The 57,671-nt window shown below is 42.2% G+C and carries 50 protein-coding genes and 1 pseudogene (1 of these 51 running past the window's edge); 26 read left to right on the plus strand and 25 right to left on the minus strand.

The window, feature by feature from the left end; genetic code table 11:
* Positions 1 to 458 precede the first annotated feature (458 nt).
* From ACM0OP_RS07045 to ACM0OP_RS07055, 3 genes are all read left to right on the plus strand, one after another.
* Complete coding sequence (locus ACM0OP_RS07045) at positions 459 to 3,317, plus strand: cation-translocating P-type ATPase (RefSeq protein WP_414527687.1); 2,859 nt, start codon at positions 459 to 461, stop codon at positions 3,315 to 3,317.
* A 130-nt stretch (positions 3,318 to 3,447) separates the two neighbouring features.
* Complete coding sequence (recF, locus tag ACM0OP_RS07050; protein WP_414527688.1) at positions 3,448 to 4,593, plus strand: DNA replication/repair protein RecF; 1,146 nt, start codon at positions 3,448 to 3,450, stop codon at positions 4,591 to 4,593.
* A 703-nt stretch (positions 4,594 to 5,296) separates the two neighbouring features.
* The gene (locus tag ACM0OP_RS07055) at positions 5,297 to 7,666 is read left to right on the plus strand and encodes a putative PEP-binding protein (protein ID WP_414527689.1); all 2,370 of its coding nucleotides are present in this window, start codon (positions 5,297 to 5,299) and stop codon (positions 7,664 to 7,666) included.
* On the opposite strand, the gene ACM0OP_RS07060 is transcribed toward ACM0OP_RS07055, so the two are convergent.
* From ACM0OP_RS07060 to ACM0OP_RS07080, 5 genes are all read right to left on the minus strand, one after another.
* The gene (locus tag ACM0OP_RS07060) at positions 7,660 to 8,805 is read right to left on the minus strand and encodes a baeRF3 domain-containing protein (protein ID WP_414527690.1); all 1,146 of its coding nucleotides are present in this window, start codon (positions 8,803 to 8,805) and stop codon (positions 7,660 to 7,662) included. The genes ACM0OP_RS07055 and ACM0OP_RS07060 overlap by 7 nt on opposite strands.
* A gap of 223 nt (positions 8,806 to 9,028) precedes the next feature.
* Positions 9,029 to 10,819, minus strand: a complete 1,791-nt coding sequence (locus ACM0OP_RS07065; protein WP_414527691.1) for an ABC transporter ATP-binding protein — start codon at positions 10,817 to 10,819, stop codon at positions 9,029 to 9,031.
* Positions 10,820 to 10,854: 35 nt separating this feature from the next.
* Positions 10,855 to 11,931, minus strand: a complete 1,077-nt coding sequence (locus ACM0OP_RS07070) for an iron-siderophore ABC transporter substrate-binding protein (RefSeq protein ID WP_414527692.1) — start codon at positions 11,929 to 11,931, stop codon at positions 10,855 to 10,857.
* Positions 11,852 to 14,413: a TonB-dependent siderophore receptor gene (locus ACM0OP_RS07075; protein ID WP_414527693.1), complete on the minus strand. Its 2,562-nt coding sequence runs from the start codon at positions 14,411 to 14,413 to the stop codon at positions 11,852 to 11,854. The genes ACM0OP_RS07070 and ACM0OP_RS07075 overlap by 80 nt, the downstream gene beginning before the upstream one ends.
* A gap of 131 nt (positions 14,414 to 14,544) precedes the next feature.
* A complete protein-coding gene (locus ACM0OP_RS07080) occupies positions 14,545 to 15,540 on the minus strand; it encodes a helix-turn-helix domain-containing protein (protein ID WP_414527694.1) in 996 nt (331 codons plus the stop codon).
* Between the two features lie 229 nt (positions 15,541 to 15,769).
* Between ACM0OP_RS07080 and ACM0OP_RS07085 the strand changes: the two genes are divergently transcribed.
* Positions 15,770 to 16,567 carry a Uma2 family endonuclease gene (locus ACM0OP_RS07085; RefSeq protein ID WP_414527695.1) on the plus strand — a complete coding sequence of 266 codons (798 nt, stop codon included), beginning with the start codon at positions 15,770 to 15,772 and terminating at the stop codon, positions 16,565 to 16,567.
* Between the two features lie 6 nt (positions 16,568 to 16,573).
* On the opposite strand, the gene ACM0OP_RS07090 is transcribed toward ACM0OP_RS07085, so the two are convergent.
* The 8 genes from ACM0OP_RS07090 to ACM0OP_RS07125 all read right to left on the minus strand — a co-directional run bounded on the left by ACM0OP_RS07090 (position 16,574) and on the right by ACM0OP_RS07125 (position 22,710).
* Positions 16,574 to 17,041 (minus strand): hypothetical protein, encoded by a 468-nt coding sequence (locus tag ACM0OP_RS07090; RefSeq protein ID WP_414527696.1) that lies wholly within the window; start codon positions 17,039 to 17,041, stop codon positions 16,574 to 16,576.
* A 193-nt stretch (positions 17,042 to 17,234) separates the two neighbouring features.
* Positions 17,235 to 17,999: an energy-coupling factor ABC transporter ATP-binding protein gene (locus ACM0OP_RS07095; protein WP_414527697.1), complete on the minus strand. Its 765-nt coding sequence runs from the start codon at positions 17,997 to 17,999 to the stop codon at positions 17,235 to 17,237.
* Between the two features lie 136 nt (positions 18,000 to 18,135).
* Entirely contained in the window at positions 18,136 to 18,789 is a 654-nt protein-coding gene (locus tag ACM0OP_RS07100) for an energy-coupling factor transporter transmembrane component T family protein (protein ID WP_414527698.1), read from the minus strand.
* Positions 18,782 to 19,705 carry an energy-coupling factor ABC transporter permease gene (locus ACM0OP_RS07105; RefSeq protein WP_414527699.1) on the minus strand — a complete coding sequence of 308 codons (924 nt, stop codon included), beginning with the start codon at positions 19,703 to 19,705 and terminating at the stop codon, positions 18,782 to 18,784. Before ACM0OP_RS07105 ends, ACM0OP_RS07100 begins: the two co-directional genes overlap by 8 nt.
* A 202-nt stretch (positions 19,706 to 19,907) precedes the next feature.
* On the minus strand, positions 19,908 to 20,747 hold the full coding sequence (locus tag ACM0OP_RS07110; RefSeq protein ID WP_414527700.1) for an energy-coupling factor ABC transporter ATP-binding protein: 840 nt from the start codon (positions 20,745 to 20,747) through the stop codon (positions 19,908 to 19,910).
* A 172-nt stretch (positions 20,748 to 20,919) separates the two neighbouring features.
* Positions 20,920 to 21,705: a cobalt ECF transporter T component CbiQ gene (gene cbiQ, locus ACM0OP_RS07115; protein ID WP_414527701.1), complete on the minus strand. Its 786-nt coding sequence runs from the start codon at positions 21,703 to 21,705 to the stop codon at positions 20,920 to 20,922.
* Entirely contained in the window at positions 21,702 to 22,004 is a 303-nt protein-coding gene (locus ACM0OP_RS07120; protein ID WP_414527702.1) for an energy-coupling factor ABC transporter substrate-binding protein, read from the minus strand. Before ACM0OP_RS07120 ends, cbiQ begins: the two co-directional genes overlap by 4 nt.
* Complete coding sequence (locus ACM0OP_RS07125; RefSeq protein ID WP_414527703.1) at positions 21,991 to 22,710, minus strand: energy-coupling factor ABC transporter permease; 720 nt, start codon at positions 22,708 to 22,710, stop codon at positions 21,991 to 21,993. The genes ACM0OP_RS07120 and ACM0OP_RS07125 overlap by 14 nt, the downstream gene beginning before the upstream one ends.
* A 589-nt stretch (positions 22,711 to 23,299) precedes the next feature.
* Here ACM0OP_RS07125 and ACM0OP_RS07130 point away from each other — a divergent pair.
* Together ACM0OP_RS07130 and ACM0OP_RS07135 are read left to right on the plus strand one after the other, a co-directional pair.
* On the plus strand, positions 23,300 to 23,734 hold the full coding sequence (locus tag ACM0OP_RS07130; protein WP_414527704.1) for a ferritin-like domain-containing protein: 435 nt from the start codon (positions 23,300 to 23,302) through the stop codon (positions 23,732 to 23,734).
* A gap of 106 nt (positions 23,735 to 23,840) precedes the next feature.
* Positions 23,841 to 24,809 (plus strand): FTR1 family iron permease, encoded by a 969-nt coding sequence (locus tag ACM0OP_RS07135; RefSeq protein WP_414527705.1) that lies wholly within the window; start codon positions 23,841 to 23,843, stop codon positions 24,807 to 24,809.
* A 168-nt stretch (positions 24,810 to 24,977) separates the two neighbouring features.
* Here the strand turns inward: ACM0OP_RS07135 and ACM0OP_RS07140 are convergent, their stop codons facing one another.
* Complete coding sequence (locus ACM0OP_RS07140) at positions 24,978 to 27,032, minus strand: thioredoxin domain-containing protein (RefSeq protein WP_414527706.1); 2,055 nt, start codon at positions 27,030 to 27,032, stop codon at positions 24,978 to 24,980.
* Between the two features lie 233 nt (positions 27,033 to 27,265).
* On the opposite strand from ACM0OP_RS07140, the gene clpP reads away from it, so the two are divergent.
* Positions 27,266 to 27,877, plus strand: coding sequence for an ATP-dependent Clp endopeptidase proteolytic subunit ClpP (gene clpP, locus ACM0OP_RS07145; protein WP_414527741.1), 612 nt, complete (start codon positions 27,266 to 27,268; stop codon positions 27,875 to 27,877).
* Positions 27,878 to 27,983: 106 nt separating this feature from the next.
* On the opposite strand, the gene ACM0OP_RS07150 is transcribed toward clpP, so the two are convergent.
* Complete coding sequence (locus tag ACM0OP_RS07150; protein WP_414527707.1) at positions 27,984 to 28,841, minus strand: hypothetical protein; 858 nt, start codon at positions 28,839 to 28,841, stop codon at positions 27,984 to 27,986.
* Positions 28,842 to 30,043: 1,202 nt separating this feature from the next.
* On the opposite strand from ACM0OP_RS07150, the gene ACM0OP_RS07155 reads away from it, so the two are divergent.
* From ACM0OP_RS07155 to ACM0OP_RS07170, 4 genes are all read left to right on the plus strand, one after another.
* Positions 30,044 to 32,383 (plus strand): ribonuclease R family protein, encoded by a 2,340-nt coding sequence (locus ACM0OP_RS07155; protein ID WP_414527708.1) that lies wholly within the window; start codon positions 30,044 to 30,046, stop codon positions 32,381 to 32,383.
* A 17-nt stretch (positions 32,384 to 32,400) separates the two neighbouring features.
* Complete coding sequence (locus tag ACM0OP_RS07160) at positions 32,401 to 33,021, plus strand: flavin prenyltransferase UbiX (protein WP_414527709.1); 621 nt, start codon at positions 32,401 to 32,403, stop codon at positions 33,019 to 33,021.
* A 165-nt stretch (positions 33,022 to 33,186) separates the two neighbouring features.
* Entirely contained in the window at positions 33,187 to 33,891 is a 705-nt protein-coding gene (locus ACM0OP_RS07165; protein WP_414527710.1) for a LapA family protein, read from the plus strand.
* 144 nt (positions 33,892 to 34,035) lie between these two features.
* Complete coding sequence (locus ACM0OP_RS07170; RefSeq protein WP_414527711.1) at positions 34,036 to 34,578, plus strand: shikimate kinase; 543 nt, start codon at positions 34,036 to 34,038, stop codon at positions 34,576 to 34,578.
* A gap of 315 nt (positions 34,579 to 34,893) precedes the next feature.
* On the opposite strand, the gene psbC is transcribed toward ACM0OP_RS07170, so the two are convergent.
* Both psbC and psbD read right to left on the minus strand, forming a co-directional pair.
* Positions 34,894 to 36,282, minus strand: a complete 1,389-nt coding sequence (gene psbC / locus ACM0OP_RS07175; protein WP_414527712.1) for a photosystem II reaction center protein CP43 — start codon at positions 36,280 to 36,282, stop codon at positions 34,894 to 34,896.
* Entirely contained in the window at positions 36,266 to 37,321 is a 1,056-nt protein-coding gene (psbD, locus tag ACM0OP_RS07180) for a photosystem II D2 protein (photosystem q(a) protein) (RefSeq protein WP_414527585.1), read from the minus strand. Before psbD ends, psbC begins: the two co-directional genes overlap by 17 nt.
* Before the next feature lie 445 nt (positions 37,322 to 37,766).
* Between psbD and ACM0OP_RS07185 the strand changes: the two genes are divergently transcribed.
* From ACM0OP_RS07185 to ACM0OP_RS07195, 3 genes are all read left to right on the plus strand, one after another.
* Positions 37,767 to 38,363 (plus strand): photosystem I assembly protein Ycf4, encoded by a 597-nt coding sequence (locus ACM0OP_RS07185; RefSeq protein WP_414527742.1) that lies wholly within the window; start codon positions 37,767 to 37,769, stop codon positions 38,361 to 38,363.
* A gap of 242 nt (positions 38,364 to 38,605) precedes the next feature.
* Entirely contained in the window at positions 38,606 to 39,370 is a 765-nt protein-coding gene (locus ACM0OP_RS07190; RefSeq protein WP_414527713.1) for a peptidylprolyl isomerase, read from the plus strand.
* A gap of 169 nt (positions 39,371 to 39,539) precedes the next feature.
* Entirely contained in the window at positions 39,540 to 40,697 is a 1,158-nt protein-coding gene (locus ACM0OP_RS07195) for a beta-ketoacyl-ACP synthase (protein ID WP_414527714.1), read from the plus strand.
* Here ACM0OP_RS07195 and ACM0OP_RS07200 read toward each other — a convergent pair whose 3' ends face one another.
* A complete protein-coding gene (locus ACM0OP_RS07200; protein WP_414527743.1) occupies positions 40,698 to 40,850 on the minus strand; it encodes a DUF86 domain-containing protein in 153 nt (50 codons plus the stop codon).
* Between the two features lie 149 nt (positions 40,851 to 40,999).
* Positions 41,000 to 41,311 carry a nucleotidyltransferase family protein gene (locus tag ACM0OP_RS07205; RefSeq protein ID WP_414527715.1) on the minus strand — a complete coding sequence of 104 codons (312 nt, stop codon included), beginning with the start codon at positions 41,309 to 41,311 and terminating at the stop codon, positions 41,000 to 41,002.
* Between the two features lie 338 nt (positions 41,312 to 41,649).
* On the opposite strand from ACM0OP_RS07205, the gene ACM0OP_RS07210 reads away from it, so the two are divergent.
* The 3 genes from ACM0OP_RS07210 to ACM0OP_RS07220 all read left to right on the plus strand — a co-directional run bounded on the left by ACM0OP_RS07210 (position 41,650) and on the right by ACM0OP_RS07220 (position 46,110).
* Positions 41,650 to 43,047 (plus strand): folate/biopterin family MFS transporter, encoded by a 1,398-nt coding sequence (locus ACM0OP_RS07210; RefSeq protein WP_414527716.1) that lies wholly within the window; start codon positions 41,650 to 41,652, stop codon positions 43,045 to 43,047.
* Between the two features lie 138 nt (positions 43,048 to 43,185).
* Entirely contained in the window at positions 43,186 to 44,664 is a 1,479-nt protein-coding gene (locus ACM0OP_RS07215) for a carotenoid oxygenase family protein (protein ID WP_414527717.1), read from the plus strand.
* Between the two features lie 156 nt (positions 44,665 to 44,820).
* Entirely contained in the window at positions 44,821 to 46,110 is a 1,290-nt protein-coding gene (locus ACM0OP_RS07220; RefSeq protein WP_414527718.1) for a Glu/Leu/Phe/Val family dehydrogenase, read from the plus strand.
* 203 nt (positions 46,111 to 46,313) lie between these two features.
* On the opposite strand, the gene ACM0OP_RS07225 is transcribed toward ACM0OP_RS07220, so the two are convergent.
* Both ACM0OP_RS07225 and ACM0OP_RS07230 read right to left on the minus strand, forming a co-directional pair.
* On the minus strand, positions 46,314 to 46,655 hold the full coding sequence (locus tag ACM0OP_RS07225) for a hypothetical protein (RefSeq protein ID WP_414527719.1): 342 nt from the start codon (positions 46,653 to 46,655) through the stop codon (positions 46,314 to 46,316).
* A gap of 255 nt (positions 46,656 to 46,910) precedes the next feature.
* Positions 46,911 to 47,122 (minus strand): annotated as a pseudogene (locus tag ACM0OP_RS07230) (nucleoside hydrolase); the annotation flags it as partial.
* 16 nt (positions 47,123 to 47,138) lie between these two features.
* On the opposite strand from ACM0OP_RS07230, the gene ACM0OP_RS07235 reads away from it, so the two are divergent.
* A complete protein-coding gene (locus tag ACM0OP_RS07235; RefSeq protein ID WP_239729859.1) occupies positions 47,139 to 47,570 on the plus strand; it encodes a nucleoside deaminase in 432 nt (143 codons plus the stop codon).
* A gap of 140 nt (positions 47,571 to 47,710) precedes the next feature.
* On the opposite strand, the gene rbsK is transcribed toward ACM0OP_RS07235, so the two are convergent.
* Together rbsK and ACM0OP_RS07245 are read right to left on the minus strand one after the other, a co-directional pair.
* On the minus strand, positions 47,711 to 48,646 hold the full coding sequence (rbsK, locus tag ACM0OP_RS07240; protein WP_414527720.1) for a ribokinase: 936 nt from the start codon (positions 48,644 to 48,646) through the stop codon (positions 47,711 to 47,713).
* Positions 48,647 to 48,782: 136 nt separating this feature from the next.
* Positions 48,783 to 49,514: a hypothetical protein gene (locus tag ACM0OP_RS07245; protein ID WP_414527721.1), complete on the minus strand. Its 732-nt coding sequence runs from the start codon at positions 49,512 to 49,514 to the stop codon at positions 48,783 to 48,785.
* A gap of 205 nt (positions 49,515 to 49,719) precedes the next feature.
* Between ACM0OP_RS07245 and ACM0OP_RS07250 the strand changes: the two genes are divergently transcribed.
* From ACM0OP_RS07250 to ACM0OP_RS07275, 6 genes are all read left to right on the plus strand, one after another.
* On the plus strand, positions 49,720 to 50,019 hold the full coding sequence (locus tag ACM0OP_RS07250) for a hypothetical protein (protein ID WP_414527722.1): 300 nt from the start codon (positions 49,720 to 49,722) through the stop codon (positions 50,017 to 50,019).
* Between the two features lie 111 nt (positions 50,020 to 50,130).
* Positions 50,131 to 51,345, plus strand: coding sequence for an RNA-guided endonuclease InsQ/TnpB family protein (locus ACM0OP_RS07255; RefSeq protein WP_414527723.1), 1,215 nt, complete (start codon positions 50,131 to 50,133; stop codon positions 51,343 to 51,345).
* 33 nt (positions 51,346 to 51,378) lie between these two features.
* Positions 51,379 to 51,702, plus strand: coding sequence for a Uma2 family endonuclease (locus tag ACM0OP_RS07260; protein ID WP_414527724.1), 324 nt, complete (start codon positions 51,379 to 51,381; stop codon positions 51,700 to 51,702).
* A gap of 59 nt (positions 51,703 to 51,761) precedes the next feature.
* Positions 51,762 to 52,142, plus strand: a complete 381-nt coding sequence (locus ACM0OP_RS07265) for a calcium-binding protein (protein WP_414527725.1) — start codon at positions 51,762 to 51,764, stop codon at positions 52,140 to 52,142.
* A 447-nt stretch (positions 52,143 to 52,589) separates the two neighbouring features.
* A complete protein-coding gene (locus ACM0OP_RS07270) occupies positions 52,590 to 52,856 on the plus strand; it encodes a hypothetical protein (RefSeq protein ID WP_414527726.1) in 267 nt (88 codons plus the stop codon).
* 62 nt (positions 52,857 to 52,918) lie between these two features.
* Positions 52,919 to 54,106 (plus strand): patatin-like phospholipase family protein, encoded by a 1,188-nt coding sequence (locus ACM0OP_RS07275; protein ID WP_414527727.1) that lies wholly within the window; start codon positions 52,919 to 52,921, stop codon positions 54,104 to 54,106.
* Positions 54,107 to 54,178: 72 nt separating this feature from the next.
* Here ACM0OP_RS07275 and folB read toward each other — a convergent pair whose 3' ends face one another.
* The gene (gene folB / locus ACM0OP_RS07280) at positions 54,179 to 54,544 is read right to left on the minus strand and encodes a dihydroneopterin aldolase (protein WP_414527728.1); all 366 of its coding nucleotides are present in this window, start codon (positions 54,542 to 54,544) and stop codon (positions 54,179 to 54,181) included.
* A gap of 85 nt (positions 54,545 to 54,629) precedes the next feature.
* Here folB and menD point away from each other — a divergent pair, with 85 nt between their 5' ends.
* Together menD and menB are read left to right on the plus strand one after the other, a co-directional pair.
* Positions 54,630 to 56,396, plus strand: coding sequence for a 2-succinyl-5-enolpyruvyl-6-hydroxy-3-cyclohexene-1-carboxylic-acid synthase (gene menD / locus ACM0OP_RS07285; RefSeq protein ID WP_414527729.1), 1,767 nt, complete (start codon positions 54,630 to 54,632; stop codon positions 56,394 to 56,396).
* Between the two features lie 69 nt (positions 56,397 to 56,465).
* Positions 56,466 to 57,302 carry a 1,4-dihydroxy-2-naphthoyl-CoA synthase gene (gene menB / locus ACM0OP_RS07290; protein ID WP_414527730.1) on the plus strand — a complete coding sequence of 279 codons (837 nt, stop codon included), beginning with the start codon at positions 56,466 to 56,468 and terminating at the stop codon, positions 57,300 to 57,302.
* Between the two features lie 142 nt (positions 57,303 to 57,444).
* On the opposite strand, the gene ACM0OP_RS07295 is transcribed toward menB, so the two are convergent.
* Positions 57,445 to 57,671, minus strand: the 3' portion of a protein-coding gene (locus ACM0OP_RS07295; RefSeq protein ID WP_414527731.1) for a hypothetical protein. It continues 46 nt past the right edge of the window; the window shows 227 of its 273 coding nt (coding positions 47-273); the start codon falls outside the window, past its right edge — the gene reads right to left on this strand; the stop codon is at positions 57,445 to 57,447.

The raw sequence follows: 57,671 nt of genomic DNA on the forward strand, positions 1-57,671 counted from the left end.
TGGGGACTGGGGACTGGGGACTGGGGACTGGGGACTGGGGACTGGGGACTGGGTACTGGGTAAAATATATAGGACTTACGCAAAAACTCTCTGAAACCTCTTGACTTCGTGTACTTTGTGTCCTAGCGCCCTGGGGGCATACGCTGCGCGGTAAGCGAAGCTATGCCGAAGGCTTTATGTGGTTTGTTTTTTCATTATTTTGTGTAAGCACTAATGAACAGTTCCTAATATTACTTTTATTTATGTAAATATACATAAGCAATTAGTCATAAGGATTACTACATTGAATGAAAGACAGGCTGTGAATGGGTTTTAGAATTGTCCCATGTCCTAACACCTGGACGATAGTAACAAATCTTAGGGTTGGGGAAAAATTCTAAATTTAACTTTAGTGGATGCTATGACAGTCATCCCTAAATTATGATCAGATTTTGTAACCATTTCCTGTGACATATACAATGTCTGCTAATTCTGGTCCTCAAGATACTGTCCTCTGGCATAATTTAGAAGTTAATCAAGCACTAGACCTGCTTAATAGTAACGCAGACAGTGGCTTAACACCCGCAGACGTAAGAGAACGTTGGCAAAAATACGGTGATAACGAACTCACAGAAAACCCTGGTCGCAGTTCTTGGGAAATTTTGCTAGATCAGTTCAAAAACATTATGTTATTGATGCTGATTGCTGTGGCGTTCATTTCTGGTTTTTTAGACTTTCTGGCTTGGCAAGCTGGAGAATTTGCGCCTGGGGAAGTACCATTCAAAGATACGATCGCAATTATGGCAATTGTGATTCTCAATGGCATCCTTGGCTATGTCCAAGAAGTTCGTGCCGAAAAAGCTTTAGCAGCATTAAAAAAGCTTACCTCTCCTTTAGTGCGAGTGGTGCGTAGCGGGAAATTAATGGAGATAGCCGCCAAGGAACTTGTACCTGGGGATGTGATGCTGCTGGAAGCGGGGATGCAAATAGCGGCTGATGGTAGGTTAATTGAACAATCTAATTTACAAGTGCGGGAATCGGCACTTACAGGTGAAGCTGAGGCTGTTAGTAAGCAGGCTAATTTAATCTTACCCACAGAAACATCATTGGGCGATCGCCTCAATTCAGTCTTTCAAGGAACAGAAGTCGTGCAAGGACGCGCCAAGGTTCTAGTTACTAACACGGCGATGACAACAGAACTTGGTAAAATTGCCACCCTGTTGCAATCCGTGGATAATGAGCCGACACCTTTGCAGCAACGCATGACTCAGCTAGGTAATGTCCTAGTTACAAGTTCTTTAGTTCTTGTGGCCATAGTTGTGGTGGGCGGTATCATTCAAGCCAGAGGCTTCGATAATTTGCGAGAACTTTTAGAAGTTTCCTTGAGTATGGCGGTAGCAGTAGTTCCAGAAGGTCTACCAGCTGTAATCACCGTTACCTTGGCATTGGGAACTCAGCGCATGGTACGCCACAATGCTTTGATTCGCAAGCTCCCAGCAGTAGAAACATTAGGTTCTGTAACTACGATATGTTCTGATAAAACTGGCACATTGACCCAAAATAAAATGGTGGTGCAGTTAGTTTATACCAATAACCATGTTTTTCGCGTTACCGGACAAGGTTACACACCTACAGGTGATTTTCAATTAGATAGTCAAACCATTCTTGTAGAAGATTATCCCGAAATTTCGGCTTTGCTGCTTGCTAGTGCTGTGTGTAATGATTCGGTACTGCAAAAAGAACAAGGAGAATGGGCAATTTTAGGAGACCCCACAGAAGGCGCTTTGGTAACTGTGGCGGGAAAAGCCGGAATTGAAAAAGACCAATGGAGTAGTAAATTACCCCGCGTCAGCGAATTTCCCTTTGACTCAGAACGCAAGCGGATGAGTGTTATTTGTCAGGTAGAGGAAGTCGCCACAGGTGAAGCATCTTTAAGGGCTGTTGACCCACTAATTGCGGGGTTTATTGAGTCCCAACCTTATTTAATGTTTACCAAAGGTTCGCCAGAGTTAACTTTGGCACGTTGTACTCAAATTCATTTAGGTAATGATTCTGCTTCATTGACCGACGAACAACGCCAGAAAATTTTGGCGGAAAATGACCGCATGGCAAGTCTTGGGTTGCGGGTGCTAGGTTTGGCTTACAGACCCCTGCTAGAAATTCCCGAAGCCGGGGCAGATGATGAATATGAGGTAAATTTGGTTTGGTTGGGCTTGGTGGGAATGTTAGATGCCCCACGTCCAGAGGTTAGGGCAGCAGTGCAGGAGTCTCGGAATGCGGGAATCCGCCCAATTATGATTACAGGAGATCATCAGCTGACTGCACAGGCGATCGCCATTGATTTGGGAATAGCTCAAGCAGGTGATAGAGTTCTTACAGGTCAAGAATTGCAGAAGATGACTGACCAGGAGTTAGAGCAACAAGTTGACCTCGTAAGCATTTACGCCAGAGTCGCCCCAGAACACAAACTGCGGATTGTGCAAGCTTTACAACGTCGGGGAAGATTTGTAGCCATGACCGGCGATGGTGTTAATGATGCCCCAGCCCTGAAACAAGCTGATATCGGGATTGCTATGGGGATTACTGGTACGGATGTGAGTAAAGAAGCCAGTGATATGGTGCTACTGGATGACAACTTTACTACCATTGTGGCGGCGACGAAAGAAGGTAGAGTCGTTTATACTAATATTCGCCGTTTCATTAAGTATATTCTCGGTAGTAATGTAGGCGAAGTTCTCACCATTGCCTCAGCACCGCTTTTAGGACTGGGAGGGGTTCCCCTGACACCATTACAAATTCTCTGGATGAACTTGGTAACAGACGGTTTACCAGCTTTGGCCTTAGCTGTGGAACCACCGGAACCAGATGTGATGAAGCGTCCGCCTTTTAGTCCCCGTGAAAGTATTTTTGCTAGGGGGTTAGGTTCCTACATTATTCGCATAGGTATAGTTTTCGCCGTAATTAGCATTATTTTGATGGTATGGGCATACAATCATTGCCAGATATTGGTGGAAGGACTTGACCCGGAAAGGTGGAAGACGATGGTATTCACTTCTTTGTGTCTAGCACAGATGGGTCATGCGATCGCCATTCGTTCCAATAACAAATTAACTATAGAGATGAATCCCTTCTCTAATATGTTTGTCTTGGGGGCTGTAGTTGTCACCACAATTTTGCAACTCATGCTAATTTACGTCCCATCCCTCCGGGCTTTCTTTGGTACTCATTTTCTACCTCCCACAGAATTGGCTATTTGTTGTGGTTTCAGTGCTTTAATGTTTGTCTGGATTGAATTAGAAAAACTTTTCTTCCGCCTGACAGGTAGAACTACTGTCTAAAAGACGCAGGGGAGAAGAGGCGGGGGTGCAGGGTGCAGAGGGAAAGATTTTTAGTTTCTAATACCCACACTCCCCACACTCCCCACACTTCCCACACTCCCCACTCCCCACTCCCCACTCCCCATTCCCCATGTACTTAAAAAACCTCCACCTGAGACAATTTCGGAATTACCAAAACCAGAAGGTTGATTTTACTGCTGCTAAAACAATTCTGGTGGGTAATAATGCTCAGGGAAAATCTAATTTGTTGGAGGGGGTGGAATTGCTGGCGACATTGCGATCGCATCGCATGGGGCGCGATCGTGATTTTATTCAAGAAGGACAAGATATAGCTCAAATTAATGCCACCCTGGAACGAGAAAATGGAGTTAATGATCTGGCTTTAACTCTCCGCCGGAATGGTCGCCGCAGTGTGGCGATTAATGGCGAATCTGTGCGCCGACAAATGGATTTTTTGGGTGTACTCAATGCTGTGCAGTTTTCTAGCTTGGATTTAGACTTGGTACGCGGTGGCCCTGATGTCCGTCGGAATTGGCTAGATACACTGTTAATTCAACTCGAACCAGTTTATGCTCACATTTTGCAGCAATACAACCAAGTTTTACGCCAACGCAACGCTGTTTTAAAGAAGGCTCAGGCTGCTGCTTCCACCAGCACAGAAGGGGTTAATCCTCTCTCAACATTGGCTCTCTGGGATGCTCAATTAGTTACCACTGGTACAAAGGTAATTAGAAGACGAGATCGCGCCATTCAAAGACTCGCTCCCATTGCTGCTGCTTGGCACGCTAGTATTAGCGGTAGTACAGAAGTTCTGAAAATTAATTATCTGCCTAGTGTAGCTTTGGTAGACACCCATTCTGAAGATATCCAGCAAGCCTTTTTAGAGAAAATTCAACAACGGTCTGCTGCCGAACTCTACCGAGGTACTACCCTCGTGGGACCCCACCGCGACGAAGTAGAATTAATCATTAATCAAACCCCGGCTCGTCAATATGGTTCCCAAGGGCAACAACGGACTTTAGTATTAGCCCTAAAATTAGCCGAATTACAACTAATTGAACAAGTCGTCCAAGAGCCACCCCTGCTATTACTAGATGATGTTCTCGCTGAATTAGACCCATTTCGTCAAAATCAATTACTCGATGCCATTCAAGACCGTTTTCAAACCCTAATTACAACCACTCACCTCAGTTCTTTTGATGCCCAGTGGTTAAATTCTTCGCAAATTCTTTATGTCAAGTCAGGGGAAATATCGGGAGTGGGGAGTAGGGAGTAGGGAGTGGGGAGTGTGGGGAGTGTGGGGAGTGTGGGAGGTGTGGGAGGTGTGGGGAGTGGGAAAACGATTTTTATAATTGTTCAAAATTCAAATAGAACTCTTATAGCAATCGCCAAGGTAATTAGGACGTTCCCTGTTCCCTGTTCCCTGTTCCCTTAAAACTATAGAGATAACCTAAATATGAGATTCAGCGAATCATCCGGTGTAAGGTAGTAGGTGTTTAACAATTATGAGTTAGAGAAAAATGCTATTACCTATCATTACACTAAAGTGAGTGAGATGCCGTTGGATCTCCGTAAATGGACTTGTCCCCATTGTGGTACTGACCATGACTGAGATAGAAATGCAGCGATAATTATTAGCGCGGAAGGTGTACATACAATCAGACCCCACCCCTAGCCCCTCCCCGCAAGCGAGGAGGGGAACTGGATTTACTGGATAATTAAAAGAACCCTAGCTTCTCAGAAATTACTGTTATTTCCGTAATTTCATGTATAGCAACCGCCAACAAGTTTAGGACAAACCAAGAGGTAGGGGGAGGGGGGGAAATTTCCTAGTACCCAGTCCCCAGTCCCCATTCCCCAGTCCCCAGCTATAAATTGCCAAAAATCTTCATGGCAGGTTTTCAGTAAACAATTTCTGAAAATATACCAAGAGGAGAAAATTATAGTGACAAATAGACAACAGATAACTAAGAAATTGAGTGGATAAACTCTATTGGCTTGACCAAATTAAACTGCAAGACCACTCTCAGGTAGGTGATAAGGCATTCTACTTGAGTAAAATCATGCAGCGTGGGTATCCGGTAGTACCGGGTTTTGTCCTTTCGGCCGCAGTCTTGCGGAAATTTCTTACCAGTCTCAATAGTAACTCGGCTTTAGTGGCGGATTTACCTTATTCTTCTCTGCACTTAGATGTCTCTAATTGGCGACAACTTCAGCAGGTAGCGGGTCGCTTGCGTCAGGAAATTATCACTGGGACAGTATCGCCTCAATGGGTGAATCAGATTTTTACCGCAGCGAGAGAATGGCAAAGTAGTTATCTGATTTTGCGCCCTAGTTTGGTGTTATCGGCTATTTCCCCCAGTGTGGGAAATACTTCTGGGTTGTTGGATGCGGTTTTTTGTCGTTGTGATGAGGAAGCGATCGCCTTAGCATTGAAACGCACCTGGAGTCAGTTATTTAGAGCCAAAAGTTTACTCTATTGGCGACGAGCGGGACTTAGCCTTCAACAAATTAATTTAGCGGTTTTAGTACAACCTGCTGAGAATGCGATCGCAAGCGGTGTTCTTCATGTTAATTCTACTGGGTGGACGATACAGGCGACTAAGGGATTAGGAATCGCACTTTCTCAAGGTGATGTCTTACCAGATGTCTATTACATTCAACCGGAAACCGGGGTAGTATTAGACCGTCATTTAGGAAATAAAATGTTGGCTTATGGCTTTGATGATGGCGCAACTGTAAACTCATCCCGGTTATCCTTAACAGCAGATCATCGTGATATTGTGACCTATGTACTTGCAGAAGCCCAACAAAAGGAATACTCTTTACCAGAAGAATATCTGCAACAAATTATCACTCTGGGAAAACAACTTGTGAGTGAAATAGGTGATAAATTTACCATTAAATGGACTGTCTCTGAAAAAAACCCTGACTCTCATCTTTACCTCACTCAAGTCAGTTCTCCACAATCTGCAATTCCCCATTTAAACTTTCTCCGAGGTCTAGGAGCATCAGGGGGACGTGTGACAGCAAAAGCCCATGTCATTACCAATGCGGAACATAAACCCGCACAAATACATAAAAATATAATTTTAGTAGTACCAAATATTACGCCGGATTGGTTGCCTTTATTACAAGAAGTTGCTGGTATTATTACGGAGCAGGGAGGATTGACTAGTCATGGGGCAATTTTGGCGAGAGAATTAGGTATCCCAGCAGTAGTTAATGCAGCAGATGCGACATTGTTGATTCAAGATGGCGATCGCCTACTGATAGATGGCCAGAGAGGAGAAGTTTATCGCATCAGAGCCGAAAAAACAGCAGCAGAAGACAGTTTAGGACTCAGTTCCCCCGAACCAAGAATCCCCCCATCGCCTCAGACCATCATCAATTCTGGCTTACCTATGATTGCGACTGAATTGTTAGTTAATCTCAGTCAGCCGAGATTAATAGAGCAGGTGCAAAGTTTACCTGTGGATGGAGTGGGATTGTTGCGTTCGGAATTAATGTTACTCGGTATCCTGGAAGGACAACATCCTCATAGTTGGGTGGTTAGTGGTCGTCAAGCAGAGTTGTTAGAAAAATGGTCTGAGCAGATTCTCTTATTTGCTCGTGCTTTTGCACCTCGACCAGTATTTTATCGTTCTTTAGATTGGCGATCGCCTACCAGCAGCCTTTCCCTATCCTATGAGTTACCATCATCTCATGCCTCTTCTGTGCCTAATTCACCTTTAGGCGATCGCGGGACATTTAGTTATGTATGCAATCCCGCAGTGTTTGAGTTGGAACTCCAGGCTTTAGCTAATGTGCAGCAAGCAGGGTACAGTAATGTTAATTTATTGTTGCCTTTTGTTCGCAGTGTCCCTGAGTTTGCTTTTTGTCGGGACAAGGTGGAGCAAGCCGGTTTAACTCAAGTACCGCAGTTTCAATTGTGGATGATGGCGGAAGTTCCCAGTGTACTATTTTTGCTACCAGAATATGTCAAAGCAGGTGTAGCCGGGATTTCCATTGGCACAAATGACCTCACCCAATTACTACTAGGTGTAGATCGAGAACAAGGACAGATTACCACAGTATTAAACGAACGTCATCCGGCGGTAATGGGTGCGATCGCCCAACTAATCCAAATGGCGAAAACTGCGGGGATACCTTGTTCAATCTGCGGTCAAGCACCAGCAATTTATCCAGAAATCATCGATCAATTAGTGCAATGGGGTATTACCTCTATTTCCGTGGAACCCGAAGCAGTGGAAAGGACTTATCAGGCGATCGCCCGTGCTGAAAAACGCCTCATTTTAGCAGCAGCCAGAAAGCAAATAGGCGTAGCCCCTCCCAGAGATGATCAATAACGGAAAATAGCCGCTACTGGTGTACTATCAGGCATTTTTTCTGACTCAACCGTGTAGACTTTGCCACCATTAATCAAAGTTTGCATAGCTGCCAAATCTAACATATCTTCATCATCTGGCTCTGGTTCTGAATGTAAATCTACATTCATCGTATCTGGATCAAATTTTCCCCAAATTTGCATATTTACAGGCACAAACATAGAATCAACCCTTTGACAATAAGTCGCTGAGACAATTTCTTTAATATCACTAGAAGTTGTCCCAGTACCAGCCAGTTGCTGATAAAGCGCCATTGCTGACTGCTGATTTTGCTCAAACAAAGGTGCGACAATTGGCCAAGCCAGTTTATGTAACTCCTCTGGCTTCATAACTTCTGGATTACCACTAATACCTGGTTCAATTAAATAAGCATAGGTATTTGCCCCTTGATAAATCGGGAATAGATAATCAACTCCAGTCAATATTAAAGGCGCATTATCCCCCCGGATTTTCTCATGTACTGCCCGATCAACAATGTGAAAAAACTGTAAAATCTTGACTTGATGTTGATCTTGGTCGGGACTTCCTTGACCATGAACATCCCCCGGTTGTTGCGACGCATTACCACCAACACGATGTTGCACCCCCTTTTGAATATTCTCTTCTACGAGAGCTTCATCCATATTCCGAGGCATATTTTCTACTTCCATCTCACTCAGGCTGTAGGCTGTTCCCTCAAAAAATCTGATATCCTTTTGACTCAGAGCTAAAAGATAAAACTTGCCATCATTGTTAATTAAATGCAGCAATGGCTTCAGATGAAAACGATTGCTCACAACTACCAATTCTGGAACCTCCATTGGTACGCGGTAATAGCGAAACATCTGGGGAGAAATAAAAATTGCTAATCCCTCCCCTTGGTTTTGCCAAAAATCTGTTTTATCAAGTTCGTGAGCAGGTTGCAGAAAATCAATCACCTCAGTGTGGCGCATCCCCATTGCATCCAAACGTTCCTCAGCTTCACGAATTAAGTTTTTCAACCGAATTGGGTTTTGTCGAGTTTCTGTACCTGCTTTTTGTGTAGGCATATACAAAGAAACACAAGGAGTTTGGGAATTATTAACTAAAATTTTCAGTTCATCATGGGATAATATTGTCATATCATTGAACTCCTATAAATAAAAACTAAACTATGTAGTTTCATTTCACAGGAAGTTTGAGGCAATTTCATCTTGCTTTTGACTAAAAATTACTTGCTATAGACACCATTCTTTAGATAGATAGATAAATAGATGGTTCTATATCTGAATAGCTTATCGTTTTTCGGCTATAGTAAGCAGCCCCCTGTCCTTGATAAAGGACTGAGAACTGATGCTAGAAATTCTAATTTCCAGATTGTACACGCCATAAACTTGCATACATCCCATCAAGCTCTAGTAAGTCCTCATGCCGACCCTGTTCTAGAATTTGACCATGATCCATCACGTAAATACAATGACTATGGCGAATTGTGGAAAGACGATGTGCAATCGCAATGGTAGTCCGATTTACAGTAATCTTATCTAAAGAGCGTTGAATTGCCGCTTCCGTCTCATTATCTACCGCAGATGTCGCCTCATCCAAAATCAAAATCGGCGGATTTTTTACCACTGCTCTAGCTATAGCTATCCGTTGGCGTTGTCCCCCAGATAACTTTTGTCCTCTTTCCCCAACTATGGTTTCATAACCTTGGGATAACTGCATAATAAAATCATGTGCCTCAGCAATTTTCGCTGCATGAATAATTGCTGCATTAGTAGCGTCAAAAGTACCGTAGGCGATATTTTCTGCCACTGTACCATGAAATAAAAATACATCTTGACTCACTAAACCAATGCTGCGACGTAAATCAGATAAATTCAACTTGTGAATATCAATGCCATCAATGGTAATTTTTCCCGCCGAAACATCATAAAAACGCAACAATAGTTTGACTAAAGTGCTTTTACCGGAACCAGTAGAACCAACAACTGCAATAGTTTTTCCCGCAGGAATATGTAAAGATAAATCCTTAATTATGGTTCCACTATTTCCATAAGCAAAAGTAATATTTTTAAACTCAACTTCTCCCTGTACTTCCTCAACAACTAAAGGCATATCTCCCGTAATAATTTGGATGGGAGTATCTAACAAATCCATCACTCGTTTTGTGGAAGCCATCGCCCGTTGATAGCGGTCAAAAGTTTCTCCTAAAAATACCAATGGCCACAATAATCTTTGAACTAAAACTAATAAAACACTATAATTACCGATAGATATCCTACCAGAATACGCTGCCATACCTCCCAGAAATAATAAAGCCGTAAACCCAACTAAAACCAACATTCTAATTACAGGCACAAAAGCCACAGAAAGTTTAATTGCTTTGGCATTACTTTTTTTATAAGCTTCGCTTTCTGTTGCTAATCTGGCACTTTCATATTTTTCGGCTGTGAAACTTTTAATTGTGGTAATACCGCTAATATTATTAGCTAACCGAGAATTTAGAAAACTTACCTTTTCCCTAACATCAGCATAACGAGGTTCAAGTCGCTTTTGATATATTAATGAACCCCAGAGAATAAATGGCATTGGTAGCATTGCTGCTAAGGTGATATTGAGAGGTAAAATGAAGAATGCACCACCGATTAAAATTATAAATGAAGTTGTGACTTGGATAATTTCATTAGCTCCCCCATTTAAAAAGCTTTCAAGCTGGTTGATATCATCACCGAGAATAGACATCAAACCGCCTGTACTACTATCTTCAAAATAAGCTGATTCTAATTCTTGTAAATGATTGTAGGCATCTAAGCGTAAATTATGTTGAATATTTTGGGCTAGGTTTCGCCAAAGTCTATTATAGGCATACTCAGAAAGTGATTCAAATATCCAAACAATAGCGGTAATTAATGAAAGTAGAGCAAATTGCCATAAGACTTCTGTAATTCCCAATTTGGCAATAAAAGAATCTTGCTGTTGGACTAATATATCTACAGCGACACCGATTAACCAAGGTGGTGCTAAATCTAAAATTGTATTGATAATAGAATAGGTTGTAGCTTGATAAATTTGTGGGCGATATTTTTCTCCATAATTAAGTAAGCGTTGGAGGGGAGGAAGTTTATTTACTACTAGGCCAACTTTTGATGTCATTGTAATAGTTGAAAATGGAAATTTTATGTTTTTACTTAAGGTGTGTTGACGAGGTATTTGTAGAGATCATCAAGGACAGCATTTGCCGCAGTTAAACTTGAACCAGTCCAGGTGTTGGGATCAACTAAATAAACATGATTTTTCTGAACTGCATTAAGGCGTTTCCAAAGGGGTCTTTTCTGAATTCTTGCAAAAGCTTCTTTGGCATTATTTCCAAATATAGAAACAAATAGCACGTCTCCATCAGCCTTCTCTAATTCCTCGTCAGAAATACTCAGCTGTCCATAGGGAGCATTAATATTCTGTGCTGTTGGACGCTGTAAGCCAACAGCATCTAGAATAGAACCAGCAAACGAGTTTTTTACATCACTCCCAACACCACGATTACCAGAATGTATGTGGATAAATGAAATTTTTTGTCCCTGGTAGCCATTCTCCTTTAGAGAAGCCGCGTCAATGCCCAAAGCTATTTTCAAGGTTTCAATTTTTTTGTAGTAATTCTGCCACGCTTCTTTAGCTTCTTTTTCCTTGCCTAAAACCTGAGCGACAAAATCAAAGTGCTTTGACCAATCGAGAGGTTCTTTAAACTTTCCCAACACGGTAGGAGCAATTTTTGAAAGTAAGGGGTAAACACTCTTGTCAAGGCGTTCCCAGCCTAAAATCAAATCTGGCTTAAGCAAGGATATCTTCTCTAGATTAGGTTGAGAAGGCCCCAAATATTCTATGCCATTGCTGATAAGTAACTTATGATCGTCTAGAAAATGAGTGCTGCCAAGGGGCTTTACTCCTAGAAGAAGGGCATTATTGAGAGTTAAGGCAGATAATGTAATGATACGTTTTGGGGCAGTAGGAATACAAGTTTCACCCATAACGTGCTGAAAGGAATGGCACTCTGCAATACCCGATTCAATAGGTATTTGAATGTTGTGGCTATCTTTAGGAGTACAGGCTGTGACAAGCAAAAGTCCCATCACGCCCAAAGATAGCCAAGTGACGAAGCGGCTTATGTATCTTCGTCTCTTTCCTTGACTGTTAGAATTGCCAAGAAATCGTACCTTGAATTGTAAGGTCTTCTCCAGCAAAAAGCCGATTTCGATTGAAAGAACTTTCAAAGTAGTCTACCCCGAATAGATTCCTGACATTGAGCGCTGCTCTCCAATTATCTTGTTTGTAAAATATGGCGGCATCTGTCCGTAAATAGCTAGGTATCTCAAAGGAATTTCCCAAATCACCTTGACGTTCACCAACATAAAAAAGCCCTAACCCAAAACCCAGTCCCTTTAAATTACCCGCTTGAATTTCATAGGTTGTCCACAAGTTGAAAGAATGTTTTGGTACATTAGAAAGTCGATTTCCTACAGGCAGAGCATTATCTTCTTCAATGCGAGCATCAGTGTAAGCATAGCCAGTAATGATATTCCATCCTGGTAAGATTGCACCTGACAGATTCATCTCTATACCTCTGCTACGTTGTTTGCCTGTTTGAATAGAAAAGTCAGGATTGACTGGATCGTCAGTTAAAACATTGGAGAGGAGTAGATCGTAAAATGCAAGTGTTGCAGATAATCTGTCAGTTAAATCTGCTTTTACCCCAACTTCATATTGTGTACCTCTTTCTGGTTGAAATTGTGCGTTTTCAAAACTGCGCCCATCAACAGGAGAAAAAGATTGGCTGTAGCTGGCATAAAGGGAAATCGGTGGAATGGGTTGATAAACTATACCAACACGAGGACTAAAGGCATTTTCCGATTGATTTTGTTCCGTACCACCTACTCGATTCTCTACTGTCTGATTGAACGTATCAAAACGTATACCTAGTAATAGCTTCAAATTTTCTGCTACTGTAATCTGATCTTGAGCATAAATTCCTAGTGCTATTCTGTTAGTACCACCATCAAACTCCAAGGCAGGATTAGAATCAATTGGCCGTCCAAAAACAGGGTTGAATATATCAATCGGTGAGCTAGCTATTGCAGTGACGGTATCTCTATTGGAAAAATCGTTAAAATCAAATCCAATTGTTAACTGGTGTTCAATTGATCCAGTTGAAAATTTCCCAGTTACATCCGATGCAAGTACGTAAGAAGTATTATCGCGTGTTGTGTTCAGTAATCGACGATTTAAGGTTCGATTGTCAGGCTGTAGACCAGTTGGCACAGCAAGGTTGGATACATCTAAGTCAAAAAATGATGCAAAAAACGCATTACGTAGTGACCATGTATCACTGAACTGATGCTCTAATTTATATCCAATTCGACCAAGATTCACTTGTTGAATGGCGTTAGACTCGTTATAGTTGCGGTTAGGTGATATTTTCCCATTAGGATTAAAAAGTACAGATCCAAGAGCTGGCACACCCGTTGGGGGAACAACACTATCGTTGACATAATCGCCTTCGAGGGTCAACTTTGTTCTATCACTAATCGCCCAACTCAAGACAGGAGCTATCTGAAAATTTCTATCTTTTATGAGATCAATAGAACTACCAGCATTTCTATAGGATGTATTTAATCGGTATAGAACATTGCCACGATTGTCTAGTAGACCAGACAAATCAATTCCACCTTGGTAGAAATCATAGTTGCCAATTGTTGCATTGATCTCATAGAACGGTTCACGTAAGGGCTGTTTTGTGACGAAATTGATGGTTCCACCGGGACTGCCCTGCCCAAATAAAACGGAGGCCGGACCTTTAAGGACTTCTACTCTTTCAACATTGGAAAACCCAGATGAATCACCACCCACGAAGTCAGGTATGCCATTTATCAGATTATTACCTGCAGAATTTGGGAGAAAAAAACCGCGAATTCGGTAGAAACTCCGTTCAAGGTAGGGAGGACTTCCCGTAACCACACCACTAACATTTCTCAGAGCTTCTTCTTGACGGGTCACATTTTGATCGCGCAGCACCTCTTGCGGTATAACTTGAATCGATTGGGGAATATCCCGCAGTGGTGTATCGGTTCTGGTTCCCACTGAGGTATCTGGTACGCGATAACTATCCCGTTCCCCCGTCACCACCAACTCGATTGGCTCATCCTGCTGCTCTGATGCTTCTTCTGGTGGTGTTTCTGGTGGCTGCATAGCCGTTATCTCAGGTGTCACTCCAAAAATTAAACCCTCGTCGCTATCAAATAATTCAACCTTGGGCAAACTCGTCTCACCTGTGACTATCACCCGGATAGTATTGGCATCGATATTAGTTACAGTCACAGCAGTGATTCCATCAGCAGGATTTTCTTGACGAAACTCACTACCAGAGGGCAAATTTAACTGACTATTAGGAATATCTACAATAAAATTATTACCTTCACTCTTACTTACAGGCTGCAACTGATCTGAACCTGTAGTCTCTAAAATTACTTCTAGTTCCTTGTCTGTTTGCCCTAGTTTTACACCCGTTACCTGAATTATTCCTTGGGCAAGCCACTGTTTAACTGTAGTCGCTGGGCGCTTAACTTCGTTTAAATGAGGGATTTTTTGACTACTTTTAGCCGCAGTTGCCACAGACCTATTGAGATCAGGATTAATACGGTCTAAACTTGTTTCCGCCCCAGCTGGCAAAGCAACTAATCCCCAGACAGAACCAAGCATCAAGACTTTCAACCAGCAATAATTTGACACCACTGCTCACACTATTAATAACAATGACTTTCAATAAAAATACCGTGAAAGTCAGTGTTAACCAAGACTAATCCGATAGGTAGACGGAATATTTTCGATAGCTAAACGGAATTTTTTCCCAGTTTTTGGTATTCCTTGGGGTTCATGCCAAACTGTTTGCGGAATGCAGCAGCAAAAGGACTGCGACTGTTGTAACCCATTGCATGAGCAATTTCGGTAATTTTCATCTCTCCTATTTCCAGCAGTTGTCGCGCTTGTTCAAGTTTGTAATTACGCAAATAGCCAAACACTGTTGTGCCAAAACAACAACGAAAGCCCGGTTTTAAGGTGCATTCATTTAAACCAACTTGTCGCGCTAATTCGTGTAAGGAGGGCGGATTTTCCAAGCGTTGCAGGATGATTTCCCTGGCGTGGTGGATTCTATCGACTACATCTGGTTGTAAAGGCTGAATATTGGTTTTACCATCACGCATCTCTACTTCTTGTGCTAGTAGCATTCCCATCAATTCCAGCACCTTACTTTCTAGATACATCCGTTTGGCAATACTCCGATAGGGACAGTGTAAAATTTGCTGCGCCACTCTCTGCATCGGTAAAGTGGCAGTGCCACAGCGATGGTAATACTGATCACAGGGTCGAATTAAGTGCTGCAACTGTTTTGGTAATTCTCCCTCACTATTTCCCGCAAAGGAACGCAGTATATCAGGCTGCATTGTAAATTCAACCTCAAGAAATGGCTGTTCGGGATCACACTGAGTTTTTCTTTGAGGAACCAAACCACTGCCTTGGAAAATATACTTTCCCCTACCTATTGATGTATATTTATCTTCATGTTCCCCTGAAAAATGAAAATGGTAATTTAGCCAGCATTCTGTTTCTGAGTGTTCAGTAATCATGCGATCGCACAACCGCAAATCACCAATAGCTAAGTTCAAACCCTGACGCAGCTTTATTTCTCGCCAATAGCCTTGTCCCAGTACCTTTGGGTAATCATACATCACATCTAACTGATCATCGGGGTCTGGATATTGGCAACTGTTTTCTGTGTCTTGATACAACAGCTCGTCGAAGGTTTGCTCGGAGATAGTGATAGTCATAGTTGATATTACAGAGTAAAAAGTAAAATTTAAATGAAAAAATACGTAATAAGTTGAGCAAAAATTGAGTTTTAGTTTTAATTAAATGAGAATTATTTTTAAGATTGTTGCATATTAACAGTGTAGTGGGCAATTATTCATTCCCGGAAATAACTGATGATTTCCTGACATAGATTTTTGCTCCACTGGCAGCGATACAATAAACACAAATCCATAAAAGGCGGTCTTTATGGCGACACAACTCGATAAAACCAAAGAGCTACACAATCTGGTAATCTCTTGGGAAGCGTTGCCGGATGATTTTCAACTTGAGGATGAACCAGTGGAAAATACAGGTCAGCCAATCTTGGCTGGTGCTTTGCGTGAAAGTTTAGAAATTAGCGGTTTCATCCAACCGCAGATGTTGATTGCTTCCAACTTTGGTCTTTGTGCAACTGTTAACGGACAATTGATTCTCAAAGCCCCAGATTGGCTTTATATTTCTAGCGTTAATGAAGTTGTGGGCGAACTGCCTGCAGCAGCGCTTCGCGATCGCAAAAGTTACACACCGAATTTACAAGGTGATGTTCCCGCCGTGGTGATGGAATTTCTATCTGATACCGACGGGGAAGAATATTCTGTCAAGCGCACCTATCCCCCTGGAAAATGGTTTTTTTACGAACAAATTTTGCAAGTTCCTGTTTATGTAATTTTCGATCCCAATGGCGGTTTATTGGAATTTTACCAACTGGAAAATGGCCGCTATGAATTAAAGCAACCGGATGAAAATGGTCGTCATTGGATTGCGGCGATGAACTTATTTTTGGGTACTTGGCAGGGTATCAAAGAAGCCAGAACTGGTTATTGGTTACGCTGGTGGGATGAGGAGGGTAACTTGTTACCTTGGGCTGTGGAACGAGTGGAAAAAGAACGCCAACGTGCCGAAAAAGAACGCCAACGTGCTGAACAAGAACGCCAGGAAAAAGAACGGCTGATGGCTTATTTGCGATCGCAGGGTATTGATCCCGATAATTTACCTATAAAATAAGCATATTTATTGAGACTGACCGCAATATTGATTTAGTTCGGTCGCTAAAGTATCGAATTTTTTGCCAGCATTTTCAGCCGATGTCAAAGATGTATCAATTTGCATTCTCGCTTCTTGGAGTTTTTCCCTACCTTCTGTTGATGGTTGTGTATTTTTAGCTGCACCAAGTCCCTGAGATGCTTTGGCGATCGCCTGACTGAGATCATCGAATATAATAGCAAAACCCCTCTTAAACTCTTTGAGTTTGGGGTCTGACAAATTCAGTTCCTTTAAAGATGTAGTCATCACTTGCAAATCCTGGGAAAGTTGCCAACTAGTGATCACCTGTTCACCTTTATTTTGATCAATCAACGAGTTACCAGCATTCACCACCTGAATTAATTGCTGACATTGGGTAACTTTATCCTCACAACTACTCAGCAATAGAACTGTACTGAGACTAGCAGAAGCAATTACAATCAACTTACGCCACACAGATAATACCCTTGCCTTCCTGAGAAAATCCCGATCATATTACTAATCCAGCACTTACGCAAAATCATGAAAAAACAAACCACAAAGGACACAAAGGACACCAAGTGAAGAGGGTTTCAGAGAGTTCTTGCGTAAGTCCTATAATAATTGACGGATTTACCCATAAAAATATCCCTCTAGAGAGAGAAGAAATTTACCAATCTATGGGCAAACCCAACTGGTTGAGAGTCTCTTTCTCTTGCAACAGTGATTGCATATCCCGGTCTATTTGAATGCGTCCACCAGATAGCACCAAAGTACGTTGAGTCACTTTTCCCAACCAATGTAATTCATGGGAGGCAATTAATATCACCTGCACGGGCAACTTTAACAATATCTGCGCTAAATGTCGTCGCCACGCGGGATCAAGTCCGGTAGTTGGTTCATCTAAAATCAGAATTGTCGGATCTAGGGCTAAAATTGCCGCTAAAGCAGCTAGTCGTCTTTGTCCTCCCGAAAGTTCATGACAGGAACGGTGAGCGTAGGCTTCTAAACCAAAATCTGTTAATAATTGTCTAGCGCGATCAATGGCGACAGCTGGGGGAACCCCGTAATTGCGCGGCCCAAAGGTAATATCTTCTAAGATGGTCGGCATAAATAGTTGGTCATTAGCATCTTGAAAGCCAAAACCAATGTAACGCCGCACTTGGGGGAGGCTTTTCGGTTCCAGGGGAATACCATTAATTAAAATTTTTCCCGCAGTTGGTTGTTTTAAGCCAATCAGGTTTTCTAATAAAGTGCTTTTACCAGAACCAGTTGCACCCATTAACGCCACCCGTTCCCCTGCATTTAAAGTAAAGGAAACTTCCTGCAAGACTGGTTCCTGGTTACTGTATGCATATACGAGATTTTGCACCTCAATTACTGCGGGGTGAGGGTGATGTGTAGAAAGTTGGGGATCAGAAGTCAAGGATTTCAAGATATAGCTGGGGTGTGGGAAGTGTGGGGAGTGTGGGGGGTGTGGGGAGTGTGGGAAGTGTGGGGAGTAAAAGCCTTTCGGTGTCTAACTTTTATGATCAGTTTATGTCCTAACGTGTATGAGTAATGCTAGGTGGTTAAATTTGGTAAGAAGTGATAGTTAAGCAAGTTGCGATCGCCCAAGCTATCCATAAAGCAAAACGCTCTTTTGGTTTGAATGTTCCATCTACAGGTAACTCTCCGTTATAACCACGAATTACCATAGCAGCATAAACTCGCTCGGCTCGATCTAAACTCCTGAGATATAAAGCCCCAATCATTGCCGCACTAGTATATCGCAACCATGCCGTTGCACCATTTAAACCCCGCAATTGAGCGCTACGCTGCATCCGTCTGACTTCATCCAGCAAAATTTCTAGATACTGCCCAGCTAATAATAAATTAGCCTTGATCGGTGCGGGGACGGGTAAACTTTTCAAGGCAATACCGAAACTATGGGGAGGTAAAGTTAATAAAAAACTATTCATAGTTACCAAACACAGCAGAGAACGCACCAGTAAAAAACTCGCCCGTTCCCATCCTATAGGTAAGGCCATGAATGAGAGGAAAATTAATTCTATGCCTAGTAATCCTAACAATTTCGGAAATGGAACGCCTAAAAGTGATACCCAGAAAAGCGCGATCGCCCCATATATCCCTAAGCACAACCAAGCATTATACTGTAGCAAAGCTGCCCCTACTACAATGACTAAAGACAAATGTAAACGTAAGGGCAAAGCCAGTTTAAGCATTTTTGGGTTTCACCACCTTCGCAATGCCAAAAGCCGCAGCAAAACTGGCCACAGCCCCCAGCAGCCCAGCAATACTTGTTCCAATTACTCCTAAAGATTCATTTTCGTAATCAGCAAAAGGCGTTGGTACTTCCACTCGCACGTTGTCGGCTAAATTGATAAAATCTAAATCTTCCGCCACCCTTTCCAAACCGTCCGGCCAACCTGAAGCAACCAAGGATAACACACCAGCCACTAATAAAATACTGACTACAGGAACCAGCCAACCTTGAAACTGTTTTTCTTCTCCTGGTAGCAAATCTGGTCTGGCTTTGGCGAGGTAAACTAGTACACCACCAGTAATTAAACCTTCCCCAATCCCAATCAGAATATGTACTCCCATCATAGCTGGTAAAACTATAGCTGGGGATGCAGTTCCAGAAAGCACTAACTGAATAGCACAGGCTAGAGATGCTACAACTACGCTGATAGCCGCCGCAATCCCAGCCGCTAGGGGTAAGCGACCTTTAGAACCTCCTAATAGCCGTTGTAAAGTTTGGGTTAATACCCAGCCCACCCACACAGCAATTACTCCCGCATTTAAAATATTGGCTCCCAAAGCTGTGATTCCACCATCGGCAAATAGCACAGCTTGAATAATAAAAACTGTAGTCATGGACAACATCCCCGCCCAAGGGCTACCCAGAACTATGGCTGCTAAGGTTCCCCCCAGCAAGTGACCGCTAGTACCTCCGGCTACCGGAAAATTGACCATCTGGGCGGCAAAAATAAAAGCAGTAGTTAAGCCTAGTATAGGGGCGCGACGGACACCAAAAGCTGCTTGCGATCGCCCACAAGCAACAACCAGTGCGACTGCACTCACTAAACTAGTCGCCCCAGCGACGGGAACTGAAAGAAATCCATCAGGAATATGCATTATCTATTTTCTATTGAATGTGTGAACTCACACTATTTAAACAATGTGATTACGGTATCACAATAATAGAGAACAGAATTTTCCTAGCTTTTGCAATCCCCTCTTGGGGGATTTTATCCTCTTATTAAAATCACGCAGAGGCGCATACTTCGACTTCGCTCAGTAAGCAGAGGCGCGGAGAGGATGACTTCATGAGATATAATTAGAAACTTTTGCCGTCACGAAACAGTTTCAACATTCTTTGCCGTAAACCTGTCAACATAGGTTCTTCTTCAGCTAGTCCTTCTGCAAATAATATTTCATATATCAGTGGCACTCCTAGCTGTAAATCTTCCAGAATTTCTCGTTGGCTAAATACATCTGGGGGTGTTCCCTCTAAGATCAGTTTTCCTCTATCCATCACAAATACCCAATCTGCCCAACGGTATACTAAATCGAGGTCATGGGTTGCCATTAATATACTTGTCCCGGAAGCATGAATATTTTTTAAGGTTGTCATTAAATTACGAGTATGCAACCTATCTAGATATGCTGTTGGTTCATCTAGTAATAGCAATTGTGGTTTTAGCACCATGACATCAGCAATGGAAACGCGCTTTTTCTGCCCCAAGCTGAGATGATGTACAGGTCTTTGGGCTAATTCGGTTAATCCAAATTCAACTAAGGCTTCTGCAACGCGTTGTTGAATTTCTGCTGTTGGTAAACCCAAATTACACAAGCCGTAAGAAATATCTTCTTCCACAGTCGAGGCTACCAATTGTTGCTCTGGATCTTGAAAAACTAATCCGACTTTTTGGCGCAATTTTAATAAAGATTTGCGGTCATATTTTAGCGGTTCTCCTTGCCATTTAATATTGCCTTTTTGGGATTTATATAAACCATTAGCCAATAAAAAAAGTGTGGTTTTACCACAACCATTTTGACCAATTAATGCACATTTCTTCTGCGTGGGAATTTTTAGATTTAAACCAGTTAAAACTGCTTGCTTCGTGCCTGGATAGGTATAATATACTTGCTCAAATTCCAGTAATGATTGCTGCATAATTAGGGAACATCCCAATTTCGTAAAAACATATAATACTGAGGCAAAAACCGTTCGGCTGACGCTCACGGCGAAGCCTATTAAACCCTCTTCCCTTGGCGTTCTTTGCGTCTTGGCGGTTCGTTAAACAAAGAAATGGTATGACTGCTGAGACAATTTAAAAACAGAGTTTCTAAATCCATGACAATCCCATTAAAATTACACATCCAATCATTGATTCTATGGCATAGCGTGGGGATAGATGATAGCGCTGGGAATGCCAAACTTTAAATTCACCATTAAAACCCCGTGAAGCTAAACTTAACGAGACTTGACGATAGTTTTCTAGGGTACGCCTGAGTAGTTGTCCAATCAATAACGATAAACTTTTGATGCTAATTTTAAAACTATTGTAGCCACCACGAGACTGTTGGGATATCCAGAGTTGGGAAGCTGTGTTTAATAATAGGAAAATAAAACGGTACATTAATAATAAAATATCTGTTAATAGCACGGGAAAACCACAGCGCCGCAAAGTTTGTAAAAGTTCCGTAAATGGGATAGTTAACATCAAAAAATATAAGCAAGAAAGTGAGGCGATCGCTCGCGTTAAAATTGTCCATCCTTGCTCAATGCCATAATTACTGATGTATAGATAATAGTCACCTAAATTAAACCCAATAATTGCATCCTCTTGGATCAAATTTACAGAGTTAATCTGGATACCATTAATCACTAAAGCAGGTAAACTGGTTAACCAGAACAAAGTAGCAATATAAACTAGTTTTAGATATATTTTTAGGGGAATTTTCGCGTAAATCACTGTCCAAATACTCATCCAAAAAGCAATCAAAAGCTGTACTGGGGGATGAGCAAAGGCAGTGATTATTAATAAGGCGATCGCAAATAATAGTTTTTGCTCTGGCGCTAACCAACGCAAGCGATTAGTATAAGCCAGAGTATCTATTTGCAGACTCATCCTTTGTTCCTTTGCTGTCGGTCACGCTCCTTATATAATCCAATTACATAACCAATAACTCCCGCACCCACAGCCGCTTGAGAGGTGAATAACAAACTTTCTACTTCACCGCTAGGTGGTTCAAAAACAGGTTGAAACCAAGGTTCATATTCGGGCTGTACTTCCCCAATTGCTGCTTCGGCTTCTCCATCCGCACCATTAAATTCTGCATCCCGGATAAATATTAAGGGGGCGACTGCTAAAATAATCACGGCTAATATTAAAAGCCAGTTATTCAATCCTTGTTTAGACTGATTCATTGCTTTGAGCTTTCCCTTTAATTAAATTTAATAGTTCGAGTTCTTGTGGCGTGTAGGATTGTAACCAGTTCCACACCAGCACAGTCAGCAATCCTTCACTAATTGCCAAAGGAACTTGAGTAATGGCAAAAATCCCCGCAAACTTGGCGAATGATGCCATAAAACCCCCCACAGGCGCAGGAAAAGCTAGGGCGAGTTGGATAGAAGTAATGATGTAAGTGAGTAGATTTGCTAAAGCTGCGGCTAAAAAAATGGCGATTCTTTGCTTACCAGTGAGCCGCTTGATCAGATGATATATCCAGTAGGCGGCAAATGGTCCGGCGATCGCCATCGAAAAAGCATTTGCTCCCAGTGTCGTTAAACCGCCATGGGCCATCAGCAACGCTTGAAATAATAAAACCAAAGTCCCTAGAACTGACATGGCTAAGGGGCCAAATAGCACTGCACCTAACCCTGTACCTGTAGGATGGGAAGAACTACCAGTAACAGATGGTATTTTCAGCGCTGACAACACAAAGGTAAAAGCTCCTGCTAATGCTAAAAGTAATTTTAGTTCTGGGTTAGCTTGGGTTATCCTAGTGAGCGATCGCAATCCTAAAGCTAAAAATGGTAACGTTACCACCCACCAAAAAATTGCCCAACTCGCTGGTAAGTAGCCTTCCATAATGTGCATAGCATAAGCTGGTGCAGATACTGTCACGATCATGTAAAAGCTCAGAACCCCTATCAGGATTAATGATCCAAGTTTTGATTTGAGAATGGTTTTTAACAATCTCTCTACTCCATAGATGTATTTCAAAGACCTAGTTTAAATCAATATATATCCTAATTAAAAATTACCCATGGGAAAGTCAGATTAATGTGCAAGCAAATTCAGCTAGATAGTTGACAATATTATTGAAGATTATAATATAAAGTAATTGCTAATTATTCTTAAGTTTACTAGTTGTGCTGAATCTAGAAAAACTTTGTTGCCGTCGCAAACTGCTGAAAATGGGATGCTTTGGTGCTGATATTACCAGTTAAGACACAGGAGTATTTTAGAAAACTGGTGAGAGCTATTAGTATTCATTTTCAATAATTTAGGATATCAGCCATGCAATGGGCTTTGCCGCACCGTAGGCGATCGCATTAACTTAATTGGTGGCACACAAAGAAGAGTTTAGAATGAATGAGAAGCGAGGCCATAGTGAAGGGTTACGGAGTATAAATAGCTTAGGCTTTGAATACCTGTAGAAACTATAGCTCTTAACTCAATTCTGATGACTCCCCATTTGTAAATTTAATTAACACCGATGCAAGAGCTTGACAACAAAAAGACCATCGACCTACTGAACGCCATCATGGAATTTGAACTGGCGGGAGTAGTACGCTACACCCATTATTCCTTGATGGTGACTGGCCCTAATCGTATTCCCATCGTAGATTTTTTCAAAGCGCAGGCAAGTGAGTCTCTACTTCATGCCCAACAGGTAGGTGAAATTCTGACTGGTTTAGAAGGGCATCCCTCTTTAAAAATCGCCTCAATGGAAGAAACTTACCAGCACAAAGTTAAGGATATTTTGTCAGAAAGCTTATCCCACGAAAAGAAAGCGCTGGATTTGTACAAAAGTCTCTTGGTAACTGTCACCGGTGCCAGCATTTATCTAGAAGAATTTGCTCGTGGCATGATTGGACAAGAAGAGATGCATAATCTCGAACTCAAAAAGATGCTCCGCGATTTCAGCTAAATAATGAGGGGAGTAGGGACTGGGTATTGGGTATTGGGGACTAGGAACTTTCCCCCCTGCTCCCTGCTCCCCTGCTTCTTCTCCCCCCACTCCCCACTCTCCAAATATGAATCTCACCACTGCTCTACCTACTTGTGTTATTACACTCCGAGAAGGAGTAGAAGCCGCCCTCGTTGTGGGCATTGTCCTAGCCTTGCTTAAAAAAGCTAACCAATCCCGGCTCAATTCTTGGGTATATGCTGGTGTTGGTGTGGGCGTTATCATTAGTATCCTCATAGGTGTATTATTTACCTGGTTAATTCAAGTCATCGGGGCTGCCAATCCTGAATACACCGCAGTGGTTGAGCCAATGCTAGAAACTGTCTTTGGGATCATTGCGATCGCCATGCTCAGTTGGATGCTCATCTGGATGACGAAACAAGCCAGATTTATGAAAGCCCAAGTTGAAGGCGCAGTTACAGAAGCGCTGACACAAAACTCAAATGCTGGTTGGGGCGTATTTGGGTTAATTTTGGTTGCGGTTGTCCGTGAAGGTTTTGAAACTGTTCTGTTTATTGCTGCTAATTTTCAACAGGGATTAGTCCCCGCATTCGGTGCAATTGCTGGTTTATTCGGTGCAACTATTATTGGAGTTTTACTATTTAAATTGGGTGTTAAAATCAACATCCGCCAATTTTTCCAGGCGATGGGTATTTTATTGGTGTTGATAGTTTCCGGGTTAGTAGTTTCTGCTTTAAAACATTTTGATGAAGGTTTAGCTAATCTTGCCCTCAGTAGTAGTACCCCAGAAAATATTTGTTTTTATTACGATCACTTGAGCAATATCCACTCCTGTATTTTAGGGCCATTGGTGTGGAATGCTGAACAAGTATTACCAGACAAACAATTCCCCGGAATTATCCTCAAATCTTTATTTGGCTACAGACAACATCTGTATTTATTACAGGCAATTAGTTACGTCATATTTTTAGCCACCGTCGGAGGACTATATTTCCGCAGTCTCGGTATTGGTGGTGTTAAAAATGTTCAAAATCAGACGATAATCCAAAAACCTCTAACCTCTACCAAAGAATGAAAAATGCGAGTAGAGACACGATGCAGAATTTCATCAGGAAAATCCAACCGTGTCACTCGCTATCATCTATACAAGGTTTATTGAAAAAGCTAGGACTCAGCATACAGTAATAATGCGAAAAATAATGTTTTCTAAATAACATTTGCTATTTTTTAGACAGAGCTATTTTCATCCTCTAGTCTGACTTTGCTGTACTTGTTGCCACAACTCCTGTTGAGATTCTGCTGGTGCAAGACACTGGAATCCTTGGCAAACTAAACCTACCGTATCTAGTGGTAAATCGGAGACTACCACAAATGCCGACACAGGGAGATATTGGGAGATGAGAGGAGTTAATTGATTAATGGTACTGCGAATTAAGGTAGAGTGACGATACCAATCTAAAGCTGTAAACAAGCTAGGACAAGCCTGGGGAGCGTTATGCATGACGCTAGTAAACGCTTTTAGTCCTTGTGCGGCTAAATCAAGATAATGCATATTATCAGTCAGTAGGGAAAGACGAACTAAGTTAGCGATCGCCACTCCATTAGCAGATGGTGTAGCATTATCTGCATAGCTGCGTTCCCGCACAATTAAATCTTGACCACCAGAAGTATTGTAATACCCACCTAATTCTACACTCCAGAGAAACTCGTTAAATTCCTCTTGCAATGCGATCGCCCTTTCTAACCAATATTTTTCTTCTGGAAAACTAGCGTATAAATCCAGTAAAGCCTTAATAAACAAAGCATAATCTTCAGACTGCGCCAACACAGCAGCCTCACCCTGATAATTCAGTCTGTGGAAACGTCCATCCTTAAACTGACATTGCAAAATAAACTTTGCCGCTTGTGCAGCCATTTCCAGATATAACGGTTGTTGAAAAACCACACCAGCCCTAGCCAAACCAGAAATCATCAAACTATTCCAAGCCACAATCATCTTAGTATCAGTAACCGCCGGAATCCGTCCAGGCCAACTGATAGTTTTAGCTTCCTGATTATTAGCAGCAGGGGGAAAAACTTTTACAGACTCTGGCTTTGCACCATAACGCGCCACAAACAACTTACTCAAAGCCACTTCTATAGTTGCGCTCAGTTTCCCTTGATGACGACGTTGTAAAACATTCTTACCTTCAAAGTTACCATTAGCAGTTACCGTAAACTCTGCTTGTAATTCCCTTAATTCCTCCGGCGTTAAAAGTTGCTCAAGTTCACTGTAACTCCAGACATAAAAAGCCCCTTCCTCTGGTTCTACATCCGTAGGGCTAGTAAAACTATCAGCATCTTGAGCCGCATAAAAGAAACCTTCGGGAGCCGTCATTTCCCGCCGTAGCCATTCCACAGTACCAGCCACCGCCCTCACAAAAGCTGGTTCTTTTACACCATCACTCCATAAATTTGCCAGATACTCCACAATTTGACCATTGTCATAGAGCATCTTTTCAAAGTGAGGCACAGTCCAAGTGGGATCAACAGTATAACGGTGAAATCCACCACCCACATGATCATAAATACCCCCCAAAGCTAAATCTAAGCCTCTTTGAGTACAAATTGCTTCACCATCAGACTGGGATCTCAACAAAAACCGATTTCCCCGTAAAGCTAATTCTGCATAGGGGATCATGGGGAAACGATTACCAGATTGATGAGAATTAATTACCCTGGTACTAATTTCCCAACCTTGGCGAAGTAATTCATCTTCTTCAACTTGATTTGTCGCCCCATTGTCTTCCAATACCGCAGAGGTAGCAAGAGACTGAATAATTACTGCTTTACGTTCATTTAAATCTTCTATTTCTGTATCGTAGTAGCGGCGCAGGGCTTCCAGTACCTGTAAAAATCCCGGACGACCATAACGGGGTTCCACAGGAAAGTAAGTTCCAGCATAAAAAGGTACTAAATCATCTGGGGATAAAAAGACATTTAAAGGCCAACCCCCTTGACCACTCATCATCTGCAAAGCCTGCATATAGATACTATCCAGGTCAGGTCTTTCTTCCCTATCTACTTTTATAGGTAAAAAATTTGCATTCATATACTCAGCAATAGCCAAATCAGAAAAAGCCTCACCTTCCATGACAGTACACCAGTGGCAACTAGAATAACCAATGGAGAGAAAAATTGGTTTATTTTGCTCCCTTGCCATTGCAAGAGCTTCATCACACCAAGACCACCAATCAATGGGGTTTTCAGCGTGTTTGCGGAGATAGAGACTCTTAGCTTCAGCAAGGCGATTAGTCATAATTTAAATATCAATATACCCTTTCCTAATCATACAGGGTATATCATAGCCCCCTCATCGCTTGCAGGGAGAGTGTTGGGCGTGGGATTCCTATAGCGTTTCTTTCTTTGCTCAGTTTAGCTGAAGCAAGACTTACCCTGGTAAAAGTCAGCAAGAATTTCTCAGCCTTCAGGCAGGAAAATCAGCAAGTCGATAAGATAGATATAAAATTAAGATACTTACAAGCACGCAGCATGATTCCTATCGTTGTTGAACAATCGGGACGAGGCGAACGCGCCTTTGATATTTACTCACGGCTGTTGCGTGAGCGCATCATATTTTTAGGACAACAGGTTGATAACGAGATTGCCAATTTGATTGTCGCCCAACTACTATTCTTAGATGCTGAAGATGCCGAGAAAGATATTTATTTGTATATTAATTCTCCCGGCGGTTCAGTAATGGCTGGTATGGGTATTTTTGACACCATGAAGCACATCCGCCCGGATGTCTGTACTATTTGTACTGGACTGGCCGCCAGTATGGGTGCTTTCCTTCTCAGCGCAGGTGCTAAGGGTAAGCGGATGAGTCTACCCCATTCTCGGATTATGATTCATCAACCTTTGGGTGGCGCTCAGGGACAAGCCACTGATATAGAAATTCAAGCGCGGGAAATTTTATACCACAAGCAACGGCTAAATGAATATTTAGCTGAACATACTGGCCAACCAATTGAGCGAATTGCTGAAGATACAGAACGGGACTTTTTTATGTCTCCAGAAGAAGCTAAACAATACGGCTTGATTGACGAAGTTATTGATCGTCATGCTGCTGGTAGTCGTCCGGCTGCTGCTATTCATCAGTAGGGAGTAGGGAGTAGGGAGTGGGAAGTGTGGGGAGTATGGGGAGTGTGGGGGGGAAGATTTTTAATACCCAGTCCCCAGTCCCCAATCCCCAGTCCCCAGTCCCTGATCAAAATCCTGCCACTGGGTCTGGTTGAGATTCCAGATGTTTCAGAAATCCATGTAATTCTTCTTCGGTAAGCAGAGTCCGCCCGCGCTTTCCGTAGGTTTTAATTAAATGCTCTCTTCCCTGTTCTGCTGTCCAGCCTAAGCGTTGAAGTTCAACATCTGTTTTTGCAATCACATCAGATAAATCCACTGGTTCACTCCTATGATTTTTCTTACCTAGCCCTGTTTGATGACTGACATTATCAGTTTGACTAGTATAAGTACGGGGTGTAAATGGTGTGACATTGCTGGCAAAATTTCCCGAAAGTAACTGATGTTCTGCGTAGTTTTCAGATGGAGTTTTGAGTCCTGGATGTGGGTTTTGGATGACGGGAGGATCGGGATGGACATCTTGGCTGTAGATATCCCCGTTATCCAGTTTATCGGTATCACTTCTTACTGACTCTGTTTTCAGCTTCTGTTCGCTCAGAGTGGGTAGAGATATTTCTCTTTCATCGGGTGCTGTCCACTGACTACTGCCAAAATCTTCATCAATAAAGGAGGAATCGGTGGGCTGATGAGTTTCTTGCAATTTCACCTTTGGGGTATTGACAGCAGGATTTAACTGCACCGGGGATGTTTTTTGAGTAACAAATTCTACCGCTTGTTCTGGATAATTGCTGATACCTAAAACCATTAAAGCTCTAGTTCTGGCTTTGTCTTCTGCTGCTTCTACACTTTCTGCCCCTGCCATACCAGTAGCACGGGTGACGTTTTCAATTTGCACTGAGCATCGGACAATATATTTTCCTTGGAAAATTTGCACCAATTCAGTAATAAGACTACCCTGGGGATACAAGCTCTGGAATTGAGCCAACATCAACATAATACTGCCACCAATTTAAATCTGCTTCATCACAAAAAAGTGGACTGCTTTGCCCTGTGTGTTCAAAAAAGAGAAAATATAGCAGGGACGAGGCTGTCCCTGACCGCAGCATGGAAACTCACTCATTGTGAGGCTTTGATTATCTGTTTGTTTCTTAACTTCCTTGGCGGTTGCTATGAAAGTTTTTTTCTAATTTAGGACTCAGGATTAAGCACTCAGCACTCATTTGTGTCCCGATTGTAGCAGTAGCTGTTGGTTGAGTACTTCTAAGTGGACACCTTTTGAGTGCAATATAAATTAAGCTCTTTAGCAATTTTAGCGTAAGTCCTGTTCCGAAGTTATGAACAAAATAATTGATGGAACTGCCAAATCAGTCAGTCTGAAAGCTGTAGTTGGAATGGCTGGCTACAGTGGATGGGGGTATGGTCAATTTATTGCGGGGAGTGTCAATGATTCTACATATAGTAAAATCAAGTTTACGGACAGTTTATCCTACTTACACATCTGATTTTTCTGGTGTAACAGTACCTAAAGTCTAGACAATCAAACCCTAGTGGTTTCTCTTGGTGGCGCTTGTGGTATACGTTAAGAGTTATCCCAACTCATCTGCTGAAAAACTCGTTGCGTATTTACCTAGTGTGGCTAAATTCCCATCAGGTGTAATGTATTAGATTGGGTTAGTTGAAGGGGCTTGTAACCAGAGAAATTCACCAGATGATTTTGCAGTGCGAGGTTCGTAGATCCAAAGCGGCTGTTCGTAAGGGTGGGCTGGCTTCCTTACCTGGAAACAGGAACCCTGCCTCCAGGTAATTCGTTTCCACCTAGTGCAGTTAAGCAGAAATGACCGATTATCTGAAAACAATTCGGCAGATGCAAAGACAATTGACTGTTCATGGAAACTGAAACACCCCTGTCTCACACTCCCTGGAAGGAGAGATGTTTAATTTTCCTCTTTGTCTGCTAGTAAAGGGTCTAGGGGTTTAGGTTATAGGATAATCTTTCCCCATGACCTGAAAAATCAGCAGATAAACAGGTCTTTTGACTCTTGCGTAGCAGCATTAGTAACTGTAGTAAGCCGTGTTCGCGCAGCGTCTCCCCTTCTCCTAAAAGGAGAGGCTAGCGCCAAGGGAGAGGGTATACAGGAAAGGGGCAGATTAAATCAAAAATGATGTTTTGACCAAAGGTCGGTTCACTGCATGGAATTTTCTATCGCTACACTCCTTGCCAATTTCACTGATGATAAATTGGTAGCTCGTAAAGTTTTGGAAAAGAAACTGGGTTGCGAGGATGAAATTAGTTTACAAAAACTTCACATTGCCTTGGAAGTTCTGGAGAAAATCGGGATTCTGGTAAAAGAACGCGGTAAATATCGCCGTGTGGCAGAAGAGGGGGTAATTGAAGCCAAGCTGCGTTGTTCTAGTAAGGGCTTTTGCTTTGCTATTCAAGATGTGGAAGGGGCGGAGGATATTTATATTCGTGAAAGCCATCTGAGTAATGCTTGGAATGGCGATCGCGTTTTGGTACGAGTCCTGAAAGAAGGTAGTCGTCGTCGGTCTCCCGAAGGAGAAGTTAAGCTGATCCTGGAACGTTCTAACCACACATTATTGGCACGAATTAAGCCAGTAGAAAGCGGTTTTCGGGCTGTACCTTTAGATGATCGACTGCTGTTTGAACTCAAAATCCAAACCAATGGGATGAAGTTAGAAGAAGCCATTGACCACCTCGCCCATGTGGAAGTTCTCCGTTATCCGTTAGCACAATATCCCCCCTTGGGTCGAGTTGTACAAATCCTGGGTAGCGATGCTGAGGCGGCGGCTGATATAGATTTGGTCACTTGTAAGCACGATTTATCGCGGAGTTTTCCGGATTCTGTGCTGGACGCAGCAGCTAAGTTACCTAAAAGGTTACTGAAGGCAGACCTGAAAGATAAACTGGATTTACGCAATTTATTTACTTTGACGATTGCGGGTGTAAATTTTGAAACAAAATTTATTGAAAATGCTTTCAGTTTAGAAAAAACTTCAGAAGGACATTGGCTTTTAGGGTTTCATATTGCTGATGTTGCCCATTATGTCCAGCCTGATGAACCTTTGGATAGAGAGTCGGTGAAGCGCGGTAAGTCGGTATATTTGGGAAATTTATTGCTACCAATGTTACCGGAAGCTGTGGCAGAACGCTGTTCATTTGTCCCCGGAAGCGATCGCCTAGCGTTGTCTTTCTTAATTGCTATTGATCCAGAGTCTGGGGAGGCTTTGGAATGGGAAATTCAACCGAGTATTATCAATGTCGATACAGCACTGAGTCGCCCAGAAGCAGAAGCCATTCTCTCAGGTGAATCAAAAGAGCAATCGGCTAAGGTAATTGAAATTCTGCAAGACCTGGAAACATTGCGTAAGGCAGTGAAACAGACCCGCTTAAATCGTGGTAGCTTGCAGTTAAATTTACCACCTAACCAAAACCCCTACTATGATGAGGGGATTTTAGGAGCGGTATTGGTGAATGATTTACCCGTGCGATCGCTGTTGACAGAGTTGGTGCTATTAGTTAACGAACTCATGGCTAAACATCTCAGTGCTTTGGGTATTCCGGCTATTTGGCGAGTCCAAGGTACACCTGATACTGAAGATGTTCAGGAAATGCTGAAATTAGCCATAAACTTAGGTGTAGAACTGACACTAGAACCGGAAGTAGAACTCCAACCTTTAGATTATCAGCACCTGACCGGGGCTTTTGCGGAATCTCCCTCAGAGCAAGTTCTCACCTATCTGTTGCAAGACACACTCAAGCCAGCCGGGTATACCACTACTAAAGCCACACACTTCGGCTTATCACTCCAGGAATATACTCACTGTACTTCTCCTCTAAGAAGATACCCAGATTTGCTGATGCAAAGAGTGTATTATAAACTCCTGGAATATGGGCGCGATCGCCGCAACACCCGTGTAAAAGAGCGAGTTAACCTGCGCCACTCCTCATCTCACAACGAAATTAACTGGAACGTCCTACCCCCAGAATTGCAACAGGAACTGCAAAGCGATTTGCATCGGGTGATTATCCAGATTAACGACAGAGAAAAAGAAGTCCAAGAAGCCGAAGCCGACTTAGCCGGACTGCAAAAAGCCCAACTGATGAAACAGCGCATTGGTGAAGTATTCCAGGGTGTAATCACTGGGGTACAATCCTATGGTTTCTTTGTGGAAATTGAAGTCCCAGGGGCAGAATCCACATCAGGAGAAAATATCACCGTACCTTTACGAGTAGAAGGACTAGTACACGTCAGTTCTCTCAAAGATGATTGGTATGAATACCGCGCCAGACAACAGGCACTATTTGGGCGCAAAAACCGAGCTTCTTACAGACTAGGCGATCGCGTCGCTGTACAAGTGAAAAGTGTCGATTACTATCGTCAACAAATTGATTTAGTCACTGTCAACAGTGATGTTGTCACTAAAACTTTGGGTGTCAATACCGCAAACAATGACCCATCAGATATTTACTTATCCAACGATTTAGATACCTATGCAGATGATGAATAAACTTTACCAGTAGCCCCGTGTCACACAACTCCAAACCCCTTATATTAGGCATATCTGGTGCATCTGGTTTAATCTACGCCGTTCATGCCCTCAAATATCTGCTGGCCGCAGACTATGAGATTGAACTAGTGGCCTCTAAATCAACTTACATGGTTTGGTCCAGCGAACAGGAAACTCGAATGCCATCTGAACCAACCGCCCAAGAGCAATTTTGGCGAGAACAAGCCGGGGTAGCTGTTGGAGGTAAACTACGCTGTCATCCTTGGGGTGATGTGGGAGCAGGAATCGCTAGTGGTTCCTTTCGCACCCTGGGAATGATCATCATGCCATGCAGCATGAGTACAGTGGGTAAACTAGCAGGTGGCTTAAGTTCCGACTTATTAGAACGGGCTGCCGATGTCCAGATGAAAGAAGGGCGAAAGCTAGTCATCGTTCCCCGTGAAACCCCATTTAGCTTGATTCACCTGCGAAATTTAACCACTTTGGCAGAAACTGGAGTCAGAATTGTACCAGCCATTCCCGCTTGGTATCATCATCCTCAAACCATTGAAGACCTAGTTGATTTTGTAGTCGCCCGTGCTTTAGATCAATTAGATATTGACTGTATTCCTATTCAGAGGTGGGAAGGCAGTAAATGAACAGGAACGGGTAACAGGCACAAGTGAAAACTACACCCTCCATAAGAGGCAAGGTTTTCACCTACCCTGTAAAGAATTTTTCTCATAGACATAAAGTTTAAAACCAGACTTTTGTTGCCAGACAATTAATTTTTATCCTCTGTCCCCTGCCCCAAGAGGCTTGCTATGGCTCTAACTCGCTTAATTCTATCGATAGCATTACTAGGGATGCTCACACTCTTGTTAGTTCAAAACTGGTCGCCTGTCCTCTCACTTGTATTTTTGGGTGCAAGGACTTTACCATTACCACTGGCAACGTGGATCTTTTTTAGTGCTGCTGCTGGTGCGATTACATCCCTACTGATTACTACCTTGCTGAAAGTATCAAATTATTTTGGCGAACAACAGCAAAGACCATATAAATCAACCAAAACTTCACCCCGTAGCCCACGGACACCCAGGGAAGAATTTACACCATCCCCTCAGCGACCTACTAACGTAGGTAGTCAACCAGAATCCCCCAGTAAGACCTTTGATGATTGGGATACTGAGGGTGAAAGTGATGATTGGGACTTTGATGAAGAAGAACCAAAAGCACCTCGTCCAACGCCTCCAAATCCTCCAGTCAGAGACTCTCAAACCTACGAACGCCCACAAGAACCTCAAAGCAGTTCTCAATCTGGTTCCGTTTATTCTTATAACTATCGTCAGCCTGAAAATACCGCCGTTGGCAAAACTGAATCCGTTTATGATGCTGATTATCGAGTGATTATCCCTCCTTATGAACCACCAATTAATGATCAAGTGGATAATTCCGGCGATGATGAGGACGATTGGAAGTTTTTTGAAGATGATGATTTGGACGATGATAGCTCACCTAAATCAAGTTAATTTTCCACTATCAGCCCCATCTCTTGTAAGATAAATTTTGGTTTGTAGTGAGCGATTTATCGCTCTGTTTCCAGGTTTTATAACTAAAGCCTTGACTACAAATTTTTCTGTTATTAATGACTAACTGGAGCGGAACCATTGGGAATGAATTTATTAGAAGGAGTTAATTTATATTTAATTGGTATGATGGGCGCTGGTAAAACCACCGTAGGAAAAATATTAGCGAACCATCTCAGTTATAGATTTTTAGATACTGATAGTATCATTACTCAATCAGCCGCAAGAAGCATCAATGATATTTTTGCTGAAGAAGGTGAAACCGCCTTTCGCCAGTTAGAAAGCGATGTCTTGGCACAAGTTTGTGCTTATACCCAGTTGGTTATAGCCACAGGTGGAGGTATTGTGTTGCGGCGAGAAAATTGGGGCTATCTACACCACGGTTTAGTTGTGTGGCTAGATGTACCAGTGGAATTACTTTATACCCGCTTGGCAGAGGATAGCACTAGACCATTATTACAAGATGCTGATCCCCAGGGCAAATTGCGATCGCTCCTAGAAGAAAGAATACCACTATACTCTCAAGCTGATCTCAAAATCACGGTGACAGCAGAAGAAACACCTGAAGACATTGCCCACAGAATCATACAGACAATTCCCAGCGTTCTCAAAACAAAAGCTCCTGATTAAACATCAAGGATTGCTACTGCCCAACTCCTGGGTACTTAACATAGCACTACGCATACACGTTAAAACATAAACTGATCATAAAAGTTAGACACCGAAAGGCTTTTACTCCCCACACCCCCCACACCCCCCACACTCCCCACACCCCCCACACCCCCCACACTCCCCACACTTCCCACACTTCCCACACTCCCCACACTCCCCACACTCCCCACACTCCCCACTCCCCACTCCCCAGCTATATCTAAAAAAAGCCCCTGTCGTTAAACAAGGGCAAGTAAAGCATTTAATTGTCAGTGATCAAATAAAACTTGTAACCTAGTCAATATCATTCATGAACAAGGCTGGCTCAGTTTCGCGGTTAATTCCTCTTTCAAAACCACCAGCAGCAGCGCGGGCGCGACCTGCGTGCCATAAGTGACCGATTAGGAAGAAGAAACCTAACACGAAGTGAGAGGTAGCCAACCAAGCGCGAGGAGATACATAGTTAAAGGAGTTGATCTCAGTAGCAACTCCACCCACAGAGTTCAAAGAACCCAAAGGAGCGTGGGTCATGTATTCAGCAGCGCGACGAGCTTGCCAAGGTTGAATGTCGTTCTTAACTTTATCTAAGTCAAGACCGTTAGGACCACGCAGAGGCTCTAACCAAGGTCCTTGGAAATCCCAGAAACGCATGGTTTCTCCACCGAAGATAATTTCACCGGTAGGAGAGCGCATCAAGTATTTACCCAGACCTGTGGGGCCTTGTGCAGAACCAACGTTAGCACCTAAGCGTTGGTCACGAATCAAGAAGGTCAAAGCTTGAGCTTGAGAAGCTTCTGAAGCAGTAGGGCCAAAAAATTCGCTGGGATAAGCAGTATTGTTAAACCAAACCATGACGGAGGCGATAAAGCCCATCAAGGAAAGAGCGCCTAAACTGTAGGAAAGGTAAGCCTCACCAGACCAGATGAACGCACGACGCGCCCAGGCGAAAGGCTTGGTGAAGATGTGCCAGACACCACCAGAAATACACATCAGGGCAATCCAGATGTGACCACCGATGATATCTTCCATGTTATTGACGCTGATAATCCAGCCTTCGCCACCGAAGGGAGCCTTAATCAGATAACCAAAGATTACAGCAGGGTTTAATGTCGGGTTAGTAATCACACGAACATCACCGCCACCTGGAGCCCAGGTATCGTAGACACCGCCAAAGAACATTGCCTTCAGCACCAAGAGCAACGCACCACATCCCAGGATGATGAGGTGGAAGCCGATGATGTTGGTCATTTTGTTCTTGTCTTTCCAGTCATAGCCAAAGAAGGAGGAATACTCTTCTAAGGTTTCTGGTCCACGGACAGCATGATAAATACCGCCAAAACCCAATACAGCTGAGGAAATTAGGTGCAGCACACCAACCACAAAGTAGGGGAAGGTATCGATAACTTCACCACCAGAACCCACGCCCCATCCGAGGGTGGCGAGGTGAGGTAGGAGGATCAAGCCTTGCTCGTACATGGGCTTTTCTGGAATGAAGTGAGCGACTTCAAACAAAGTCATGGCTCCAGCCCAGAATACAATCAAACCAGCATGGGCTACGTGTGCGCCCAGTAGTTTACCGGATAGGTTAATTAAACGAGCGTTACCAGACCACCAAGCAAAGCCTGTGGATTCTTGGTCACGTCCGCCACCTAGTACATTAGGTCTATTAGAGAGCGTTACCACGTGGTAGAACCTCCTCTGGGAATACGAATTGTTCATGCGGCTGATCTTTAGGAGCCATCCAAGCGCGGATACCCTCGTTCAGCAAAATGTTTTTGGTATAGAAAGTTTCAAACTCTGGGTCTTCTGCTGCCCGTAATTCTTGGGAAACGAAGTCATAAGCCCGCAGGTTTAGTGCTAAACCGACAATCCCAATGGATGCCATCCATAGACCAGTTACTGGCACGAATAGCATGAAGAAGTGTAACCAACGTTTGTTGGAGAAGGCAATCCCGAAAATCTGTGACCAGAAACGGTTTGCTGTCACCATTGAGTAGGTTTCTTCTGCTTGGGTGGGGTTGAAGGCGCGGAAGGTGTTGGATGCTTCACCGTCTTCAAATAAGGTATTTTCTACTGTGGCTCCGTGAATGGCACACAATAGCGCTCCACCTAGTACACCTGCTACACCCATCATGTGGAAGGGGTTAAGGGTCCAGTTGTGGAATCCTTGGAGGAATAACAGAAAACGGAAGATTGCAGCTACGCCAAAGCTGGGTGCAAAGAACCAGCTAGATTGTCCCAAGGGGTACATCAAAAATACGCTGACGAATACCGCGATGGGTGCTGAGAAGGCGAGGGCGTTGTAAGGACGAATGCCTACTAAACGGGCGATTTCAAATTGACGCAGCATGAAGCCGATTAATGCAAAGGCTCCATGCAGGGCGACAAATGGCCACAATCCACCTAGTTGAAACCAACGGGTGAGGTCGCCTTGAGCTTCTGGTCCCCACAGTAACAACAGGGAGTGTCCCATGCTGTCTGCTGGTGAAGAAACTGCAACTGTTAAGAAGTTAGCTCCTTCTAAATATGATGATGCTAATCCGTGGGTGTACCAGGAGGTGACGAATGTTGTACCGGTTAACCAACCGCCTAGTGCTAGGTAGGCGCAGGGGAATAATAATATCCCTGACCAGCCTACGAATACGAAGCGATCGCGTTTTAACCAGTCGTCTAATACGTCAAACCACCCTCTACTGGGGGCGCGTCCAACTGCGATGGTCATGAAAATAAAATCCTCTTTTACTAAAATTGCAACGTTTTTGAAGCAACGCTATCGGCAATTTTTCCGACTTTACGCGACTGCAACGAGGAATTAACGTTTTTTTGAGAGTCTCAGCAGCCTGAAAGCATCTGAGAATCTGAGAGCTTACCGTCTTGATGAACGGATTTTCTCAGGCTAATCTCATTAGACCTACCATTGGCTAATTATCTAGCTTGTGGTAGCTTAATGATTCTTAACTTATCACATTAGTTGGGGTTTTCGCCCAATGGACTTGAGTAAATTGACTATTAAACACAAAGCCTATTACTTATTATAGATATCAGAATTTTAACAATCTGACATAAGTTTTCTCAGAAATCTCAAAAGTCTATCTTTTCACCTTGCAAGAAAAGCTCCGGAAATGGCAGACTTGAATAGCGAAGGACTCACAGGCCAAGGTAGTTCAATGACGGCATCAACAACAATTAACAAAGATGATTCGCCTAATGGCGATCGCAAACCTTCCAGTATCCTGCATCAAAATGTTCTGGGTTCTCGTCGGTTTAGTAACTACTGGTGGGCAACTATTGTGACATTGGGAGCCACAGGCTTCTTTTTAGCTGGGATATCTAGTTACTTACAAGTAAATTTACTCCTAGTTACCGATCCAACTCAACTAATATTCGTACCCCAAGGGCTAGTTATGGGGTTATACGGCTCTGCCGGCTTACTTTTAGCCTTATATCTATGGCTAGTTATTTTATGGGATGTCGGCGGCGGCTACAACGATTTCAATCAGGAAACTGGTGGGATCAAAATCTTTCGTTGGGGATTCCCCGGCAAAAATCGTCGCATTGAAATTGACAGCTATATTCAAGATGTCCAGTCTGTCAGAATCGACATCAAAGAAGGACTTAATCCCCGTCGCGCTCTTTACCTACGGGTCAAGGGTCGCCGAGACATCCCGTTAACAAGGGTAGGTCAACCCTTATCTTTAGCAGATTTAGAAACTACAGGGGCAGAATTAGCCCGCTTTCTCAAAGTACCCCTGGAAGGACTTTGATCAGGTAGGGGGGGAAGAGGCAAGGGAGCAGGGTGCAGGGGGAAAAAGGCCGGGGAGCAGGGTGCAGGCTTGCCCTGAGCGCAGTCGTTTGCGTAGCATCCCGAAGGGTAGGGGTGCAGGGGGAAAAATTCCTAATACCCAATACCCAATACCCAATACCCAATACCCAATACCCAGTCCCCAGTTCCCAGTCCCCAGTTCCCTAAAAAGATAAGATACTCTGCTTAAATTAGTAACTGACTATGCGCTTAAAATTTTCAAAATTTCTGGTTGTATTTTTGGTAATCGGTGTTTTGACGTTGGGAGGATGTTCGACAGAGAATGTTACTTCTTCCACCTCGACACCAGGTGAGCCAAATACGACAACTTCTGTATCTGAAACTATAAATGAGAGTGTTCCTGGAATGAAAGATTTACCCCGTCTCGAAGGTAAGGCTACTGTGGTGATGACGGTGAACGGTTCGCCGATTACCATCGAGGTAGACGGTACTAATGCCCCAATTACAGCTGGTAATTTCGTGGATTTAGTGGAAAAAGGTGTGTACGATGGTTTAGTTTTCCATCGCGTTGTTCGTGAACCAGAACCTTTTGTAGTTCAAGGGGGCGATCCTCAAAGCAAAGACCCCAAATTTCCTACCAATAGACTGGGAACTGGTGGTTACGTTGATCCTGCAATTGGTACTGAACGCCGTATACCTTTAGAAATTACGCCCCAAGGTGCAGACAGCCCAATTTATGGCAAGACTTTAGAATCTGCTCGTGTGTCTCAGCCACCCCAGTTACAACACAAAATGGGTGCAGTAGCTATGGCGCGATCGCAAATGCCAGATTCAGCATCGTCACAGTTTTACTTTACTCTGGCAGATTTAGCTTTCCTTGATGGGAGCTACGCTGTGTTCGGTAATGTTACCGAAGGCTTTGATATTGTGAATAAAATTCAGCAAGGCGATCGCATTGAATCGGCTACAGTGACTCAAGGCGCTGAAAATCTAAAAACACCTGAGTAGAAGAGGCAGGGGGCAGGGTGCAGGGGGAGAAGAGGTAGGGGAGCAGGGAGCAGGGAGCAGGGGGAAAGTTCCTAGTCCCCAATACCCAGCGATGCACTGAGCTTGTCGAAGTGTCCCCAGTACCGAATCCCCGATACCCAGTCCCCAGTCCCCAATCCCCAGTCCCTACATGGTTGTTATCACTGGTATCGGTTTAGTCTCAGCTTTAGGCACAAACTTAGAGGATAGCTGGCAAAATTTAATAGCAGGTAAATCTGGTATTCAGTTTTATCAACCATTTGCAGAACTGCAAGCATATCCTCTGGGGTTGATTGGTAGCCAACCTACTGAATTAAAAAGTTTAACTCAGATGGTTGTGGCTGCTGCATTAACAGACGCTGGGTTAGTTTCACCTTTACCTGATTGTGCTGTGGTGATGGGATCAAGTCGCAGTCATCAAGGTGCTTGGGAATCACTGGCGCGGCAAATGTATGGAAATCATACCCCCGAAACGGCTTTAAGTAATGGGGATGTAGTCTTAGAGAATTGGTTAGATTTTTTACCTCATACTAATGCGATCGCATCTGCTCGACAAATTGGGGCATCTGGTATAGTTTTAGCACCGATGGCTGCCTGTGCTACTGGTATTTGGGCGATCGCTCAAGCGGCTTTATTAATCGAAACTGGGCAATGTCAACGTGCGATCGCCGGTGCTGTAGAAGCCCCCATTACACCCCTCACCTTGACAGGGTTTCAACAAATGGGAGCTTTGGCAAAAACAGGGGCTTATCCTTTTGATTTGCACCGAGAAGGCTTAGTATTAGGTGAAGGTGCGGCGGTATTTGTCTTGGAATCAGCAGAATTAGCACAGCAGCGCCAAGCTAAAATTTATGGTAAGATTCTTGGCTTTGGCTTGACAGCAGACGCATATCATGCTAACGTTCCAGAACCAAATGGGAAAAGTGCGATCGCAGCGATTCAGCAATGTTTAAAACGCAGTTCCCTTACCCCAGCTGATATTGATTACATTCACGCTCATGGTACAGCCACTCTCCTCAATGACAGAGTAGAGAGTAAAATTATACAGAATATATTTCCCCAAAAAGTTGCAATAAGTTCTACCAAAGGGGCTACAGGTCATACATTAGGAGCATCGGGAGCTTTAGGTGTGGCATTTTCGCTTTTAGCCATGCAGCAAAAAATATTACCACCTTGCGTAGGATTACAAACACCGGAATTTGATTTAAATCTGGTAATGGCGGCGTGTGAAAGTGAAGTGCAGAGAGTGTTGTGTTTCAGCTTTGGTTTTGGGGGTCAAAATGCTGCGATCGCCTTGAGTAAATTTTAGTTAAATATTCCAAAACTTTTGTGCCATTGCTTCAACTATTATTTCTAAATCTGGTAAATGATTTTTAATCACACTCCAAATAATATCAAGGTCTACATTCAAATATTCATGAGTTAATCTATTCCGAAATCCAGCAATGTTATTCCATTCGATTTCCGGGTATTGATTTTTCCAATCTGGTGGGAGTTATTGATTTTTCCAATCTGGTGGGAGTTTTTGTACAGACTCACACATTATTTGAAGATTCCTTAACACCGCATCTTGGGTTTTTATTTATATCTTGATAAAATATTTCTTTACCGTCAAATATATACAGCCTCATGAAAAACATTATCTCGAATTAGATAATGTAATGATTTAGGTGTAACAACATCAACTTTACGATTCAAGAGATTTTCTAAATCTGAAATTAAACCACCGGGAAACCAAGGAGAGATTTTATCTAAATCGTAATCAACTAAAAAATCAATATCACTTGCGTCTGTTTCTTCGCCTCTTGCTACACTACCAAAAACGCGCAAATTATAAGCTCCATGTTGACTCGCAATTCTCAGAATTTCTTCTCGTTTTTCGTAGAGTAATTGTTTTAAGGCTGTTTTTTCATTTTCTGCCATATATTTAGTTATCAGTTATCAGTTATCAGTTATCAGTGTGGAGGTTGATTGTTGAGTCTTCTTGTTTTTGAGGATTGTACCAGTCGTAGGCATGATTTTTGACTTGGCGGTGGGGAATTGAGCTTTATTGTGCCAAATTTCTCATGAGTAAAGCAAGCACCTAGCTCTAGCAATTGGAATATTGCTGATTGTTGTTAACCCACGTAGGTGGGTTTCGCTTGTGTAGCCGCGACTTCTAGTCGCCTGGTGCAAGATATGAGCCTAGTTACTAGATAACCAGAGATTCTGAGAAACAGATATGATAGAAAAGTAAATAAAACTTCAAAAATATTTATCAAATGCTGATTGACCTCCCTGGCTTGACCAAAGTCAAAGACTTAGTAAAAGAGAAAATTTTCTTCGGTCATGAACCCAGCGCCGAGTTAATTGCTATTCTTACCGTTTACTTTGTCCAAGGAATTTTAGGGTTGGCGCGTCTAGCTGTCAGCTTTTTTCTCAAAGATGAATTGCTACTGAGTCCGGCTCAAGTGTCCGCACTATTGGGAATTGTCGCTTTACCTTGGATAATCAAACCAGTGTTTGGCTTTATTTCCGATGGCTTACCTATATTTGGCTACCGTCGCCGTCCCTATTTAATCCTCTCTGGGTTATTAGGAGCGATTTCTTGGGTATGTTTAGCCACCATAGTTCATAGTAGCTGGGCAGCGACATTGGCGATCGCCCTTGGTTCTCTTTCCGTCGCAGTCAGTGATGTCATAGTTGACTCATTAGTTGTGGAAAGAGCCAGAGTAGAATCACAAGCATCTGCTGGTTCATTACAATCCTTATGTTGGGGTGCTTCCGCATTGGGGGGTTTACTCACAGCGTACTTTAGCGGAATGCTATTAGAACATTTCACCACTCGCACCGTATTTTGGATTACCGCTTCATTTCCCCTCATCGTTTCCGCAGTAGCTTGGTTAATCGCTGAAACCCCAATTAGAAAAAATACTCAAGACAATCACAGCAATAATCCTCTCAGCACCAAACATCAACTCAAACAACTCCGCCAAGCAGTCACCCAAAAAGCCATTTGGCTACCCACAGCCTTTGTATTTGTCTGGTTAGCCACCCCCACAGCTGATGCAGCCTTCTTCTTCTTCAGCACCAACGAACTACATTTTCAACCGGAATTTTTAGGACGGGTAAGACTGGTAACAAGTGGTGCATCCTTAATTGGTATTTGGATTTTTCAACGCTTCCTCAAAAGTGTGTCATTCCGCACCATTTTTGCTTGGAGTACAGTGCTTTCCTCAGTCTTGGGAATGACAATGCTGCTGCTAGTGACTCATACCAACCGAACATTAGGTATAGATGACCACTGGTTTAGTTTAGGAGATAGCCTTATCCTCACAGTTATGGGACAAATCGCCTATATGCCAGTATTAGTCTTAGCAGCAAGATTATGTCCACCAGGAGTAGAAGCCACATTATTTGCTGTACTCATGTCAGTTTCTAACTTAGCAAATATGGTTTCATACGAATTTGGAGCCATCATCATGCACTGGCTAGGTATCACCGAAACGAACTTTGAACTACTGTGGCTATTAGTGATTATCACAAACCTCAGCACACTATTACCATTACCCTTCATTCGTTGGTTACCTGCTAACGACCCGCAAGCCGATTTACCAACATTACAACCAGCTGCGATAACTAATGGAGAGGAAGCATTGTTAACCAACTTATTACCCTAATTAATAAGCACCTTAATTTTCCTTCTTACCTTTGCGTCTCTGCGCCTAACGCACTTCGTGCTAGAGCTTACAGCAAGCTACGCGAACGCTACGCTGGTGCGTGACCTAATCCATATTTTCCATCAAATTTAACAACAGATGCAAACCTTAAAAACAGAAGAAAATTTAAGTCCCGAAAAATCCTATACTCGTGAAGATTGGCAAGGAGGATATAAATCCCTGACCCAAGAATATGACTATTGGATTGATGATGTAGAAGGACAAATTCCCCCAGAACTACAAGGGACATTATTTAGAAATGGTCCCGGTTTACTCGATATCAATGGACAATCGATTCATCACCCCTTTGATGGCGATGGAATGATTAGCCGCATCAGCTTTGCGAATGGTCGCGCCCATTTCCGTAACCGCTTTGTCCGCACAGAAGGCTATTTAGCAGAACAACAAGCGGGAAAAATCTTGTACAGAGGTGTCTTTGGTACGCAAAAACCCGGCGGTTGGTTAGCGAATATTTTCGACTTCAAAATTAAAAATATTGCCAATACTAACGTTATCTATTGGGGTGGTAAACTTTTAGCACTCTGGGAAGCAGCAGAACCCCATCAACTTGACCCCCAGACATTAGAAACTTTAGGTAAAGAATATTTCGATGGTGTACTCTCAACAGGTGAAGCTTTCAGCGCCCATCCCCGCTTTGACCCTAGTTGTAACCAAGACGGTGGCGCACCTTGTCTAGTAAATTTCTCCATTAAACCCGGACTATCCACCACAATTACGATATTTGAACTCAACCCAGACGGCAAAGTTGTCAGAAAACACGCTCATAGTGTTCCGGGTTTCTGTTTCATTCACGATTTTGTCATTACTCCCAATTACTGTATTTTCTTTCAAAATCCCGTCACCTTTAACCCCATACCCTTAGCCTTGGGAATACGTGCGGCTGGAGAATGTATCAAATTTCAGCCAAATCAACCCACTCAAATTATAGTGATTCCCCGTCACACTCAAGCAGGGGTAAAAATTCTCGAAACTCAGTCAGGCTTTGTATTTCACCACGCAAATGCTTTTGAAGTAGATAATGAAATTGTCATTGACTCCATTTGTTACGAAACACTCCCAGAAGTAGAACCAGCCAGCGACTTTCGCCAAGTTAATTTTGAAGCAATATCACCTGGTCAACTGTGGCGCTTCCATATTAATCTTGAGAATGGGAAAGTTTGCCAAAAAATGATTGAGAATCGCTGTTGTGAATTTCCCAGTATAAATCCTGAGCTTGTTGGAAGAGATTACCAATATTTATACATAGGTGCAGCGCATGGGGAAACAGGTAACGCTCCCCTGCAAGCATTACTAAAAATCGATTTAAAATCTGGAGAAAGACAACTTTGGAGCGCTGCGCCCCGTGGTTTCATCGGTGAGCCGATATTTGTCCCCCGCCCAGATGCACAAAAAGAAGATGATGGCTGGGTCTTAGCCTTAGTATATGATGCTACAGATAATCGGTCAGACTTAGTAATCTTAGATGCCAATAACTTCAATAAAGGTACAGTAGCCAGACTGCATCTCAAACATCATATTCCCTATGGACTACATGGCAACTTCACCAACGAAATCTAAGACTCCGCGAACCTTTGCGCTTCCCTCCGCGCCCCTCTGCGTTAACAAATTAAATTGTAACAAAAACTACAAAATCACCATTTTTTCTCCAGTCTAGGATAAGATCATCTCATACATATCCAGTACGCGAAGATACCGCGACTAGGAGAAGATTTTATGGTTTTCACATCTCCCTTACCGTTTGAAGCTGCTACTCCAGCGCACATTTGCCCATTTGATCAAGCTTGTAGTTACTTAGACGCAGCAGGTAAAGAATTAAAGCTAGATCAAGGTGTATTGGCAATTCTCAGTAATCCCCGCAAAGTAGTCACAGTTTCCATACCCGTGAAACTAGATAATGGTGAAATCCAAGTTCTAGCCGGACATCGGGTACAACACTCGGATATTTTAGGCCCCTATAAAGGTGGGATTCGTTACCATCCGGCTGTGACATTGCGGGAAGTTTCCGCCTTAGCCATGTTGATGACATGGAAATGTGCGTTATTGGGTATACCCTATGGCGGTGCGAAGGGAGGGATAGCCATAAATCCCAAAAGTTATAGTGTGGGAGAATTAGAAAGAATCAGTCGCCGCTATATCAGCGAATTAATTAAAGATATTGGTCCCTCTGTAGATATACCCGCCCCAGATATGGGTACTTCCGCCCGTGAGATGGCTTGGATGATGGATACTTATTCTGTCAACGTTGGTCATTCTGTCCCCGGAGTAGTTACTGGTAAACCCCTTTCTATTGGTGGTTCCTTGGGAAGAGAAATGGCCACTGGCAGAGGTGTCATGATTATTGTCCGTGAGGCATTAGCCACCCAAGGTAAATCCCTTGCAGGAGTGCGAGTAGTGATTCAAGGTTTCGGTAATGTCGGAGGTGCAGCAGCAGAATTATTACACGAAGCAGGAGCGAAGATTTTAGCTGTCTCCACAGGTTCAGGGGGTATTTATTCCCCAGATGGTCTTGATATTCCAGCATTAAAAGCCTACGCTGCCGAAAATAATAAAAGTATTGCAGGTTTTCCGCAAACAACACCCATTAGCAATGCAGATTTACTAACTTTAGATTGCGATGTTTTGATTCCAGCAGCTTTGGAGAATCAAATTACCAAAGAAAATGTGAATCTGGTACAAGCGCACATTGTCGCAGAAGCTGCTAATGGTCCAGTGACTTTGGAAGCTAATCAATTTCTAGAAGCGCATGGTGTAACCGTGCTACCAGATATTTTAGCTAATGCTGGGGGTGTTGTTGTTAGTTATTTGGAATGGGTGCAGGGTCTTTCTTATCTGTTTTGGGATGAGGAACGTGTGAATCATGAAATGGAAAAGTTAATGGTGCAAGCCTATCAACACGTGATTCAGCAGTCAAAGATTAGGCAAATTCCTCTACGTTTAGCAGCTTATACCTTGGGTGTGGGTAGAGTTGCACAGGCGCTTGCTGATAGAGGTCTTTATCCTTGAAGTGAGATACAAGAACCCCACCCCTAGCCCCTCCCCGCAAGCGAGGAGGGGCTATGATGTACCACGCAAAGGCGCAAAGGTACGAAGAAAGAAAATGGTAATTTTGGCATTTCGTAGTTTGATTCAGCCAGCAATGCCGTTAATTGTATGTGTGTATGTGATGTTACAACATAGATATGATTTAACACACAGAAGAGCCAAATTTAGAAATCAGGAAGAGCCTTTTTCTGCCAAACATGAGAGATTTTTGTGTATTGACGCTCTAATTCCACGTTTGCACAAGTTAAGGTACGCGCTTTTTCTTCAAGCGTGCTTACCTGTTTCCCAAAAGTAAAAGCAAACCCTAATAGAAATAATGAAAATACTCCTGCAAAACCTTGGTTAATAAGAGAAATGATACAACTACCAAATGCACCAACAAGTATAATTATTTGAGCCAGCGCTCCATACATATTAAGACGTACTACATTTTTATAGTCTTCTAGAGATTTTTCATCTGAGATCGCTGTATTTTGTTGTAAAAATTTCTCAAGTTGAGTTTTCACATAGAAAGATATAACAATCGATAGCAAGCACAGTCCAATATATGCAAAATGCAAAAACATTGTTTCACCCAATAAAAGTAGTTGTCTAACTTCTGCTTCACTGACGGCAGATGTTTTTTTATATCCTTAATCTCTAGTAAATATCTTGGGTAATTATGCGTAAAAATAGTTAATTATCTTTGACATCCGTAGGACACATAATTATTTCAATTTCAGTTTGCAATACTCGCGCTGCGGCAATTGCATCCCAATAAACATTCCATGTACTGCACTTTCTGCCACCGGGATGTGGGAAAATTCGATTAAATCTAAGATTTTACGTGTCGCACTGACGGCTGGTTAAATGTAGCAGTCGGCTGGAGTTACGACGATACCTAAAAGTTTGATATGCTCCTTAACAGCAGCATGGTTGCTAAATAATCATCAACGCCGCCATCATGATCCATTAATACAAGTTGTTTGGACATATAGGAGAATTAAAAAATGGATGAATTTATGGAAGCTGCGATCGCACAAGCAAAACAAGGTAGAAAAGAAGGTGGGATACCCATCGGTTCTATTCTCGTCAAAGATGGCAAGATTCTCGGTAGAGGACACAACAAACGTGTACAAGATGATGATCCCGTCACCCACGCAGAAATAGACTGTCTCCGCAATGCTGGGCGAGTTGGTAGCTATAGAGGTACAACACTTTACTCTACCTTAATGCCGTGCTATTTATGCGCTGGTGCAGTAGTGCAATTTGGGATTAAAAAAGTCATCGCCGGAGAATCGAGAACCTTTCCCGGTGCTAAAGAGTTTATGGTATCCCACGGTGTAGAAGTCATTGATCTCAACCTTGATGAATGCGAACAAATGATGAGCGAATTTATTGAAACAAATCCCGAACTATGGAATGAAGATATTGGGAAATAGTCATTAGCCATTAGTCATTAGTCATTAAAGGTTTTTAACCCGCGCAGGCGGGTTTAGTTTGTGTAGCCGCGACTTCTAGTCGCCAGGGCTAGTAATAATCGATACTTTACAAACATCCTCTTAGAAGTTAAAATTTCCCCCTACTCCCTACTCCCAACTCCCCTTTCTTCCAAAAAAGAATCAAAGGTTAACTTATCAGGTAAAGAAGTTTGTGCGCCTAATTTTGTAGCGGCTAAAGCACCGGCGGCTGAACCCCAAATAATTGCCTGATGTAAGGAAAATCCTCTATAAAGTGCAGCAGCTAAACCACCATTGAAAGCATCGCCAGCAGCAACGGTGTCAACAGCTTGAACTGAAAAAGCTGGGACAAAAAATGTTTCCTCACCAGTGACGCAAACAGCACCTTTTGCACCTAGTTTAACGATCGCACATTTCACACCCCTTTGTAATAAAACTTTAGCTGCTTTAATTGCTGATTCCTGATTATCTACAGGAAAACCCACCAACTGCCCCGCTTCAACTTCATTCGGTGTAATAATATCGACTAATGGGTATAGTTCATCGGGTAAATTTGCTTGTGCGGGTGCGGGATCTAAAATTACTTGAATATTTGCATTTTTGGCAACTTTGGCTGCTGCTACTACCGCATCAATGGGAATTTCTAATTGTAAAAGTAGTGCGGTAGCTGTTGGTAATAAGTGGGATAATCGCTCTATATCTGCTTGATTAACTCTTCCGTTTGCACCTGGAATGACAACAATTTGATTTTCACCTGCATAATCTACGGTAATAATAGCAACTCCAGAACTTACCGTTTCATCGATGAAGATATTTTCAGTTTGCACACCAGCAACTTGCAAATTTTGGACAAGTTCAGCACCAAAACTTTGTGCGCCGACACGTCCTACCATCTGCGTTGGAATTTCTAATCTCGCTAATGCTACGGCTTGATTTGCTCCTTTCCCTCCTGGTATTTTGAAAAAGTCTTCTCCTAATATTGTTTCACCTGCTATGGGTAAGCGGGATGTAGTTGATACTAAGTCTATATTGATACTGCCGAAGACAATAATACTCATAATTATCCAGAGTCACGCAAATTAATCTGTTTGCCAGTTTAGATATAGATGCAGGTTTGAGCCTGTGGTAGTAGCTCTGTTTCTAATTCATTCAAACCCTAAATATTCAGCTTAAGTTGAGGTTTAGTTCGACCTATCATTTATCAGATATATAAACTTTGAGATTAATACTTTCTTTGAAACTGCTAAAATAATTGAGCAGCGCATAAATAAAAATCACAATTCCTGTCATTTCTAGGACTTCTTCAATCAGAATGATAATTGTCGTAATCATACTAAGCCGACCAGAGTATTCTCTAAAAAACCCACCTAGCATCTCCATACCTAGCGCTCCGCTTACATAAACAGTTCCGGCAAGGAAGAATAAAAATTGTGTATTCTTAGGTAAATCTAAGAAAAATTTAAAATATTTAACTACAAAAAATATAACTGTAGGAATCCCAAATATAACCCAGGTGTGAAAAAATATGGGGTTTAAATTAAATATTTCTCTTAGGGATGGAATAATCAAAATTTCGTGGAAGCTTAAAGCTTCATCTAAACTCATAAAAAGAAATATTAAAGATAGGTTTTTCCAATATTTAAAATATTTATCTGTCTTTTTGATTACAGAAATTACTGCTAACAATCCCGCAGAAAATAATAACATGAACGATGAATACCAAGCGGGGATATTTAACTCTTCATCCAGGCTAAAAAGGTCATAAAACCATTTTGAACTAGGGAATGGAAACTGGAAAACAAAAAAATAACCACTGACAGCGCCAGTGAGGGTAAGAAATAAAATTATAATAATTAAACGTTGTGTAATATTTTTAGCAGAGATATGAATTGGTAACTCTAGATCACTATTAGATGGCTGCGGCATATATATAATTTTGGTAATATTTTCAACATTAACATAAAATTTTTTAGCAATAGTAATTGAAGTCCTAGAGCTATAGTTGAGAGTAAACAGTATACCAGTCTTGACTGAGAGTAGATTAATCAATAGGCGATCGCCTGAGTATTGGTAAAATTAGACTCACTTGTTTGATATCTTGGTAGAAAACGGGAGTATAAGTATTACGGTGATGACTCCACCCACTCATTCCCAACGCGCCATTCTATCAAACATCAGTTGGCATACCTTTGAAACTATCCTCGCAGAAATGGGGGATAATCGAGCAACGCGCCTGGCTTATGACCACGGAATACTGGAAATTATCACTCCTTTAATGCCCCATGAGCATAATAATAGACTGATAGAAAAGCTGATTGATAGTCTAGCGGAGGAACTCAACCTTAATCTGAAAAGCACTGGTTCAGTGACTTGTAAGCGCCAAGACTTAAGCCGGGGTGTGGAACCAGATTCGAGTTTTTACCGAAAATAGCGGGTTGAAAGCCCCGTTCTTCTAGGACGGCTTTTTATTTGAGCATTTTTTTTATATTTCATTGTAGCGATAGGTAAACATAATCTATAATCTACCCAAGAGGTGATAAAAGTGTTTAACCTAACCTACGAATTTAAACTCAAACCGACTCGAAAACAATCGCATACTTTTGAGCAATGGCTTGAGATTAATCGTCGAGTCTATAACTATGCTTTGCGCGAACGTAAAGATTGGTATAAATCTCGTAGTTGTCAGGTTAATGCTTGTTCCCTCCGCTCTGAATACATCATTACTGCCGAGACTCCCCGTCCCACCTACTCTAGTCAATGCAAATCATTAACCGACGCGAAAAGGACTAATCCTGATCTCAAATCGGTACAATCTCAGGTCTTGCAACAAACGTTAAAACGACTTGAAACCGCATTCACAAGTATGTGGGAACAAAATCATGGATTTCCTAGATTTAAAAAATCTGGAAAGATGCGTAGTTTTGTCTTCCCGCAAATGAAGGGGGATAGATTAAGTGATGGGAGAATTAACCTACCTGTAATTGGTTGGGTTAAATTCCGCCAATCCCGTTCAATCCCAGATGGGGGAGTAATAAAACAAGCCCGTGTAGTCAAGCGTGTTTCTGGATGGTACGTAATGTTAACTATCCAGTGGGATGTTAGTCTACCCCAACCCATGCCACAGGGGGAAGCAGTAGGAATAGATGTCGGGCTAACAAATTTTATTGCCACTTCTCATGGTCTTTTAGTCAAGCGTCCGAAGTTTTTTGTCGATGCCCAACGCAAGCTGAAATTGCTGCAACAGCGTGTCAAGAGAAAACGATTAGGCTCGAACAATTGGAAAAAAGCACAAAAGAAAGTTGCTTCATTGCATGAGTACGTTGCTAATTGTCGTAAAGATTGGCACAGAAAGCTGTCTCACCAAATTTGTGACAGCGCCGGGATGGTGTTTGTTGAGGATTTGAATTTAGTTGGCTTGTCCCGTGGAATGCTGGGTAAACATTGCCTGGATGCTGGGTTCGGTCAATTCTTTAATATTCTTGAACAAACTTGTTTTAAGCGTGATGTCTATTTTCAAAAAGTAGATGCACGGAAAACAAGCCAAATCTGTCCTAACTGTGGTGTTGAGACAGGTAAAAAAGAATTATCAGAACGTACTCATGTTTGCTCGAATTGCGGCTATACCACTGATAGAGATGTTGCAGCCGCTCAAGTAGTTCTAGTTAGTGGACTTGCAGCCGTAGGGCATACGGTCAAGATGCTTGCAGAGGGTAAATTCATTGGAATCCCTAAGAAGCAAGAATCCTCGTACCTTTAGGTCGGGGAGTGTCAAATCCAGAATGAACCTGTGATGCGAAGTAAGCAGAATCTCGATTTAAGTCAAGACCCACCACCAGACTTGGTAATTGAGGTAGATTACACTAGCGCTTCTATTGACAGACTCCCGATATATCTGGCTTTGGGTGTTCCAGAGGTTTGGCGTTATGACGAACCTGTAATGCAGATTTACCAGTTGGGTGCGGGTGTATATGTTCCTTGTGATGTTTCGCCAACTTTTGCTAATCTGCTTTTAACAACTGAAATTCCTCGATTTTTGCAAGAAAGGTTAAAAATTGGGGAAATACCAATGATTCGCTCGTTCCGTAATTGGGTAAAACAGCAAATAGGAAATTGACAGGCGATCGCTAAAAGGCTATACCATATCAAGGTGCATCATACATAAGTTTTGATCTTATGCCTAATGTTGAACGTGACGAAAATAGAGAGCATCGCATTAAAACAGAAATAATTGCCGATGCTGAAGATAAAGAAGATCGGGCAATGGGTTGGTACTACTACCTCGACGATACCCTAAATGTCCCATTTATGGCTAATTTGAAGAAAAAATCACGCAAAACATCCGCAGTTGAGGAGAAAAAAGTTGAGGTGCTGGGAATGGCACCAGATGATGAGTGTTTAAAAGATATGTATGTGGAAGTGGTTTATCCCAATGGCCAGGATGAGGATGTGTTTACTGCCAAGCTATCAGATTTAGTAGCAATTGATACTGATATTGACACTAAAGAGGCGATCGCTGATTGGCATTATTGGTTGGCTAGAGGTTACAAATTCTAGATCATCCTGATAATTGAGGACTTATGTTGGGTTTAACTTTGTTTAACCCAACTTCTAAGAATACATTTTATTATTGTCTCGGTTGAATAAACATTAATGAAAGTTGCTTAACTATTCCAGTCTGATATTTAAGATATTTCAATAAATGTATATTTTAGTTACAGAAACAAGGGTACTTCCTTCACAGCTTCGTAATTTCTTGTAGCAACAAATTATACTTTACTGATTAAATTGAATTAATGAGGATTTTTCAATCAATTATTAACAGCTATATAAGCGTTATTTATAATATATAAAATTGCGTTTTTTACACAGGAGAGTAAGATTGCTAGAACTTCTATTTGATTTCTATCCCCACTCCCCACTCCCTACTCCCCACCTATGCAAGTAAGTTGGATAATCAAAGCAGATTACTATATATCCAAAAATATCATATTTCAAAAATCTATGAAACTGGCTCCGCAGACATATCAAGATGAAAATTCCAAAAAAGTTGATGCTGCTAATCAGAAGTTACTTGCAATGGAATATCAATCTTTTAATTTAGTAAACCAAAGCCAAAAAGCAGCAGCACAACTCTTATTATCGAGTCCTGAGTATAAAATTCAGAAACAGATTCAACACTTCTGGGTATTGCGGAAAGAAACCGTAACATCTCACTCTATGACCTTGAGCAAAGATACCAATCAAGCAAGAATTATATCTTTAGCTTGACAATTGTGAATATTCAAAGTTATGAATGATTCATCCTAATATTAGCAAAAGTTTAGTTAAATATGCCTTTTCGGATTTTAAGTTTAGACGGCGGTGGCATTCGCGGCGTAGTTTCAGCAACCATGCTGGCTATCCTGGAAAAGCAAATTAATCAACCCTTAAATCAATACTTTGACTTAATCGCTGGTACTTCTACAGGCTCAATATTAGCAGCTGCGATCGCCACTGGACGTAATAGTCAAGAAATTATTGACATATATAAACAACAAGGTTCCCGGATTTTTCCTTATCAAAGTCGTTTTTCATTCAAGCGATTTCCCTTACTACTCAGGTATGGTCTATCTGCGCCCAAGTTTGCAGATGATGGTTTGATTGAAGTCCTCAAAGAGACTCTGGGAGATACCCAACTATTAGATATTGTCAATCCGTTACTATTAATCATGGCTTACGATACCATTACTAGACAAGCAATAGTATTTAAAAGCTGGCGTGAAGATACTAATTATGGTAAATTACCATTACCCCTATGGAAGGCTTGCGTTTGTTCTGCATCTGCACCCACTTTTTTTCCAGCACAGAAATTAGAAAAAATAATTAATGGTAGAGTTGATTGTGCTGATGAAAACAGTATCACATTATGTGATCAAGTATCCTTAATGAATAATATATATAACGATAAACAAATTAGAATTACTAGTGGTAAAGGTGAAGGGCAAACGCGGACAATCAAAAAGTATCAAGGAGTGAGAAAATGCGCCTCTATTAATTCTCCTTGGGAAACTATCCCCGACCATACCTCTAGCTATTCATTGAAAACTATTTATTCTGCTATTGATGGTGGCGTTGCGGCTAATAACCCCTCTAGCTGTGCAGTGGCTGAAGCGTTGAGATTAGGACATCGATTAGAAGATATTAGCGTTCTCTCCATCGGTACTGGGGAACTAACACGGATGATCCCCTTTGAAAAAGCTCAAGCCTGGGGTTTAATCCAATGGGCGCAACCATTAATTGGTGTATTATTAGATGCTTCTTCCAATGTTCATGAATATATTACCAATAAAATTATGGAAGATCGCGTTTTAAGGTTGCAATTTAAGCTGGATGGTGAGTTAACAGGTAAACGCTTAAGTGATGATATCGATGATGTAACTCCAGAAAATATCAATAATTTAATTGAAGCGGCAGAAGTTTATATGCAACAACAAAACGTGCAAGCGGCTTTACAAGCATTTTTAAAATTGCAGTCATAGTTAATAAATCAGCCAAGCTGTTTGAAAGCTAAAATTCTACAGATTGGGATAAATCATCATAACTTTGTGCCGTTAACTATTCCTACTTTTAGTCATTTCAATACTAATTCTGCCGCCAAAATCGGGAATGGGTGCAGCAGGTTTACTGAGAATAACTTGTACTTGTGTGACGCGATCGCACTCTTGTAGGATAGAATCAGCGATCGCACCCACTAACCTTTCAATTAAAGAAAACTTAGCCGTTTTCACTAAATGTCGTATAGAGTTAATAACACCGCGATAATCAAGAGTATCTTCAATTGCGTCACTTTTGGCAGCTGTGGAGATATCTAACCATAACTTCACATCCACCTCAAACCATTGGCCTAATACCTGTTCCTCCTGTAGATACCCAGTGTAACCATAGCAGCGAATATTAGTTAAATGAATGCAATCCATAAGATATTGAGCGTAAATTTGACAGTAAATTTGACAATTGTTAGGGTAAAAAACTAACTTTCCTCGACGTAGTTCATATTATCTAATGACTATCCCTGATTTATCACCATTTACTTATAAAAATATTAATCAACTTTGGGCTGATATCTTAACCGAGACACTCAAACGCCTGGGATTAAATTGTGTCGTCATTTGTCCTGGTTCCCGTTCTACACCCTTAGTAGTCGCTTTTGTGCAGCAAGCACCAGATATAGAAGCCATTTCCATTCTCGATGAGCGTTCCGCCGCCTTTTTCGCCTTGGGAAGAGCCAAAGCCACAGGAGTTCCCGTTGCTTTAGTTTGTACTTCTGGAACAGCAGCAGCGAACTTTTACCCAGCTATTATAGAAGCCCAAGCAAGTCGCGTACCACTATTAATATTAACTAGCGATCGCCCGCAAGAACTGAGAAATTGTCATTCTGGGCAAACCATCGACCAAGTTAAATTATATGGTAATTACCCCAACTGGCAAGCCGAGTTAGCCATACCTTCACCAGACATGGAAATGCTAGGTTATTTGCGGCAAACAATTATTCATGCTTGGGAACGCTGTCAACATCCCACACCGGGAGCAGTACATTTAAATATACCCTTTCGTGACCCCCTAGCACCCATTCCCGATGGTACTGACTTCAGCCATTTACACTCAAAATTACACCCAGAAGACTTTTTTGCAGGTATAGCAAACATTCACCCCATACCTCGTTCCCCATACCCCATACCGCAACAGTGGTTAAACTCTGAGCGAGGAATAATTATTGCTGGTGTCGCCCAACCCCAAGAAGCCGAGAAATATTGTCAGGCGATCGCCCATCTTTCCCAAACACTCAACTGGCCTGTATTAGCAGAAGGACTTTCGCCAGTCAGAAATTATACCCAACTCAACCCCTACTTAATTTCTACCTACGACATAATTTTACGTAATCAACAAATAGCCCCAGAATTAACACCAGAAATAGTGATTCAAATCGGGGAAATGCCCACCAGTAAGGAACTACGCAACTGGCTATCTACAACCACACCCCAACGCTGGATAATTGATAGTAGCCATGAAAATCTAGATCCTTTACATGGAAAAACAACACATTTAAGAATATCTGTAGAAGATATAGACACCTGGGAAAATATCAAAACTGAACCAGGAACTTATTTACAAACATGGTGTGAAATTGACCAGGAAGTTAGCAAAAATATTGATCAAATCTTTGCGAATACAGACCAAATAATTGAAAGTAAAGTCTCATGGTTAATTTCTCAAATTCTCCCCCCAGGAACACAAATATTTATTTCTAATAGTATGCCCGTTAGGGATGTAGAATATTTCTGGAAACCAAATAACCTAGAAATAAAACCTTATTTTAACAGAGGTGCAAACGGCATTGATGGCATAACTTCCACTGCATTAGGAATATCCCATCATCAGCAAAGTAGCATCCTTTTAACAGGAGACTTAGCTCTATTACATGATACCAACGGATTTTTAATTAAACATAAATTCATCGGACATTTAACAATTATTTTAATAAATAACAACGGTGGTGGCATATTTGAAATGTTACCCATAGCCCAATTTGAACCACCCTTTGAAGAATTTTTTGGCACACCCCAAAACATAGATTTTAGTCAGTTATCCGCCACCTATAAAATAGAGCATGAATTGATTACTTCCTGGAAACAATTAACAGCAAAATTACAGACATTACCCCAACAAGGAATCAGAATTTTAGAACTGAGAACAAATAGAAAAACAGATGCTCAGTGGAGGAAACAAACCTTAAATAAACTCACTCAAAACATCCCCAACTCATTCTAAGCTGTCGTGCAACTTCCCCATTCCCTTCAATGCAAGATACAATTCTCACACTTGACATCCCAATCACCCATGACGCAAATCAACTGGCAAACCGCTAAAACCTACGAAGATATTCTGTATCATAAAATCGACGGTATAGCCAAAATCACCATTAACCGTCCTCATAAACGGAACGCATTCCGTCCCAAAACCGTCTTTGAACTTTATGATGCTTTCTGTGATGCTCGTGAAGATACGAATATTGGTGTAGTTCTATTTACTGGTGCAGGACCCCACACTGATGGTAAATACGCCTTTTGTTCTGGTGGAGATCAAAGTGTCAGGGGGAAGGCGGGTTATGTAGACGATGAAGGAATCCCCCGTTTAAACGTCTTAGATTTGCAGCGCCTAATTCGTTCTATGCCAAAAGTGGTAATTGCTTTAGTCGCTGGGTATGCTGTGGGTGGTGGACACGTTCTACACCTGATTTGTGACCTGACTATTGCTGCTGATAATGCGATTTTTGCCCAGACTGGCCCGAAAGTGGGAAGTTTTGATGGTGGTTTTGGCGCAAGTTATCTCGCCCGTGTTGTGGGACAAAAAAAGGCGCGGGAAATTTGGTTTCTCTGTCGTCAATATAATGCTCAAGAAGCCCTGGATATGGGTTTAGTTAATTGTATTGTGCCGGTGGAACGATTAGAAGCAGAAGGTATCCAATGGGCGCAAGAAATTTTAGAAAAAAGTCCCATTGCGATTCGGTGTTTAAAAGCAGCATTTAACGCTGACTGTGATGGACAGGCTGGTTTACAAGAACTGGCGGGGAATGCAACTTTGTTGTACTACATGACTGAAGAGGGTTCAGAGGGTAAGCAAGCATTTCTGGAAAAACGTCCGCCTAATTTTCGCACCTTTCCTTGGCTACCTTGATTCCTCTGCGGCGACTCTAAAATAACAAAATTGCATCTGAAACCCAGGTGCAATTTTTTGCTCTGCGAAAATATACAGCAGCAGAAATATGGAAAATTTAAAAGGTTAATATTATTTTTTGAGAATGAAATCTATAAGAATACTAAGCAACTTCTTCTACGGGAAGCATCATAGTTTTATTAGTATCTAAGGATAGAGTTTTGGTAGTACATAAAACCCTGGTTGCATCTGGTAAATCCCAGGATTCTTCCAAGGTTTCCCAAGCGGGTGCAAAAGGAGGAAGAGCTAAAGAACAAGCTTTCCAACCTGCTTGTACCGGAGTTCCTAACTGCTGACACATTCCACCCCTGCGACCTTCTGGCTGGTAAT

Origin of the sequence: Nodularia chucula CCY0103 (assembly GCF_963923915.1) — a bacterium.
Taxonomy (GTDB): domain Bacteria; phylum Cyanobacteriota; class Cyanobacteriia; order Cyanobacteriales; family Nostocaceae; genus Nodularia; species Nodularia chucula.

What these genes read in the sequence shown, in the direction of transcription:
- ACM0OP_RS07065 (WP_414527691.1), bottom strand. Translation starts at nt 10,819, where the DNA reads ATGACATCAAAAGTTGGCCTAGTAGTAAATAAACTTCCTCCCCTCCAA.
- ACM0OP_RS07245 (WP_414527721.1), bottom strand. Translation starts at nt 49,514, where the DNA reads ATGCCGCAGCCATCTAATAGTGATCTAGAGTTACCAATTCATATCTCT.
- ACM0OP_RS07110 (WP_414527700.1), bottom strand. Translation starts at nt 20,747, where the DNA reads ATGCAGCAATCATTACTGGAATTTGAGCAAGTATATTATACCTATCCA.
- ACM0OP_RS07155 (WP_414527708.1), top strand. Translation starts at nt 30,044, where the DNA reads ATGGAATTTTCTATCGCTACACTCCTTGCCAATTTCACTGATGATAAA.
- ACM0OP_RS07215 (WP_414527717.1), top strand. Translation starts at nt 43,186, where the DNA reads ATGCAAACCTTAAAAACAGAAGAAAATTTAAGTCCCGAAAAATCCTAT.
- ACM0OP_RS07130 (WP_414527704.1), top strand. Translation starts at nt 23,300, where the DNA reads ATGCAAGAGCTTGACAACAAAAAGACCATCGACCTACTGAACGCCATC.
- cbiQ (WP_414527701.1), bottom strand. Translation starts at nt 21,705, where the DNA reads ATGAGTCTGCAAATAGATACTCTGGCTTATACTAATCGCTTGCGTTGG.
- ACM0OP_RS07185 (WP_414527742.1), top strand. Translation starts at nt 37,767, where the DNA reads ATGACGGCATCAACAACAATTAACAAAGATGATTCGCCTAATGGCGAT.
- ACM0OP_RS07060 (WP_414527690.1), bottom strand. Translation starts at nt 8,805, where the DNA reads ATGACAATATTATCCCATGATGAACTGAAAATTTTAGTTAATAATTCC.
- ACM0OP_RS07205 (WP_414527715.1), bottom strand. Translation starts at nt 41,311, where the DNA reads ATGGCAGAAAATGAAAAAACAGCCTTAAAACAATTACTCTACGAAAAA.
- ACM0OP_RS07270 (WP_414527726.1), top strand. Translation starts at nt 52,590, where the DNA reads ATGAAACTGGCTCCGCAGACATATCAAGATGAAAATTCCAAAAAAGTT.
- ACM0OP_RS07170 (WP_414527711.1), top strand. Translation starts at nt 34,036, where the DNA reads ATGAATTTATTAGAAGGAGTTAATTTATATTTAATTGGTATGATGGGC.
- ACM0OP_RS07195 (WP_414527714.1), top strand. Translation starts at nt 39,540, where the DNA reads ATGGTTGTTATCACTGGTATCGGTTTAGTCTCAGCTTTAGGCACAAAC.
- rbsK (WP_414527720.1), bottom strand. Translation starts at nt 48,646, where the DNA reads ATGAGTATTATTGTCTTCGGCAGTATCAATATAGACTTAGTATCAACT.
- folB (WP_414527728.1), bottom strand. Translation starts at nt 54,544, where the DNA reads ATGGATTGCATTCATTTAACTAATATTCGCTGCTATGGTTACACTGGG.
- menD (WP_414527729.1), top strand. Translation starts at nt 54,630, where the DNA reads ATGACTATCCCTGATTTATCACCATTTACTTATAAAAATATTAATCAA.
- ACM0OP_RS07075 (WP_414527693.1), bottom strand. Translation starts at nt 14,413, where the DNA reads ATGCTTGGTTCTGTCTGGGGATTAGTTGCTTTGCCAGCTGGGGCGGAA.
- ACM0OP_RS07235 (WP_239729859.1), top strand. Translation starts at nt 47,139, where the DNA reads ATGGATGAATTTATGGAAGCTGCGATCGCACAAGCAAAACAAGGTAGA.
- ACM0OP_RS07100 (WP_414527698.1), bottom strand. Translation starts at nt 18,789, where the DNA reads ATGCTTAAACTGGCTTTGCCCTTACGTTTACATTTGTCTTTAGTCATT.
- ACM0OP_RS07250 (WP_414527722.1), top strand. Translation starts at nt 49,720, where the DNA reads ATGACTCCACCCACTCATTCCCAACGCGCCATTCTATCAAACATCAGT.
- ACM0OP_RS07120 (WP_414527702.1), bottom strand. Translation starts at nt 22,004, where the DNA reads ATGAATCAGTCTAAACAAGGATTGAATAACTGGCTTTTAATATTAGCC.
- ACM0OP_RS07125 (WP_414527703.1), bottom strand. Translation starts at nt 22,710, where the DNA reads ATGATCGTGACAGTATCTGCACCAGCTTATGCTATGCACATTATGGAA.
- recF (WP_414527688.1), top strand. Translation starts at nt 3,448, where the DNA reads ATGTACTTAAAAAACCTCCACCTGAGACAATTTCGGAATTACCAAAAC.
- ACM0OP_RS07260 (WP_414527724.1), top strand. Translation starts at nt 51,379, where the DNA reads ATGCGAAGTAAGCAGAATCTCGATTTAAGTCAAGACCCACCACCAGAC.
- ACM0OP_RS07135 (WP_414527705.1), top strand. Translation starts at nt 23,841, where the DNA reads ATGAATCTCACCACTGCTCTACCTACTTGTGTTATTACACTCCGAGAA.
- ACM0OP_RS07085 (WP_414527695.1), top strand. Translation starts at nt 15,770, where the DNA reads ATGGCGACACAACTCGATAAAACCAAAGAGCTACACAATCTGGTAATC.
- ACM0OP_RS07140 (WP_414527706.1), bottom strand. Translation starts at nt 27,032, where the DNA reads ATGACTAATCGCCTTGCTGAAGCTAAGAGTCTCTATCTCCGCAAACAC.
- ACM0OP_RS07105 (WP_414527699.1), bottom strand. Translation starts at nt 19,705, where the DNA reads ATGCATATTCCTGATGGATTTCTTTCAGTTCCCGTCGCTGGGGCGACT.
- ACM0OP_RS07210 (WP_414527716.1), top strand. Translation starts at nt 41,650, where the DNA reads ATGCTGATTGACCTCCCTGGCTTGACCAAAGTCAAAGACTTAGTAAAA.
- clpP (WP_414527741.1), top strand. Translation starts at nt 27,266, where the DNA reads ATGATTCCTATCGTTGTTGAACAATCGGGACGAGGCGAACGCGCCTTT.
- ACM0OP_RS07220 (WP_414527718.1), top strand. Translation starts at nt 44,821, where the DNA reads ATGGTTTTCACATCTCCCTTACCGTTTGAAGCTGCTACTCCAGCGCAC.
- ACM0OP_RS07045 (WP_414527687.1), top strand. Translation starts at nt 459, where the DNA reads ATGTCTGCTAATTCTGGTCCTCAAGATACTGTCCTCTGGCATAATTTA.
- ACM0OP_RS07165 (WP_414527710.1), top strand. Translation starts at nt 33,187, where the DNA reads ATGGCTCTAACTCGCTTAATTCTATCGATAGCATTACTAGGGATGCTC.
- ACM0OP_RS07080 (WP_414527694.1), bottom strand. Translation starts at nt 15,540, where the DNA reads ATGACTATCACTATCTCCGAGCAAACCTTCGACGAGCTGTTGTATCAA.
- psbD (WP_414527585.1), bottom strand. Translation starts at nt 37,321, where the DNA reads ATGACCATCGCAGTTGGACGCGCCCCCAGTAGAGGGTGGTTTGACGTA.
- ACM0OP_RS07190 (WP_414527713.1), top strand. Translation starts at nt 38,606, where the DNA reads ATGCGCTTAAAATTTTCAAAATTTCTGGTTGTATTTTTGGTAATCGGT.
- ACM0OP_RS07265 (WP_414527725.1), top strand. Translation starts at nt 51,762, where the DNA reads ATGCCTAATGTTGAACGTGACGAAAATAGAGAGCATCGCATTAAAACA.
- menB (WP_414527730.1), top strand. Translation starts at nt 56,466, where the DNA reads ATGACGCAAATCAACTGGCAAACCGCTAAAACCTACGAAGATATTCTG.
- ACM0OP_RS07275 (WP_414527727.1), top strand. Translation starts at nt 52,919, where the DNA reads ATGCCTTTTCGGATTTTAAGTTTAGACGGCGGTGGCATTCGCGGCGTA.
- ACM0OP_RS07150 (WP_414527707.1), bottom strand. Translation starts at nt 28,841, where the DNA reads ATGTTGGCTCAATTCCAGAGCTTGTATCCCCAGGGTAGTCTTATTACT.